The 45,662-nt window shown below is 37.4% G+C and carries 39 protein-coding genes and 1 riboswitch; of the genes, 15 read left to right on the forward strand and 24 right to left on the reverse strand.

Annotated features, from left to right (window positions below):
* Positions 1 to 324 precede the first annotated feature (324 nt).
* Complete coding sequence (locus H344_RS0112960) at positions 325 to 1,599, reverse strand: hypothetical protein (protein ID WP_026810720.1); 1,275 nt, start codon at positions 1,597 to 1,599, stop codon at positions 325 to 327.
* 727 nt (positions 1,600 to 2,326) lie between these two features.
* On the reverse strand, positions 2,327 to 2,674 hold the full coding sequence (locus H344_RS0112965; protein WP_026810721.1) for a hypothetical protein: 348 nt from the start codon (positions 2,672 to 2,674) through the stop codon (positions 2,327 to 2,329).
* 401 nt (positions 2,675 to 3,075) lie between these two features.
* Here H344_RS0112965 and H344_RS21105 point away from each other — a divergent pair, with 401 nt between their 5' ends.
* Positions 3,076 to 3,873 carry a phospholipase D family protein gene (locus tag H344_RS21105; RefSeq protein ID WP_051254307.1) on the forward strand — a complete coding sequence of 266 codons (798 nt, stop codon included), beginning with the start codon at positions 3,076 to 3,078 and terminating at the stop codon, positions 3,871 to 3,873.
* 55 nt (positions 3,874 to 3,928) lie between these two features.
* Here the strand turns inward: H344_RS21105 and H344_RS0112975 are convergent, their stop codons facing one another.
* The 6 genes from H344_RS0112975 to H344_RS0113000 all read right to left on the reverse strand — a co-directional run bounded on the left by H344_RS0112975 (position 3,929) and on the right by H344_RS0113000 (position 14,750).
* Complete coding sequence (locus H344_RS0112975; protein WP_026810722.1) at positions 3,929 to 5,167, reverse strand: McrC family protein; 1,239 nt, start codon at positions 5,165 to 5,167, stop codon at positions 3,929 to 3,931.
* Entirely contained in the window at positions 5,160 to 8,084 is a 2,925-nt protein-coding gene (locus H344_RS21110) for an EVE domain-containing protein (protein ID WP_084148807.1), read from the reverse strand. The genes H344_RS0112975 and H344_RS21110 overlap by 8 nt, the downstream gene beginning before the upstream one ends.
* A 99-nt stretch (positions 8,085 to 8,183) precedes the next feature.
* A complete protein-coding gene (locus tag H344_RS0112985) occupies positions 8,184 to 11,084 on the reverse strand; it encodes a type I restriction endonuclease subunit R (RefSeq protein WP_026810723.1) in 2,901 nt (966 codons plus the stop codon).
* A 154-nt stretch (positions 11,085 to 11,238) separates the two neighbouring features.
* Positions 11,239 to 11,529 carry a GIY-YIG nuclease family protein gene (locus tag H344_RS0112990; protein ID WP_026810724.1) on the reverse strand — a complete coding sequence of 97 codons (291 nt, stop codon included), beginning with the start codon at positions 11,527 to 11,529 and terminating at the stop codon, positions 11,239 to 11,241.
* 195 nt (positions 11,530 to 11,724) lie between these two features.
* Complete coding sequence (locus H344_RS21115) at positions 11,725 to 13,179, reverse strand: restriction endonuclease subunit S (RefSeq protein WP_051254309.1); 1,455 nt, start codon at positions 13,177 to 13,179, stop codon at positions 11,725 to 11,727.
* Positions 13,179 to 14,750, reverse strand: a complete 1,572-nt coding sequence (locus tag H344_RS0113000; RefSeq protein ID WP_026810725.1) for a type I restriction-modification system subunit M — start codon at positions 14,748 to 14,750, stop codon at positions 13,179 to 13,181. Before H344_RS0113000 ends, H344_RS21115 begins: the two co-directional genes overlap by 1 nt.
* 362 nt (positions 14,751 to 15,112) lie before the next feature.
* Here H344_RS0113000 and H344_RS22425 point away from each other — a divergent pair, with 362 nt between their 5' ends.
* Positions 15,113 to 15,280, forward strand: coding sequence for a KTSC domain-containing protein (locus H344_RS22425; RefSeq protein ID WP_084148808.1), 168 nt, complete (start codon positions 15,113 to 15,115; stop codon positions 15,278 to 15,280).
* A gap of 100 nt (positions 15,281 to 15,380) precedes the next feature.
* Here the strand turns inward: H344_RS22425 and H344_RS0113005 are convergent, their stop codons facing one another.
* The 5 genes from H344_RS0113005 to H344_RS0113030 all read right to left on the reverse strand — a co-directional run bounded on the left by H344_RS0113005 (position 15,381) and on the right by H344_RS0113030 (position 23,348).
* Entirely contained in the window at positions 15,381 to 17,651 is a 2,271-nt protein-coding gene (locus tag H344_RS0113005; protein WP_240484985.1) for a carbohydrate binding family 9 domain-containing protein, read from the reverse strand.
* Between the two features lie 1,289 nt (positions 17,652 to 18,940).
* On the reverse strand, positions 18,941 to 19,291 hold the full coding sequence (locus H344_RS0113010; protein WP_026810727.1) for a hypothetical protein: 351 nt from the start codon (positions 19,289 to 19,291) through the stop codon (positions 18,941 to 18,943).
* Between the two features lie 551 nt (positions 19,292 to 19,842).
* Entirely contained in the window at positions 19,843 to 20,355 is a 513-nt protein-coding gene (ilvN, locus tag H344_RS0113015; RefSeq protein ID WP_026810728.1) for an acetolactate synthase small subunit, read from the reverse strand.
* A gap of 6 nt (positions 20,356 to 20,361) precedes the next feature.
* Positions 20,362 to 22,056 carry a biosynthetic-type acetolactate synthase large subunit gene (ilvB, locus tag H344_RS0113020; RefSeq protein ID WP_026810729.1) on the reverse strand — a complete coding sequence of 565 codons (1,695 nt, stop codon included), beginning with the start codon at positions 22,054 to 22,056 and terminating at the stop codon, positions 20,362 to 20,364.
* A gap of 728 nt (positions 22,057 to 22,784) precedes the next feature.
* A complete protein-coding gene (locus H344_RS0113030; RefSeq protein ID WP_026810730.1) occupies positions 22,785 to 23,348 on the reverse strand; it encodes a hypothetical protein in 564 nt (187 codons plus the stop codon).
* Positions 23,349 to 23,659: 311 nt separating this feature from the next.
* A riboswitch (TPP riboswitch) is annotated at positions 23,660 to 23,756 on the forward strand.
* A gap of 68 nt (positions 23,757 to 23,824) precedes the next feature.
* Between H344_RS0113030 and H344_RS0113035 the strand changes: the two genes are divergently transcribed.
* From H344_RS0113035 to H344_RS0113050, 4 genes are read left to right on the forward strand one after another with little or no spacing between them, the layout of a single operon-like run.
* Positions 23,825 to 24,541: a class I SAM-dependent methyltransferase gene (locus tag H344_RS0113035; RefSeq protein WP_026810731.1), complete on the forward strand. Its 717-nt coding sequence runs from the start codon at positions 23,825 to 23,827 to the stop codon at positions 24,539 to 24,541.
* A gap of 2 nt (positions 24,542 to 24,543) precedes the next feature.
* On the forward strand, positions 24,544 to 25,596 hold the full coding sequence (locus H344_RS0113040; protein WP_026810732.1) for an AIR synthase family protein: 1,053 nt from the start codon (positions 24,544 to 24,546) through the stop codon (positions 25,594 to 25,596).
* 2 nt (positions 25,597 to 25,598) lie between these two features.
* The gene (locus H344_RS0113045; protein ID WP_034256615.1) at positions 25,599 to 26,228 is read left to right on the forward strand and encodes a thiamine phosphate synthase; all 630 of its coding nucleotides are present in this window, start codon (positions 25,599 to 25,601) and stop codon (positions 26,226 to 26,228) included.
* Between the two features lies 1 nt (position 26,229).
* Positions 26,230 to 26,520 (forward strand): Trm112 family protein, encoded by a 291-nt coding sequence (locus H344_RS0113050; protein ID WP_026810734.1) that lies wholly within the window; start codon positions 26,230 to 26,232, stop codon positions 26,518 to 26,520.
* Between the two features lie 764 nt (positions 26,521 to 27,284).
* Here H344_RS0113050 and H344_RS0113055 read toward each other — a convergent pair.
* The 6 genes from H344_RS0113055 to H344_RS0113080 form a co-directional block, all read right to left on the reverse strand.
* Positions 27,285 to 27,488 carry a (4Fe-4S)-binding protein gene (locus H344_RS0113055; RefSeq protein WP_026810735.1) on the reverse strand — a complete coding sequence of 68 codons (204 nt, stop codon included), beginning with the start codon at positions 27,486 to 27,488 and terminating at the stop codon, positions 27,285 to 27,287.
* Between the two features lie 3 nt (positions 27,489 to 27,491).
* Positions 27,492 to 28,067, reverse strand: a complete 576-nt coding sequence (locus H344_RS0113060; protein ID WP_026810736.1) for a TMEM175 family protein — start codon at positions 28,065 to 28,067, stop codon at positions 27,492 to 27,494.
* The gene (locus tag H344_RS0113065) at positions 28,064 to 28,957 is read right to left on the reverse strand and encodes a pirin family protein (protein ID WP_026810737.1); all 894 of its coding nucleotides are present in this window, start codon (positions 28,955 to 28,957) and stop codon (positions 28,064 to 28,066) included. Before H344_RS0113065 ends, H344_RS0113060 begins: the two co-directional genes overlap by 4 nt.
* A gap of 19 nt (positions 28,958 to 28,976) precedes the next feature.
* Positions 28,977 to 29,258, reverse strand: a complete 282-nt coding sequence (locus H344_RS0113070) for a GNAT family N-acetyltransferase (protein ID WP_026810738.1) — start codon at positions 29,256 to 29,258, stop codon at positions 28,977 to 28,979.
* 94 nt (positions 29,259 to 29,352) lie between these two features.
* A complete protein-coding gene (locus H344_RS0113075) occupies positions 29,353 to 29,877 on the reverse strand; it encodes a YceI family protein (protein ID WP_026810739.1) in 525 nt (174 codons plus the stop codon).
* 101 nt (positions 29,878 to 29,978) lie between these two features.
* Positions 29,979 to 30,698 (reverse strand): pirin family protein, encoded by a 720-nt coding sequence (locus H344_RS0113080; RefSeq protein ID WP_026810740.1) that lies wholly within the window; start codon positions 30,696 to 30,698, stop codon positions 29,979 to 29,981.
* Between the two features lie 298 nt (positions 30,699 to 30,996).
* Here H344_RS0113080 and H344_RS21120 point away from each other — a divergent pair, with 298 nt between their 5' ends.
* Together H344_RS21120 and H344_RS0113090 are read left to right on the forward strand one after the other, a co-directional pair.
* Entirely contained in the window at positions 30,997 to 33,105 is a 2,109-nt protein-coding gene (locus H344_RS21120; protein ID WP_051254310.1) for a sigma-54 interaction domain-containing protein, read from the forward strand.
* A 72-nt stretch (positions 33,106 to 33,177) separates the two neighbouring features.
* The gene (locus H344_RS0113090; RefSeq protein WP_026810741.1) at positions 33,178 to 33,636 is read left to right on the forward strand and encodes a DUF7738 domain-containing protein; all 459 of its coding nucleotides are present in this window, start codon (positions 33,178 to 33,180) and stop codon (positions 33,634 to 33,636) included.
* A gap of 581 nt (positions 33,637 to 34,217) precedes the next feature.
* Here H344_RS0113090 and moaCB read toward each other — a convergent pair.
* From moaCB to H344_RS0113110, 4 genes are all read right to left on the reverse strand, one after another.
* A complete protein-coding gene (moaCB, locus tag H344_RS0113095) occupies positions 34,218 to 35,138 on the reverse strand; it encodes a bifunctional molybdenum cofactor biosynthesis protein MoaC/MoaB (RefSeq protein ID WP_026810742.1) in 921 nt (306 codons plus the stop codon).
* Positions 35,139 to 35,313: 175 nt separating this feature from the next.
* Positions 35,314 to 36,060, reverse strand: coding sequence for a sulfite exporter TauE/SafE family protein (locus tag H344_RS0113100; protein ID WP_205667178.1), 747 nt, complete (start codon positions 36,058 to 36,060; stop codon positions 35,314 to 35,316).
* The gene (locus H344_RS0113105; protein WP_026810744.1) at positions 36,057 to 36,398 is read right to left on the reverse strand and encodes a winged helix-turn-helix domain-containing protein; all 342 of its coding nucleotides are present in this window, start codon (positions 36,396 to 36,398) and stop codon (positions 36,057 to 36,059) included. Before H344_RS0113105 ends, H344_RS0113100 begins: the two co-directional genes overlap by 4 nt.
* A 10-nt stretch (positions 36,399 to 36,408) precedes the next feature.
* Positions 36,409 to 37,590 (reverse strand): molybdopterin molybdotransferase MoeA, encoded by a 1,182-nt coding sequence (locus tag H344_RS0113110; protein WP_026810745.1) that lies wholly within the window; start codon positions 37,588 to 37,590, stop codon positions 36,409 to 36,411.
* Positions 37,591 to 37,900: 310 nt separating this feature from the next.
* On the opposite strand from H344_RS0113110, the gene H344_RS0113115 reads away from it, so the two are divergent.
* The 7 genes from H344_RS0113115 to H344_RS21710 all read left to right on the forward strand — a co-directional run bounded on the left by H344_RS0113115 (position 37,901) and on the right by H344_RS21710 (position 45,066).
* Positions 37,901 to 38,137 carry a hypothetical protein gene (locus H344_RS0113115; RefSeq protein WP_026810746.1) on the forward strand — a complete coding sequence of 79 codons (237 nt, stop codon included), beginning with the start codon at positions 37,901 to 37,903 and terminating at the stop codon, positions 38,135 to 38,137.
* 7 nt (positions 38,138 to 38,144) lie between these two features.
* Positions 38,145 to 40,472 carry a molybdopterin-dependent oxidoreductase gene (locus H344_RS0113120; protein ID WP_051254311.1) on the forward strand — a complete coding sequence of 776 codons (2,328 nt, stop codon included), beginning with the start codon at positions 38,145 to 38,147 and terminating at the stop codon, positions 40,470 to 40,472.
* A gap of 2 nt (positions 40,473 to 40,474) precedes the next feature.
* Positions 40,475 to 41,191, forward strand: a complete 717-nt coding sequence (locus tag H344_RS0113125) for a cytochrome c3 family protein (RefSeq protein ID WP_026810748.1) — start codon at positions 40,475 to 40,477, stop codon at positions 41,189 to 41,191.
* The gene (locus H344_RS0113130; RefSeq protein WP_026810749.1) at positions 41,181 to 41,810 is read left to right on the forward strand and encodes a cytochrome c3 family protein; all 630 of its coding nucleotides are present in this window, start codon (positions 41,181 to 41,183) and stop codon (positions 41,808 to 41,810) included. Before H344_RS0113125 ends, H344_RS0113130 begins: the two co-directional genes overlap by 11 nt.
* Before the next feature lie 10 nt (positions 41,811 to 41,820).
* Complete coding sequence (locus H344_RS0113135; RefSeq protein WP_026810750.1) at positions 41,821 to 42,942, forward strand: 4Fe-4S dicluster domain-containing protein; 1,122 nt, start codon at positions 41,821 to 41,823, stop codon at positions 42,940 to 42,942.
* A gap of 91 nt (positions 42,943 to 43,033) precedes the next feature.
* Positions 43,034 to 44,266: a sulfate reduction electron transfer complex DsrMKJOP subunit DsrP gene (gene dsrP, locus H344_RS0113140; RefSeq protein WP_026810751.1), complete on the forward strand. Its 1,233-nt coding sequence runs from the start codon at positions 43,034 to 43,036 to the stop codon at positions 44,264 to 44,266.
* 650 nt (positions 44,267 to 44,916) lie between these two features.
* Positions 44,917 to 45,066 carry a hypothetical protein gene (locus tag H344_RS21710; protein WP_157378275.1) on the forward strand — a complete coding sequence of 50 codons (150 nt, stop codon included), beginning with the start codon at positions 44,917 to 44,919 and terminating at the stop codon, positions 45,064 to 45,066.
* Positions 45,067 to 45,521: 455 nt separating this feature from the next.
* Here H344_RS21710 and H344_RS22430 read toward each other — a convergent pair whose 3' ends face one another.
* Positions 45,522 to 45,650, reverse strand: coding sequence for a transposase (locus H344_RS22430; protein ID WP_157378286.1), 129 nt, complete (start codon positions 45,648 to 45,650; stop codon positions 45,522 to 45,524).
* Between the last annotated feature and the right edge of the window lie 12 nt (positions 45,651 to 45,662).

Here is a 45,662-nt window from a genome sequence, read left to right on the forward strand (position 1 = left end):
AAGTTAATTTACTGATGTCCACGCCCACTGTTTCCATTATTTTCATAATTTTATGGTGTTTAAAAATGGTTGCGTTGACTAACACCTTTAGTAGGTAGAGACTGAAATTCTATTTGGTCCTTGCAACCGGGTTAATAAAGAACGGGGACTAATACAGGCGATAGGCCATAAACCTAGAACGACACAAAGTTCACCCCGTTCTTTTTCAATTATGGTTATTAACAAAGTTATACTTATCAACAAAGAAAAAAGAAGCAAAAAAAGAAATCTCATCATCATAACTATTATTCTTTTTTGTATTCCTTTTATTTACTAAATATAACTTTATAAATCTAAAGGAACTACATCCCTTAAATCAACAGAAGCAGCAACCCCATTAACGGTACTAGTAAGCTCGCTGTTGTTTAACTCCAAGGTATTTATGGTGTTTGCGGCAACCAAAGCCGCTAAGCCGATAGTCTGAGTAACTCCTAGAGAGTTGACGTATATTAATTCTTGTTTTGTAGTATCGTAAGATAAATTGGTGTCGTTTAAAACGAGATCCGTATCCACCCCATTAGCATTCTTATACGTAATGGTGTTTGTAATACCATCATAAATTACAGAACCAACCCCTAGGTTAATATTCTTTATAGCTCCGCTCTCATCTTTATAGGACAACCTATTAGTAGCTATATCATAATCTAGGACTGTTAAGGTTTCTAGGTTTTTTACCAGATCTGTTAGGTTTAATTGGGTAACCACGCCATTCTCATCCGTGTAATCTATATGAGTATTATCGGCGTTTAAAACAAGGGTAGTTAAGGTCTCTAAGTTGGAAACATCTATAACGGTTGGCTGTCCGGCTTCATCCGTAAATGTAAATGTACCATCGGTATTGGCAGCCACAGTAGTTAGGGTCTCTAGGTTTTTCACCAGGTCTGTTAGGTTCACCTGAGTTACCACCCCGTCTTCATCCGTATAATCAAGATTAGTGTTATCCCCATTTAGGGCAATTGTAGTTAACGTCTCTAGGTTAGAAACATCAATTACCGTGGCATTGCCTCTCTCATCGGTAAACGAAAAAGAACCATCGGCATTTGCAACCACCGTAGTTAGGGTTTCAAAGTTTTTAATAACCTCGGCCAAATCTATACTGCTCACTATACCATCCTCATCCGCGTACTCTAGGGTATGTCCGTCTGCATTTAAGCCAAGTACTGTTAAAGCCTGTAGGCTAGCGATATCAATATTCTGAAGGTTACCATTAGTATCTTTATAAGTAAACTGATTATTGGCAACATCCCAGTTTACCATATAATCTGGCAAATCGGCATCTGACAGGAGTCGCATCCATCTATCTTGGTACCAATAGTAATATCCTGGGGTAAGGGTTGCGTTGGTACTAATATTATAAACTAATAAGCTTTCCAGGTTCCCGGCACTAATAGTGGTTTTATCTGTAGTACTGGTTAAGGGTACCTGAGGTAATAATATACCGCGGTTTGAAGATTTTATTTCCAATTGCGTAGAAGGGTTTGGCAAATCGGTTCCTATTCCCACCTGTGCAAATAGAAAATTACCTGTAACTAATAATAGTAACAGAAATATTTTTTTCATTGCTAATTATATCTGTGATGGATACTTATACATGGTTATCCTTTATATTATTTTGCAACGAACATTATTAAAAAGCCATTCGGTTTTGTAGGACTTAAAAGCTTGAGTTTAAGTTGAATTAGAATCCTTCCGTATAGGCTGAAAAAATATTCGTTTACATAGAACGAACTTTAGTTGCATATATTGTTAAGAAGCAAATAAAAATATACCCCTAAAATCTCTCGTAAGACCTGAATTCACAAGCCTTACCGCACATCGACCATTTTAAACCTTTTAACGAATAAATAGTATTTTCTCGGTTTTTGATTGAGTCGATTTTCGGTTATTCCACCCTTTTTCGCAGGGATTTTAGAGGGATAAACATCGATTCACCTGAAAGGATATTTAAGAATTTAATCCTATAATTATCAGATTAACAACTCTATAAATTGGTTTGGATAGGATGATTAGGGTTAGGTGGATTTAGGTGAGTTTTTAGGGGGATGGGGAGGTTAGCGAGGTTGTTGTTTAGGATCTATAAAAACAGGACCGCACATTTTAGAGTTTGGTCCTTTTTATATTCTCTTAAATAGTTTAGAGAATATTCTCCTATTCTGAAGCTGTGCCGACAACAGGACTTGGTAGTGTTTTATTGATTATAACTAAAATGACAAACAACAATACAATACCTATTAAATACAGGCTTGGAAAATCACTAAAAAGGATAAATCCTTAATCAGTCTAACAACTACGTTTCAGGCTTTATTCTAAAACATTGTTCTTCACCTAAATACAGCGGATTTCCGTGTTTTTCTGACCAAAAGCCATCTAACACATCTTTAGTTAAACAACGATAGACAGCAACGCCTTTATAGATTCTATTATCATCACCTAGATAATTGAAATTAATTACCAATATATTGTTTTTAAAAAAGCCAGTCCCATTTTGTTCTTGGTTAGAGTTTATTAGCCATTTGGCAATGATCCTATTGTTCTCATCCAAGGATAAGGATAGAATTCCTTTATAGGTATTCTCGGTATCATCTTGATTTTTACCTATAATGGAATAGTCGCCAACTAATTGTTGCAGTGTCATTTATGATGCTTTTCCACCCAAAGTTGGGATAGTAATTAATGTGGTAAGTTGTGGTTGCAAACATACATATTTCACCAACATAATTATGTATCAGCAAAGAAAGATCGATTACATATACCTTTTCAACTTACATATGATATAAGGGGTTGGACTCTTTTATAATTTATCATAGCTAATTTTAAAGGGCGGTGAACGCAAAGGGCGGTGCTTAAACTAAGAATCGTTTATAACTTATAAATGAATGACATAATTATTTAATCAAGAAATAGAAATTAATATTTACATCTTTAACCACATTAAATCTACATTACATTAATGGTTCAAAGAGTTAATAATTACAGCAATACGAAATGCAGGATTTGAGCGTTGTAATTATATACTTACCACAATTCATGTAATCTATGTCTAAAATTGTCGCCACCAGAGCAATCTCATATTATATCGAAAAAGTAATTACAGAAGCAAAACGGAATATAACATTAGTTACTCCTTATATAAAAATAGCTAAAAGGTTATATGATAGGTTGGTAGTTGCAGATAACAACGGCATAAATATAACCATAGTTTATGGTAAGGTTGAAATGAATAAAGAGCAAGCAGACCAACTAATGAAGCTTAAAAATTGTAGAATTTTATTTGTCGACAATTTGCACGCCAAGGTTTACATTAATGAAAGTTTTGGTGTAATTACTTCTATGAACCTTTATGATTATTCCGAAATAAATAATTTTGAATTAGGTACTATCATCGACAAAAATGATAATTTAGATAATTACAATGCAACGATTCACGAGGTAGAATACATAATAAAAGATGCAAAAGTAAAAAAAGAACCATTTCAGGTATCAGAGGAGGAAAAAGACAATTTAAAAATAGAAGCTTTCATTAATCAGGATCAGGAGTTTATTTTAAAGAATTTCCCATTAGAAGGTATAGAAATTAGTAAACAATATGGTTTTATCACCTATAATTTTCACCCACTTCAAGAATCTTATATTAGATCCAATAAAAATAATATAAAACGTTATCAGTCCGATTTTGGGGAAAACTACAGGGTTTATTGCAGTTTCCCCTATGATAAAATATCAATCTATGAAAATACTAAGTTAAATTTTGATACTGAAAAAGAGAAAAAAAAATATTATATAAATGGAATTAAAAGAATGAACAAGTATATAAAAGATTATATTAAACATTAATTATCATTCTTCATTAAACTCCTTAATACCAAGCATAAAGAACTCAGTAGTACCGCTAATAAATAGAGTGTCTTATCCCAAACCACCCCAAAATCTCCTCCCCTATATGTTCATCTAATTTATCCTCGTGCAAAATATTTAGGTGTCCTACCGCGCACTTGTGATTATCATCCCCCTCAAAAGCAATAAATTCCGGTTTTTGGGTTTCTAAGGATGGGTATAACAACAGGGCCTTTTTAGAGTCCCAATACTCATTGTATACATACATCTGCCTTAGATCACTAGTGGAAGGTTTATTAATACCTAAATTCTTCCATTTGGTATCTATAACATAGGTGCTATCACCCATCCGTAGGACAATATCTGGTCTAATACGGATGCGATTCCAAAAAGGATTGGATTCTTGACCCTTTACGCTAAGACCTTCCATGTCTATTGACTTTAACTTAGCCAGCACATATTCTTCCCATAGACTATTCATATCAAAAAGCAGGGCCAACATGTTTTCCCTGCCGCTTGAGATGTTGGGCGCAAAATTCAAGATGATGAGTCGCGCTATTTCTAAGGCTGTTTCATAGGGTTTGGTTTTCCTATTAATAACGAGCTTATTAAAAGTAGCAGCATTTACTGCTATCTTGGCAACATCGGGAAATTCTTGCTGAACCTTTTTACATTTGGAATATAGATAGGTGCCAGCAGAAAACTGGCTGATAATATCTAATCCCAATGCCAAAATTTGATGGATCTGGTGGTTGTAATCATATACCTGGTGCGTGGTATAAAATCGCTCTTTGTGAATGAGGTTTTTATTGAGATGGGTGGCAAACTCCAGCTTTCCTTTTAAGGCTTTTACATTATCACTTTTTGTACGATATTGTTTAACCAATCCCTGCCGTACCAGGAGTTGTACCTCCTTTAAAAACCATTCAAAATAAATATCCAACAAATGTATTTGCTGTTTGCTCACTCGGGCTTGCCCCACCTTATTTACCTTAAGGCGTCTTGTAACTCTCAGCATATGGATCAACACTTCTTGCCAAAGGGCTTCTTTAGAAGAGCCACCGTCTATTTTAGGTAAAATCTCTATGGTAAGTCCGTCTATCTGTATGACACCCACGTATTGAGAAAACTTGATGCCCTTATGCAATAAGGTAAAATATTCGTTGTTGTGAAGCTGATTCAGCTTCGCCAAGGCATTAAAGTGTTTTTCTTCAAAAGGTACGTCATTATACACCTGGCCGTAGTACAAAGTGCCATGCTCAAAAACTTGTATTATTTTCTTGCGCTTATTCATTGGAACCACCTAGGAGTAGACCTACTGCCTTTTCTATATCATCAATGGAGTTCCGCAACTCGTAGGAAACAGCCTGCTCTGGCTCATCTATATTGTTGAATTTGGGGAAAACCACCTTTTTACTTCCATTCTCCTGTACAAAACCACTTCCCAATACCAAAGCAATCTTTTCATAATCGTTATAGAAATACTCTTGTAAAAGCGGAACTATGTTGTTTTTAAAAACGTTTAATAGCCCTTCCGTATCTCCACGCTCCAGTTTTATAAAATACGAATGCCCAATGGTATGGTCCCTATCCAACAAGACCTCTATTCTATCATTAATAGTAGTCAGTACTTGTGCTAGATTAAAACCATTAAACGTTATTCCTACCAACAAACTTGGGTCTGGCATCACTTCCTTAAAAACAAATCTCCTTCTAAGTGCAGTGTCCAAGGCCTCTACGCTCCTATCTGCGGTGTTCATAGTACCTATGATATATAGATTGTCTGGCACACTAAATTTTTCTTTGGAATAGGGAAGCAGGACCTCTAATTTTTCTTTAGCTCCGGAACGCTTATCGGGTTCAATGAGGGTAATGAGTTCTCCAAAGATCGATGCAACATTCCCACGGTTAATCTCATCAATAATCAAAACGTAGGGCTTAATCTTTTTCTCATCAGATTCTATAGTACCATGATCAGAAACAAAAAACTCCCTTTTTAACTTATCATGATCAATTTTATAGATAGTACGCTGGGTTAATGTTGTATCATATAGGTCTTCTATTGGTATGTTTTCGTTAACAAAGAGCCATTCCACTTTTCTAAAATGACTATAACGTATAGGAGAATCCTCGTGATATTCATAATCACCTACAATTCTTCCTAATGCCCTTACAAAGAGGTTTCCTTTACTTATTAAAACATAATTATTTTTAGACAGACCATGTATAAATGTACTCAATTGACTTCCAGAAGAACTATTTTCATCGATTTTCGCACACTTTTCTTTTATTTGTTTTTCTGACATGCCCGTATAGTCAAAGTCATTTCCAAAACCGATAGCCACGTAATTATTTTTAATACAGAATTCATATATTTCTTGATCTTCAGGATTATTGGCTTCGCCTAAGGAAAGTTTGTAGAAAAACGCTTCATTAAACTGCTCACTAGTCCATGATATATTCCCCTCCTTCTTAACTTTCGATGCACTGCGACTACCATCTGCCAATTCGCATATCTTTTTAAATATTCCCGGAAGAATATCATAGTAAACATTTTTTTCTTTGGTTATTTGAGGTTTAATTCCTTCTACAAAATCTTCGTAGGTAAAAGACTGATGAAAGGTGCAAAATCCAATTTGACCGATACCATCTTTCCACTCCGTAATTAATAAATCTTGGTATCGCCTGGTTAATGCCGCACGATTATTTTTATTTGCCCTATAAAAATCATTGTCAACGATTTTAAGTGCTTCAACTATTGTCCCATATGTTTTCCCAGTCCCTGGCGGACCATATAGTATATTATTTATTGACATTGTATTACTACTCTTTGAAGTTGAATTAATTATTGCACCATTCATAATATTGGTAGTGCTTTTCCAATTTAATAACGCATTAAACTCTTCTTCTGTGGCACTAAAGTTGGTTCCTTGGTTACCTGCTTTAAACACAGAAAACTTCGGATTATCTTTTAGATTACTCCATAAAATAGGAGTGTTTGCTAGATTCTTAGTTATCCTAATCTTAACTCGATCAGTAGCTGTACTTTCTTGAGGAATTGTATAATACTGTAGCTCTAGATCTTCTTCTTTAAAAACGCCTACTTCTGAGATCACTTCTGCTAAGGCGTAGCAACCTGCTTGAGTACCTGTTTGCCATAATATGACTTGATCGCCAACTTGTATTTTATCTTTATGTGCGGCGACCTTCCAGCTATTTAGATGTCCTGCATTTAATGCTTTGGTTATATTATAAATATTAGGGCTACCTTGAAAGATCCAATAGTTAGGTGACTGATAATCAAATTTTTCCTTCAAAAATTTAATGTAATTGTTCTTTCCTAAAATAGCTTTTGGGATGCCGTTACTGTTTTTAGTATCGTATTCTACAAAATCTGGATTTTTAACACGCTCCTTTTTACTCATTAAGTAAAAGATGGTACTAACTAATCCATTAATTCCATTTGGGTCTACAAGAAAAAAGTCTACCTCATCAAAGTAGCTGTTAATCTCATCCAAGCGGTTTTCAATACTTTTAGTAGTATATCCAAGGTAGGCTCTATACGAATCAAAAGTGTTGTGGTTTAACCATTTGGCAAAGTCCTTTTTAACATCAATTAAACGCATTTCATATTGTTTCCACAGCGTATAGCTCCAAGAAAAGTAATCTTGGTCTACAGGTTTTAGCTTGACAATTTCTTTATGAAATTTAGAAACTGGAGTTTTATTATTATACTCAATTTCAAGGTTAGAAGCAATAACTCTTAAAGCATCTAACTTAAATGCATTTAAACAATTGAAATTGCCATATAAAAAGGCAACTTTCCATTTTATAGTATCCCCTATGTCTATTTTATCAATTTCTTGGAGTTTATTTTCCTCACTAAAAACTGCTATATCTTTAATTATTTGCCTTACCCTTTTAAATACTTCTTCTTTAGTATCCCCGTACTTTCCGTACCAAGAATATTGTCCGTCAGATTTTCTTTTCTCATTGAAGTTGTCCGATTCTAAATCTTTTCTTTTAAATATTCCAAATTTATAAGAAGAACCACCTTTAATACTTCCTAAGTCCGATGTAATGGCCTCTAACCAATAGCAAAATGATGTTTTATCAAGATTAGTATATTCTTCCAACGTCATTCGCTCCAACCTTTCAATCGGCCACGTATTTAAGAACTCTTGTTTAAGATCATACAACTTTTTGTGCATAACAATATTTTTTATTTGCTAACCTATATTTACCTCCTAAAAGCACCACAGAGTTCAAGCTCCGATAGTATCCACTCATAGTATACATCAACCTCCCCCCTACCCCGTCATTCCCTCAATAAAGACCTGCACATACTCCTTCATTTTAGAGAGGATGCGCTCCCCTATTTCCCTTGCCTTTAAAATACTGGGCCTGTTGTCCAAGCATTTAAACACCTCGTCTTTTATGGGTTCGTGCCCGCTGTAGATATAGGCGTCTATCAACGCTTTAAATTGGGCCTTGTCCAAATTCTCTTCTTCGCAAAGTTTTCCCAAAGCCAATACCTTCTGTTCCTGCCAATAGGCCTCAAACTCCTCCTCAATGGCATCCACATCATCTATCTTGGGCAGATTTTCCTCAATAAATTTCTCGATCAGTTCTCGCTTACTGCGCAGCATCACATCCCCTCCCAGCAGATCAATGATCGTTTTTTTCTGGGCCTGAGTCTCGGTTGGCTTGGCGTCCTTCAGCTTGGCCAATAACTTTATAATATAGGCTACATTAATCTGGTCACGGTGTATCAATTCCAATTCAAAATCGATATCGTTCAGAATGGAGGCTTTGTGTTTTTTGGCGTCTCGTTTTACTTTTTCGTATAGGTCTAGGTACTTGCTCTTATAATCTTCAAACTCCTGCGCCTCTATCGGCAAGTCCTCCCAATCAAAATCGGTATAAGACTGCAAAACGTTCATGTTACGCATCAGTCGTCTAAAGGCCTGCACAAAGGCGGCCTCCTCCTCTTCGCTTCTTAAATCGTCCACGCTCTGGTAGGTGGGGGTAATTTCCCGTAGATTTTTTAAGGCTTCATCAAACTTCTCGGCAATCACCTCATAATCTGGCATGGTCACTACCTCAATGGCGTCCTTGTTAGAGAATAGGGTAATAGCATCGTCCGTCGCCTTCTTAAGGTTACGGAAGCACAGTATATTTCCTTGCGACTTCTGCTCGCCCAAGGTTCTGTTGGTGCGGGAAAAAGCCTGTATTAAGCCATGCTGCCTTAAATTCTTATCTACATAGAGTGTATTAACCTTTTTGGCATCAAATCCGGTCAGCATCATGTTTACCACCAACACCATATCCAACCTATCTTTTTCGTCATTAAAGGTATCTTTCTCCCGTTCCTTTAATCGCTTACTAATGTCTTTAAAATAATTCTCGAACTGCTGACTGTCTTTGGTAGTATAACTGGTATTGTACATTTGGTTATAGTCGGCAATATAACTTTCCAGCCTATCCCTAGTATGACTGGCTTTATATGCCAATGCCGGTTCTGCGGCCCGAAGCATCTCATCACCAGGTAAAAAATCCTGGGCATCCTCATTATCTTCATTAGCCCCATAGGTAAAGATGGTAGCGATGCGCAGATTGTGCTCCCCCGCTTCCTTCTTTTGTTGAAAAATATCGTAATACGCAATTACATTGTCAATACTGCTCACGGCAAAAAGGGCCGAGTACTCCTTATTGAAGGTCTTCTGGTCGTGGTGGGCAATAATGTAGTCCGCAATTTTATTCAATCGCATAGGGGAATTTAGCACCTCATTCCTATCAATATCCTCTACTTCAATATCTATAAAAGTGTTGCTCTTATTCCGGTATTTACCGATATACTCGATACCGAATTTCAGTACATTCTCATCGCTAATGGCATCTGTGATGACGTACTTATGTAAGCACACGCCAAACAAATCTCTCGTTGTACGCTTCCCTAGATCGTTTTTAGAGGCATTATCGGCAAAAATGGGGGTTCCAGTGAAGCCAAATAACTGACTTTCAGAAAAGAACTCGGTAATACGGGCATGGGTATCCCCAAACTGGCTCCGGTGGCACTCATCAAAAATAAACACGAAACGTTCGTTTTTTAGATGTTCCAGTTTATTGCGATAGTGGCCCGATATAGCATTGTTCAATTTCTGAATGGTAGTGATAATTAGGTCCGAATCCTTACGTACCCCTTTTTTATCCTTGAACTTTCCCAGAAACTGTTGTATCAAACTGTGGGTGTTGTCCGTAGAATCTACACTCCCCTCTTTAAAGGCATTGAACTCCGTCATGGTTTGGTAATCCAAATCCTTACGGTCTACCACAAAAACCACCTTATAGACATGGGGAACGTCCATTAGAATCTGACTCGCCTTAAAAGAGGTTAAGGTCTTCCCCGAACCTGTAGTATGCCAGATATATCCGTTCTCCCTAGTAGTTTTCACTTGATGGATAATGGCCTCGGTAGCATAGTATTGATACGGACGAAGCACCATCATGATCTTATGGGTTTCGTTGAGCACTATATACTGCGCTATCATCTTCCCCAAGTGGTCTGGGTTTAAAAAAGCAGTTGCAAAGTCGGTTAACTCGGTAATATTCTTATTGTACTTGTCTGCCCAGAAAAAGGTCTGCTTAACGGATTGCAGCCTATTATTGGCCAAATACTTGGTATTTACGCCATTGCTAATTACAAACAATTGTACGTACTGGAACAGGCCATGATTGCTCCAAAAGGAATGTAGTTGATATCGATTTATTTGATTAAAGGCCTCCTTAATTTCCAATCCACGGCGTTTAAGCTCTATTTGAACCAGGGGTAAGCCGTTCACTAACAGCGTAACATCATATCGATTTAGATAAGAACCTGTTTGTTGCACTTGGTTGGTTACCTGAAACAGGTTGTTGCTCCAATTATCCGAATCGAAAAACTGCACATAGGCCACCTCTCCATCTTCCTTTAAAAAGCTAAACCGATCCCTTAGGGTTTTGGCCTTTTCAAACACATTGCCCTTTGCCAAGTGGTTAAGGATCCCATCGAACTCCTTATCGGTATAGCTAGTTTTATTAAAGGCTTCTAACTGTGATTTAAGGTTGGAGAGCAAGGCGTCTCCGTCCTGTACTTTTACAGAAGTATAGCCCAATCCAACGAGTTGTTGGATCAGGTTGTTTTCTAGGTTGGCTTCTGGTTGGGTGGTCATTATATTTTTTTTTTTTTTACGATCATTGCGAGGCCGAAAGGCCGAAGCAATCTTATTAATTCGTGCTCCTTTGCCGCGCTTCACTCCGTTCCGCTCGCAAAGACTCAATCCGGGGTTATTGCGAGGCTGGTTGCAAGTCGGAACGACAAAGCAATCAGCCGAAGCAATCTGTTAGATCCCTCCACTCCGGATTCTCTTGCTCTATCAGGGCTACTTTCCTAGCCCTATTCCCTGCTTTTAGTTGTTTCTCCCTGCCTATAGCTTCTCCTATGCGTTGGAACACTTCATAGTATACCAACTTATCTACATTGTATCGCGCGGAGAACGATTTTTTATAGTACTTGGTTTTATGTTGCTGTATACGCCGCACCAAGTTAGACGTCACCCCCACGTACAGGGTGGTGTTGTTCTTATTGGCGAGTATGTACACATATCCTGGTTTCATAATTTGCGAGTGAAACGAAGCAATCTTTCAAATTATTGCTGCTTGCCACGCTTCACTCCGTTTCGCTCGCAATGACAAAAGCTTGCCGCGCTTCGCCTACCTAAAGGTAGGCTAGCTCGCAAGGACTCTCATTGCGAGGAGGAACGACGACGCAATCAGCCGAAGCAATCCGCCCACTCATTCCAACTAAGCTACTTACACAAACATCCGCTGCAACAACCCCTTCTTAAACGCCTGCGTTTTTTCTATCTGTTTATTTACTCCTTCTATTTTAGTGTCTATGGCCGATAAATAATTGGCGATTTTTTGTTGTTCTTCAATTGAGGGTAATGGGATTTTGATATGCGAAAAATTATCATAGAATAAATATTGTCGTACACCACCTTCTTCGTACCTTAAAATGTCTTTGTGAAATGTATAAGTATCCAAGTATGATAATAGGTATAAATCTTCTAAATTACCTTTTGTTTTAAAGCATACATAAAGGGAACTTACAATTACTTTATTAAGATTATAACTATATCCAATTGAACCTACATTTATTCTTGCTGGGTTATAAGCAAATGTTTCCGAGTTTACAATTTTATACATGCTAATATCATACCCCCTGTCATTACTATTTAAACCATCAAATTGCTCCGATTGTGGTCTAAAGCCCTCCTGATTGTTTATAGAATAAATTGGATATTGAATATTCTCTTTATTTTTCTTGCCGACTTTATATGTTAACTCCCCCAACCTTTTCTCCTCCCAATCCGGGGCTTCGACCAGCTCACCCACCTCATTTTCTATTTTAAACCGTATTTTTTGAGAAAACAATTGCTGCATCACCCCTTTTTTATAGTCCTCCAACAATGCCTTCTTTTTGGTGAGCTGCTGTATTTTTTTGTCTACCGCCGATAAAAAGGAAGCTATTTTTTGTTGTTCGGGGAGGGAGGGGATGTTTAATTTTATATTCCTTAAATCTTCTATACCTACATTCGTTTGATTTCCCGTACCTCCTTTAGACTCATTGAAAAAAAAATAAAAAAATCGTGAGGTTTTTATAAGATTATTAATAAAATCACTGTCTGTTCTATTTTCAACATATCTTAAACAAACTAGTCTTTGATTTAATAAAAACTTATTGTTTTCAAGTATGACAATAGAATAACCATAGTCTTGTTTACCTACAGTACCTGTTAAAGTAAGAAGTATGTCTTTCTCTCTTAGTATATACTTCGATTCCCTTTCGTTAACATCGTCCCAGAACGATGGATTTCTGTCTAGTTGAAGTTCGCTTTTATAGACATTCGACATTTTAATAAGTTGAAATTTACTAACCGTATTTTTCATCTTACTACTTTTGAAAGCATAACCAGCAATAAATTCTATCTTATTCGACAATTTGGTTTCCTCCCACTCCCCCTCAAACTCTTTAAAACGGAGGGTGGGGATGCGGGGTTCTTTTGATTCGGGGTTCGCGTTGGGTTCGGCAGTTTGCTTCGGGTTGCCGAGTCGTGCCTCCTCGCCATTCCCTCGCAAAGACGTTTCTGTTTGAACAGGTTGCTTCTTCCCTGGTTCGACGTTCCGTTTACCTTGGAGAGTTTGCTTCGTCGTTCCTCCTCGCAAAGACAGCGTTGGTTGATGTTTGGGGGTATGCTCTGCCATTAGAAAGGGGTTTCAATGTTTAACTGCTTACAGAAATCGGCTATGGTGGCGTCTGTGTCCGCTATTTCCTTGTTCAGGGCTTTTAATTGGGCCGATACCGCCGTGAGGTCTACCGGCTCCTCTTCTTCAAAGGTGTCTACATACCGGGGGATGTTTAGGTTGTAATCGTTTTCCTCTATTTCGTCCAAGCTTGCTACATAACTGTATTTGTCTACCGTAGTACGCGCCTTGTACGTATCCAATATTTTAGCTATATCTTCTTCCCGCAGCATGTTCTGCGTCTTTACCTTTTCAAAATGCTGACTGGCATCTATGAACAAGACATCCTGGTCACTGAACGTAGCCGAAGTGCGGTTCTTCTTTAACACCAAAATACAGGTGGGAATACTGGTTCCATAAAAGATATTGGCGGGCAAGCCTATTACCGCATCCAAATAGTTACGGTCCTTTATAAGGTGTTTTCGGATGTGCCCTTCGGCAGCGCCCCTAAACAATACCCCGTGCGGTAACACCACCGCCATGGTGCCATCGTCATCCAACTGGTGCACCATGTGTTGCACAAAGGCGAAGTCGGCCTTAGAACTGGGGGCCAATTTCCCATAGGCGGAAAATCGGTCGTCGCTCATAAACAACGGACTGGCGCTCCACTTGGCAGAGAACGGCGGATTCGCCACAATAGCCTCAAAACGCAGGTCTAGATGCTGTGGTCTTTCTAGGGTGTCCTCATTTTTTATATCGAATCGCTTATAATGCACATCGTGCATAATCATGTTCATTCGGCATAGGTTATAGGTGGTAGGATTCATCTCCTGCCCATAATAGGCACCTACACTTTTAACCTCTTTGGCCACCCGCAACAATAGGGAACCCGATCCACAGGTAGGGTCGTACACATTTTTTAGTTGTTCCTTGCCCACGGTCACCAATTGCGCCAATACATTGGATACTTGTTGTGGGGTATAGAACTCCCCTGCCTTTTTCCCGGCGCCGCTGGCAAACTGCCCAATTAGATATTCATAGGCATCCCCAAGGACGTCGCTTTCGGTATTTTCCAAATCAAAATCCACCTCATCTAAATGAGTTAGGACTTTTACAATGAGTTCGTTCTTATCGTTTTCAGATTTCCCCAACTTGGAACTGGTGAGGTCCAAGTCTTCGAACAAGTTGCCAAAATCCTCCTCACTTTCAGACCCCATGGTACTTTGCTCTATATGGGTAAGCACTTTGGCAAGATCTCCTAGTATAAATTGCTGCTTTCCACCGCCATTACCCCTTTTTGCTAATTCACTGAACAGGTCGGACGGCTCAAGGAAGTAGCCCAATCTATCCAAGGCAGCATCTTTTATGGCGGCCATATATTCGGCTTCCTGGGCATGCCCCTCAATTTCTTGAAAAGTGAGTCCGTCTGGTTGTAATATCTTATTGGCATACAGGTTCATTTTTGTACTGAGGTACTTATAAAAAATGAAGCCTAGGATGTAATCTCGAAAATCATCAGCATCCATCTTACCCCGTAAGGTATTGGCAATATTCCAGAGTTGCTGCTCCAGTTTTGCTTTGTGTTCTGTCATTATGTAGGTGGTGTAATTTTATTAAACCTTAAAGATATTCAATTATCTTAAAATTCCTATCGATTTAAAACGCGTATAATTAAAAAATGAATTTTAAAAGGGTCTGATTTTTAGTTATTGAAATAGAGAAGAAGAATAGATAGCTATTCGTCCGGAGACGATTGTCTATTTAAGGGTTTTACCAGTAATTCCAAAGCCAACTCTAAAATCACCAAAGCTCGATTTAATTTCAGAGACACTGTAGATACCTCATCAAGCTCGTGGATAGCCAAGGCTGATTATTATAGTTGCGATGGTGCTGGTTTCCTAATAGTAAACTACCTCGGGGCAAGCCCACAAGACTTTAAAAGAAAAAAAACGTATTGATTTCGAGGCAAGCCTCGGAGCTTTTAAATCTCGATTATCGAGTAAAAACATCGAAAAAGACCTACATATTTAAAAATGTCCCTATCGCGATATGGAATAATTTTAAAGAAGCGCCTTCTTTTGGAACCTACTACAATAAACACATTAGGGATAAATTTCAATAGCTTCTTTAAACTACCCCTCAGACGTAAATCAGAATAAATGTAGATTACTCCTTAACCCACTAGCAGACAAGCTCCTTTCGGGTATCTAAACCTCACCCCCCTAAAACCGATACGTATACACCACCTTCATAGCGGCACCCTTCTGTGTGGTAATCAGCCTTCTATCTACTCCTGGATTGTTTAGCCAATTGTGGTTATACACCAAAAACACATCGGTGCCGGGGGTGATGATCCATCTAAAACGGGTATTGGTCCCTAGTAGGTCACTTACATCATCGAACTGAATATTGGAGGAAAGCGAAATATCAGGAGTAAAATCCAGGCCCAAATCCATCCGGAATAAATTGGTACTAAACCCGCTATCAATCGTTGTTACCTCGGTATGCGTATACCCACTACTCAAATTAATACCAGGGCTTGGGCGTACCGTAACCCCCAATGCCCAACTGGAAATATTTCCGGTCCAAAATTCCCCGGCTTCGTATCCTACGGTGCCAGATACCTTGCGATAAGAGGCGGAGGAGGCCTCTACTTCATACCTCCAATTCACATACTCGTCGGCGGGTACTATTACGGAACCGTCGTTCAGTATATCAAAATTCTCCTCTAGAAATTCGAAGTTCCTTGCTACTTCCACCCCTATTCTATCATCAGATTCAAATCGGATCGACCCCAAGTTAAATCTCAGATTTTCGGTAAGGAGTTTGTTTTCCAAAGAAGTGAGATACTCATAATAAATACCCCATTCTATTGTTCTTATAATCTTGCTTTTTTCAAACAGCGGGGCATAATTTACTGCAGGTTGTAATCGTTTAAAACCGTTACGTTGATTAAACCCTACCGCGGGATCATAATCTTCTCCAAATTCCCTGTACGATACCCATGCCGACCAGGGTTGGTTGGGGAAATTAAAACGAAATCCACGCACCGATCTGTCAGACAAGCTAGTAGTATCATCAAAGGGAGAAGCGGGGTTGTGCCCAATAAAAAAGGCTGAGAATTGCAGTGTTTTACTACCAAAAAGCACCGAAGTGCTTAGGTTTAGATCGGCTCCCCAGGTCTTTCTATCTTGTACGGGGGTACCTAACAACAGATCGTCTTCAGTACTTCTATGGGTATACAATACCCCAATGGAACTCTCCTTCCAAAAATTACGCCTATACCTAGCCACTGTAAAGTTTTCCGGATTAAGCTCCCCCTTTTTTCCTGTACGCACGTGGATTAGTGCTATGTTATTCTTACCCACATTTCCTACGAGTCGGCCACCATAGGTTATAGGAATACGTATCCCATTCACTAGTCCGATCCTGCGACTAAAATAAGGGTCCACTCCACTGGAGGGTGCAAATTGTAAAATGGAAGATCCCTCCAGGAAAAAATCCCTTTTTTCTGGAAAACGCAATGGAAAACGGGTCAGGTTTATTTGTCGGCTGTCCACCTCTGCCTGAGCAAAATCGGTATTGTAGGTAATAGAGGCTTTCAACTGTGAGGTAATATTGTAATTGATATCGAACCCTACATCGGCCGTAGTATTGCTGCCCGACTCCTCGTTCTCCACATCATTTTCCTTGCTAGCCTGGGCAATGGCATAAGGAATAACTTCCAAGCCTACTCCTTGAGATGGGTTTACAAGGCCCGTAAGAATACCGGCATTCTGTGGGCGTAATAACCCCTGATTTCGGCGATGCCCCGTCCATAGTAGTTCTTCATTTTTACGCCGTATAGTTCTTTGAAAATTAATTCCCCATACCTCCCTTTTAGTATCAAAATTTATGCTGCTAAAGGGAATCCTAATTTCTGCCGACCAACCAAAATCGCCAACATAGGTCCACGCTTTCCAAATCCCATCCCAGTCCATGTTGAGTGTCTGACCCTGGCCTGAAGAAATGAGTCCATCCCCTCGTAATCCCAATGGGTTGATTTCAAAGAAATAGGCACTGCGCTTGTCCATAAAGGTGTCTAAAATCAATCTAAATCGGTCATCGGTCTCTAGGGAGGCATCCCGTTTCTTTTGGAAAGCCTTTATACCAGACGGATCACTATCAAAACAAATCACAGCGATATAAAGATGTTGACTATCGTAGGCGATTCTCACTTGTGTTTTCTCTGTTGGCATACCACCCTCCATAGGTTCTTGCATAAGAAAACTTTCCTGAGCCGGAATAGCCATCCAAAACGCTTCATCAACTATCCCGTCCATAAGAAGCTCCTTGCCATTAATGGAAAACGCTCTAATTTCCTTTGAATCGTTTTCAGGATCACTGTCCTGCCCAAATACCAATAGAGGAAATAAGTATAGTAAGGGTAGGAAAATAGCCCTTGACAAATACCTGGCAATGTGCGACCCTAAATTAAATGCGGTGTATCCCATATAAATTTTATCATTGCCGAAATAACGAACATATTTCTCCTGCTCCCGCGGGCCTGCCCGACTGAATAGGCGGGCCTGCCCGACTGAACAGGCGGGACTTCCCATACTACACTAATGACAAAAATCCTCACCACTTGCAGTAAGGAATTGTTGTACTCAGCAGAGCTTGAGCTATTAAAGATAAAAAACAAAAGATTATGATGTAAGTAATAGTATGACTATCAGCCAAATAAATAGATACCGGAGAATATCTGGATAAGGACTGCTTATAAAAGTGCTATATGCCTTGCTCCATAGTGTAGTATTCACTGTTACCTTACCTGTATTTCTATTTTATTTGCAATTAACATATTGTGATTGCAAACAAATACACATTAAAATGGATCATGACCGTTTGTTGTGTTTATGTAAACAACTTAACTTAAATATTTTTCGAATAAAGAAAGTTTTTCATATTTGTTTACCTGAGTCTTACACAAATTTATTCTTTCATTTTACTCAAGTGATATTTATTGATTTTCATTGGTTTTCGTGAATCTGCGATTTCTTTGCTTGTTCGGTGAAACCGACGTAGGAGGTTCATGAATACCTTAATGTAAAATAATAGCCAATGAATAAAACGAAACCGGATCTCTAAGTGTGATTTTCTTTAAAGTGTCTTGCTGCTGCTAAGGCTAACGCACCAACTAGCCCCCCTCTACAAATGCAAATCGTTGCATTTTCCGATCGGTCCTCTGCGGATAAGGATAACAAAACAAGAAGCCTTCCTCTAAAGGTTTACGGCCTACTTTCTCTTTTAGTAGCAAATCAAGGAGTTTCTACGTTGGCCGAAGGAAGGCGTCCAAAAAGCATTTCACCTTAGTGAAAGCGGCCTGGACGCTGTGGCAGTAGAAAATCCGTAGATTTCAAGAAAGGAGAAATAAGCCTAGATTTTTTTGAATACTTTTTTCATCAATGGAAAAAAGTATTGACATGTCTAAAAGGAAAGGTTCTCCCCGTTGTTCCTAATTGTTATTTTAAGTCACATCATCGACTTTTATCTTGGTCCCTGACAGTAGTTAGGCTGCTATTTATAAACAGCGATAAAACGCTAAAACTTTTTTATCTAAGCTTGTTTATATAGGAGAACTGGAAAAATAGTTTTGGAGTATAAGTTCCTAAGGAAGCGAATTATGAATAAAGTAAAAGTAATAAACCGACCTTGATATTTAAAACATCAAGATGCAATCAAAAAGTAAAGTGCTGATTTAGAGGGTAAATCAACCGAAAATCAATACTACACCACCCTTTTAGGCAGTGGTAGTTTCACTATTAACAAGCTGTAATTGCTTCCAGCCTAATACCGCAGAAAGTCCTTTGGTGTGTGCTTGGTAAGAATGGTAAACCATATTTTTATTGAGGTCCAAAATCACTGGCCAATGGATATCGTTTACCCCCTGCCCCATTACTTTTAATATAGCGGTTTCAACAAATTGTGCACTAATTGCTCCAATGATGCGTACCTCATCCTCTTCTGATTTTCCAGATAATCCTATGTAGAAATCTGCAGGATTGCCTGAAAATGAACACTTAGGAAGTTCGTTTATCAAAGGGGTATTTGTAGTCCCGTCATTTATATTTATAGTGCTCGGCTCAACCATAATTTTTACTTCATTTAATGACTAAAAATAAATATTTCTACTAAAAAACAACACTTCCAAGAAGTATTAATCAGAACTTTCTTACCCTTTCCTACTATGCTTTTCAAAATCAACATCTTGCCTAATGTAGAAAGTCAAGAATTTAAAGAATTGGCAATCTTATTCATGAGGAATACGCTACTTCAGCTAGTAATAAAGGTATACTTAACCATCAAAAAAAAGGTGCTATAACAACTAAATTTATGATCCATATCAATTATAGGCACCCTTTTTTAAGTTTCTTAAACAACCCTTCATTTCACTAAAAAAACCCTCATTTATCGCCACCTATCAAATATATCCTTCAATAGAACAGCATTTGAACATACTGGATAACTGGACAATAATCTTGGTTGACGCGTTTTGATAAAGTAAAGAGTCGAGTTTATAGGTTATTAATCGAAAAAATTAATCTTCGATTATTTAAATTTTAATCGGTTTTAAGTTAAATGTCCTTTTTACTCGTGGTCTTCCTATTTCTAAAAAGAATTTGATATTGCCCTATATACACATTACAACTCCTCCAAATAGGACCTTAATTCCTTCATTGGTTTGGTTATAGCTACTCGTCCAGAACGTACAAACTCTAGCACCCCATAGGGTTGTAAATTTTCTAATAGCAATTGGGTTTCTTCTACGTGACCTGTTTTTTCAATGACCATAAAAGTGGGATCCACAGTAAGGATTCTAGCATGATGTTTTCGGATCACTTTTTCTACATCCCCATTGGTTAAAGATTCCGTTCTCATCTTATACATGGCAATTTCCTGATGTACTATTTCGGATTCTTCGTGGACAAAGGCCTTTAAAACATCTATTACCTTTTCTAGTTGCTTAACTACCTTATCTACCTGATCTCTAGTTGTTCTTAAAACAATGGTATATCTAAACACCCCTTTTACTTCGGATTCTGAGGCCGTGATACTATCTATATTCAAGTGCCTACGCGTAAATATAATAGTAACGCGATTCATCATCCCGATACTATTTTCTGTAAAGACCGATACTGTATATGTTTTTTCCATTTTCTTTTAGTTTAAACGTACTTCTGATACGGATGCTCCGGTTGGTATCATTGGGAACACATTTTCTTCTTTTGCCACCATAACTTCTAATAAATAAGCCCCCTTATGATTAAGCATTTCTAATAAGGATTCTTTTAAATCTGCCCTTGCTTCTACTTTTGTAGCTTCTATACTATACGATTTGGCCAGCGCTACAAAATCTGGACTTACCATATTGGTAAAGGAATAGCGTTTCTCAAAGAACATCTGTTGCCATTGGCGTACCATCCCTAGGAAACGGTTATTTAAAATGATGATTTTTAAATCCACATCACTTTGTAGTATGGTTCCCAATTCTTGCAGCGTCATCTGAAATCCGCCATCACCAATAATGGCTACCACGGGTTTATCTGGAACGCCTATTTTGGCCCCAATAGCTGCCGGAAGTGCAAAGCCCATAGTTCCCAAGCCACCAGAGGTAACATTACTTTTTGTTTTATTGTATTGATAATAGCGCGCAGTCATCATCTGGTGCTGCCCCACATCTGTAACTACTACTGCCTCCCCATTGGTGACTTCTGAAAGCATCTTAATCACCTCATCCATCTTTAATTCATCGGAATGCAATTCTTTAGCATTTTCTGCTAAGGTCTCCTCTTCAACTATTTTAGCATCTTTAAATTCCTGCAACCAAGCGGTATGTTGTTTCTCCTGTACCAGATCTAATAATAAGGTTAAAGCTTCTTTGGCATCGGCATGTACTCCAACATCAGCCGGGATAATTTTATTTAATTCGGCCGCATCTATATCTATATGCACCACTTTTGCTTGTGTGGCATACCTAGAGACATCCCCGGTAACCCTATCGTCAAAACGCATCCCAATGGCAATAAGCACATCGCATTCATTGGTTTTTATATTGGGTGCATAATCGCCGTGCATTCCTAGGAATCCTACATATTGCGGATGCTCATTAGGAAATGCTCCTAACCCTAACAAGGTAGATGCTACTGGGATTCCAGATTTTTCAACAAATTCAACCAACTCCTTTTCCGCATTGGATAACATAATTCCCTGACCTATTAATAAAAATGGTTTTTGGGCATTATTAATTAGCGATGCAGCTTCTTCTAGGTGCGCTTTATTTATCCTCGGTCTTCCTCGGTAACTGCGGATATGGGTACATTTCTCATACTGAAAATCCATTTCCTCAAATTGCGCATCCTTGGTAATATCTATTAATACCGGTCCAGGCCTACCTGATTGTGCTATATAAAACGCTTTTGCTATAGCAGCAGGAATGTCTTCTGCTTTGGTAACCTGACAGTTCCACTTTGTTATAGGCATGGAAATTCCTACCACATCTGTTTCCTGAAAAGCATCGGTTCCCAATAGATGAGAAGCCACTTGCCCGGTAATACATACTAAAGGGGTAGAATCTATTAAAGCATCTGCTAGTCCGGTTATTAAATTGGTTGCTCCCGGTCCTGAGGTGGCAAATACCACCCCTGTTTTCTTTGAGGTTCTGGCATAGCCCTGGGCGGCGTGTATAGCCCCTTGCTCATGACGTACCAAAACGTGGTTTACTGTACTCACATAATCATACAAAGCGTCGTAGATGGGCATGATAGCTCCTCCAGGGTATCCAAATATAGTATCTACCCCCTCAGCTACTAAGGACTTCATTACCGCTTCCGCTCCTGTGGTTTTTGTTGAGTTCATTTTTTGTTCTTTTAATTTTAATTTTCTGCTACCCCCTGGGGTGATTGAATTACTTTCTAATAGGTTGAATGAAAAGACCTTTTTCAGTAGGATGAAAAAGGCTAGGAATTGTATAATACCAACCTAACTCACCCTGGTGGGCAAATAATAATGGTGATAATATTGGTATGTATTTTCATTTCTTGCTATTAATGAAAAAGCCTCCTGATTTCTCGGGAGGCTTTTTAATATTTTTATAAAATATGGCTATAGCATTCCCTCTGCAGATGTGTTAATCACAATTGCAATAATAATTGAAAGAATTATAGCGATGTTTTTCATTGTTTTTCTAATATGATGCAAATCTAGACAAAAAAACGAATCAATAAATAATTTAATTAAAAAAATAGTATTCATAATAAAAGAGGGTGAAAATTAAATTTCTTTTAAAACTTTAAACAAGGGAAACTTTTCAGTGGCGCATAAGGATAATAATTTCTAGTCCTCATAAAATTTATATAGGTTATGTGCATGATTATGATAATCTAACTCTAATGGCGCTTAATCGTAATAGGAAATCTAGGAGAAATGGGAGTGAAATTACAAAGAACTGTTTTTGTTCTCGCCTTAACGAAATGGACTAAAAAAAGCAGAAGCGTTATAAATTCACTTGATTATAAACCAAAATGGGATAATGCGTCCAAAACTGATATACTTTTTCAAATAAATTCTCTGTTGAGACATATCAGTTATTTTCTCAAAGGAATGGATATTCCCAATGCAAAAGCACCAGCAGCTTGCTTAATCGAGGGTTGAAAATAATAAGCAAAGCCTAAGTCTACATCATTACTGGGACCTAATTCCAATCCAAAAGAAAAAGGAATATGGTAAATAATTCCACTTTTGTCTATATTGTCGAAAGCAGTAAATGTTTCAAACTTTCCAATTGATGTTCCTATCCCAATTTCTAGATAGGGGGCTACCCACGGTATGGGTGCTCTAATCCTTGTTTTCCCGCCTAGCAAAAAAGCTTTTAATTCGGCTCTTTCATCGGTTGGATTATCGTTAATATCTTTCCCGTTTGAGTTTGTTATTATGAAGCCAGCATAAGGTTTTAACTCAATCCATGAGGCGACTTTTAAGACTAAATCTCCTTGAATAAAAAAACCATCATCAACAATTTCATCTAAACTATTATAAGGAAAACTAAGTCCGTACCCAATTTGGGCATTGATTGCTTTTTCTTTTATAAACTGTGCTTCAATTGTACTAGAAATTAAAGCGATAATTAATAAATTTAAGATTTTTCTCATTGCAGATGCACCTTTAATTAATGTTGAAAGATAATGTATTTCTCTTACGTTACTAATAAAATTTTCCCTCAAGATATCATTGCCAAAAGCTAGTTTATAAAAACTTAAAAGATATATTCACAACTATTAAAACCGTCGAATAAACCATTAAACTAATACAGATAAGAGTTCCTCCAATTCTATAAATTGTACGTTTAATATACGTGCGTACACCTCCACCCCCTTGCTGAAAATATAATTCCACTTATAAAAACACCTCCAAAAATGAAATAAGGGAATAGTTCAAAATAATTGGGTAACTTGTGCCTGTATTGAAATGCGTGGGGTGTTCTGAAAAATTCAGGACTGAGAATATACCCAAGACCTGATTTGGATAATGCCAACGTAGGGATGCATACATAGGATACGTACGTTTCCATTGCACCATCCTGTTGGCTCCATAAGGATGGTTTTTAATTTTTAAAAGAATTATAACAATGGAAATAGAAAAAGTCAATCAACAACTTGTACCCGAAAAGACTCAGACTTGGCAAGGAAGGTCAGAATGGTTCTTTAATAGGAAATATACAGATACCTATGAGGAATATTATGAGGGGCCTTACAAACGTGCCGAAGTTTGGCAGAAAAAGATATTGGAGCAACTTATCTCCAAAGATACCCGCGTAAAAACCTTACTTGAATTTGGATGTGGTACTACCCGATTTACACGTTGGTGGAAAGATATTGGAATTGAAGCCACAGGGGGCGATATTTCTCCCTTTATGCTCTCCCAAGCCTTGCATCGTTTTGATGGGGATTTGGTAATGGCAGACTCCCACCACCTCCCCTTTAAAGACAATACGTTTGATGCTTTAGCCTTTATTACCACCTTTGAATATTATAAAGACCCGGTAAAAGTAATCCGTGAAGCAGCCCGAGTGGGAAGGCATGGAATTATTATGGGGATGATGAACCGGAATACCCCTAAACTAATCAGACGTAGAACACAACAGCTTTTTGGAAAGAACGAGTTTTATGTGACTGCCACCTTTTATACGCCCAAAACCTTAATAAAAACTATTGACAAAGCTTTGGAAGGGAGAGATTATTCCATTGAGTGGACCACAACAGGACTCCCAAAATGGTTTCCCGTACAAAAATGGAATGTACCTATAGGCGACTTTTTTGCGCTGTACGTAAAGTTTAATGACTAGTTATGGAAGTACAAACAGGAAAAATTACGCATACCGATTTCCGGCAGTTTATTGCGGATAAGTGCGGAAAGCATAGACAGGAGGTGATTGCCGGACCACAATTTGGGGTAGATGTTTCTATAATAAGTTTGCCCAATGGAATGGCTATGGCAATGGCCAGTGACCCCCTATCGCTTATCCCGTCCCTTGGATTAAAGGAATCGGCTTGGTTATCTGTACAGCTGGCAGCCAATGATATAGCCACTACAGGATTTTCCCCTATGTACGGTCAGTTTGTTTTAAACCTTCCGGCTACTTTCTCCCAAAAAGATTTTGAAGTGTATTGGGATTATATACATCAATTTTGTTCGGACCTGGGAATTGCAATTACAGGCGGACATACGGGCTTTGTAGAAGGGAATAACTCCACTATTGCCGGCGGAGCTACTTTTACGACTATTGCGAAACAAAATGAATTGCTCACAACGAAGTTGGCATCAGTTGGCGATATTATCTTAGTCAGTAAATGCTGCGCTATTTCTTCTGCCGCTATCTTGGCTATGAGCTTTCCCAAAACGGTAAAGAACAAAGTGGGTACCGAGCATTATAATAAGGCCTGTGAGTCCTTTTATGATATCTCTGTTATGAAAGATGCGCTAACCGCTGTAAGTGATAGAACAGACAATGGTGTTACTGCCATGCACGATGTTACTGAAGGTGGGGTGCTAGGTGCTATTTATGAGTTAGCCGTAGCCTCTGGTAATGGGGCTATAATTTATAATGATAAACTACCCGTTGAAGAAACGCAATCTAGAATATGTGAGGTGTTCTCTATTGATCCCCGTTATTCTATAGGAGCTGGCGCCATGGTAATCAGCTGTAAAAAAGAAGCGAAAGCTAAAATCCTAGCACAATTTGAAGCCAATAATATCCCTTGCACCGAAGTTGGAGAAATTACAGAAAAGAATAAGGGGATAACGCTCATGGAAAAAGGAAACCAATCTGACCTAATTTATAATGAAAAGGATCCTTATTGGGGGGCTTTTTTCAAAGCATTACAGCAAGAATGGAAATAATTATGAATAAAAAATCTATTAAAGCAGGTATTTATTTAGTGGTTGACCCTTCTATGGAAGAGTTAACCTTATTAAGAAAACTACAAATAAGCCTGGAAAAGGGAATTGCTGCTGTTCAGATTTGGGACAATTTTAAAAACGTAACGAACGTAGAGGGACTTGTACAGAAAATTTGCACGCTATGCGCAAATCATAACACTCCAGTTTTTATCAACAACCGATGGGAGTTTTTAAAAACCATGGATTTAGACGGAATTCATTTTGATGAAATTCCAACTCAGCTAGAGGAGATTAAAAAGGAAATCAATAACGAGGTCCTTATTGGACTTACCTGCGGAAATAATTTGGACCATGTTAAATGGGCAGCCGACAATCAGTTAGATTATATTTCTTTCTGCTCCATGTTCACCTCTCCTAGTGCGATCGATTGTGAAATAGTGAGCCAGGAAACTGTAAAAAAGGCAGCGAAAATTTTTGATAAACCCCTCTTTTTAGCAGGGGGAATTGCTCCAGAAAATATTAATCAATTAGACGAACTAAGCTATCATGGGATTGCCGTGATATCTGGAATTATGAATGCAGCGCATCCCGAAGAAGCCATAAACGAATACCGTAAAAAATTAAACAAATAAAATGAAAATAGAAACTATAGAGAAATTGTGTTGCCCTTTTGATAAGGCAGATTTAACGTTGAGAATTATTACAAAAGACGATCAGGATAATATTTTAGAGGGCCTACTTTCTTGTGGGGAATGCAGTCGTGTTTACCCCATTGTCACTGGGATCCCAATTATGAGTCCGGACGAATACAGGGATTTTGAACGAGAACAACCGATGCTGGAAAAATGGGAAAAATTGTTGGAAGATCAAGGGGAGGAATTTAAGATCGTTGAGGGCAAAGTGATAGCAATCGAAAAGGTATAGATAACCGTACACTTTTTAAACCCATTTCTTTTATCCCATAATACTTCACGCCATGTAGATAATGTGGTTTACGTATTGCGCTAAATGATATGGAGGTGTAATAGAGACACTTATTAGGTGTTGAAAATTACAGATAGTTACATACTACAGTTTCCTAAAGCAAAAATCTCCAACTTATTTAAATAGGTTGGAGATTTTTTATTTATTTTATTATAAAGTTTTATATGTTTTTTGAATGGATAATTACTTATTAATTAAGGGGTGAAATATTAATTAGTCTGAATAATGAACAATTGTTGAGTTTATCTACATAAAGCAACTTGAATATCTTTCAATTAAATAGAAATTATCATATTCGTTTAACTGTATCTCTCCCAATTATATTCTTTCATTTTCTTTGCTTGTCCAAAGAAACCGACGTAGGAGGTTCATGAATACCTTAATGTAAAATAGTAGACAATGAATAAAACGAACAGGGCATTAAAGCGAAGGTACGGTGTACCTTTGTTTTAAGGAGCCAGCTGTAGCGATGGCCAACGCGCCAACTGGCCCCTCACTACAAATGCAAATCGTTGCATTTTCCGATCGGTCCTAGATTAGATCTAAAAACCGGTTTAAAAACTCCGCGCTTTTTTGAAAATAAAAAAGCTGAATCTCGGAGCTTTTTCAACCTATTCTGCGGATCAGGATAACTAATCGATAAGCTTCGCGAATTGTTTTAAGCCTACTTTTTCATTTAGTAGTTAATCAAGGAATTTGAATGACTATTTAATACTCAACGCACCAGAAGGGCATTTAGACACTTGGTCTAACAACTCCTCTGTAGTGGCATTTTCAGGCTTTACCCATGGTCGCTCTTTAGGATTATAAACCTTGGGCAATGTTTTAACACATATTCCCGAATGGATACATTTATCGGTTTGCCATAAAATGGTGATTTCTCCGTTTGAATATTCCTTTGTGTCCATACTTTAATCTTTTAATGTTCTTTCTATCCTAGGATCGGGTACAATCCACATAAGGGCAACCCCTAAATATATTAGCAAACTTATTATAGGAAGAAAAAATGAGATTACAATACCGGCTAAATACAAGAACAATGAGATATTCATTCTCTTATCGTTGTTATATACCTTTCCAATATTAGATTCTTTCCCTTCATTCTTTATTACGCAGTACACCATAATTTTAAAGGCAATAGCTGCCATAAGCAACACTCCGCCATAAATTGCAGTGGGGTTATCTTCAAAATAGTTTTTTCCCATCCAGTCTGTTGCAAAGGGAAAAAGCGAAAGCCAAAACAGTAAATTCAGGTTTGCCCATAAGATTTTCCCATTAACCAAATTAACTGCTTGTAATAGATGATGATGGTTATTCCAATAAATTCCAACATATATAAAACTCAGAATATAAGTAAGAAAGACCGGAAGTATGGGTCTTAAGGCCTCAAAAGTATACCCTTCTGGCGCACTCATCCCCAACACCATAATAGTAATGATAATGGCTAATACACCATCACTAAAGGCTTCTAGTCTTCCTGTTTTCATATTCTACGTGGCTTTGGAAGCGGTACGTATTCGTTTTCATCACCCACTACTTTAGGAAAAGCTTCTAAATTTTGTTCTTCCCAATCTTTTTTCGCTTTTTCTATAACTTCTTTATCAGAATTCACAAAATTCCAATGGATATAACGTTCCTCCTCAAAAGGAATTCCCCCAAAAATATAAATGGTTGTTTCTGGCTCCATTTCAAAGGAACACAAGGTGCTATCCTTAGCCACTAAAATTTGCTTGGGACCGTAATTGTGGCCTTCAGAGTTAATACTACCATTCAATATATATAAGGCACTTTCACCATACAGGTCTTCTCCAATGGTAATTTGCTGTTTATAGGTACTTTTAATTTCTATAAAAAACATCTCACTATGCACAGGAACAGGAGAAGATTTACCAAAAGCAGTACCGGCTATTAATTTAAATTGCGCCCCTTGTTCGCTCCATTGCGGAATTTCATTTTCTTCAATATGGGCAAAACTAGGTTCCATTTGCTCCAAATGCTTGGGCAGTGCCACCCAGATTTGCAGGCCGTGTAGTGTTTTTTCGGAATCCCTTAAATAATCTGGGGTTCTCTCCGAATGGACTACCCCTTTACCAGCAGTCATCCAATTCACAGCCCCAGGTTTAATCTCAATATCAGAACCTAGACTGTCTTTATGTTGAATAGAGCCTTGAAACAAATAGGTAAGGGTAGATAAACCTATATGCGGATGTGGCGCAACATCTAAGCTTTCTTCTTTACTCATTTTTGCAGGCCCCATATGGTCAATAAACGTAAAGGGTCCCACTGCTCGTTTTTGCCTAAACGGCAATAAACGTCCGACCATAAAATTACCTATATCGGCAGCCCGTTCTTCTATAATTAATTCGGTGTTAGACATATTTTATATTTTATTCAAATTATTTTAAAACATCACGTATATCCTCATGCTTTTTAAACATGGCATTGGCAAACGGACATAAAGGTAAAATTTTTATGTTTTTTTCTCTAGCCATCTCTACTATTTTATGCAACAACTTCATTCCAACACCTTTACCTTTAAATTCGGGCTCCACTTCTGTATGGTCAATAATTATCTGCTCCTTACCTGCAACAGAATAGGTCATAATTCCAGCTCTTTTGTCATTTTCCCTTGCCATTGCAAAGCCTTTATTATCTAATTCTTTTATTGTGATCTCCATAATATAGGGTTTAAAATTATAATTCTAATATAAATATAAAATGGGATTGAATTAATTACTAACCCAATCCCACTTTAAAGAACCTGCTAACCGATTACTTCTTTGTAAACTGTAAGTCGATTACTAATTTCACAGTGTCACTTACCACTATACTGCCAGCTTCAGTTACTGCACTCCAAGTAAGATTAAAATCTTTTCTATTTATTTTTCCAGTAGCTTCAAAACCTGCTTTTGTTTGTCCGTAAGGATCTACTGCGATACCATTGAAATCTACATCTAATTCAATTTCTTTAGTCACATCTCTAATAGTTAAATCTCCTACAAGTGTGCTACCATCAAAAGATTTAGACTTGAAAGTCATTTCAGGATATTTCTCAGCATTGAAAAAATCATCTGATTTTAAATGCGCATCTCTATCTTTGTTTTTAGTGTTGATAGATGCTGTTTTTGCTGTAAAGTTGAAATCTGCATTGATAAATTTATCAGAATCAGTTTCAGCGGTAGCATCAAACTCTTCAAAATGACCAGTTACTGTAGAAATCATCATGTGCTTTACTTTAAAGCTGATTTCTGAATGTGCTGTATCAATACTCCATTTTGTTTTTACTTCTGTTGACATGTTTTTCATATTTAAAAATTAATATTTAATTTATTGTGATAATTGAAACCATTCCTGGGATTATATGTTCCCTATAGAGGTTATTTTCTTTATACTTACAACTAGTTTAAGCTCATTGGAACTTCCATTAATAGGATCTCTGTATCGCTATCTGCTTTTATATCCAAGGCATCTACATCCCATATTCCAAGTCCGTCTCTTTCGTTAAGCTTTTCACCGTTTATAGTAACGTCTCCCTTTAAGATAAAGGCATATACTCCATTATTTTCGGCATCGTTTAAGTTGTATTGCACTTCTTTATCCTTATCAAGATTGGTCATATTAAACCAAGCATTTTGATGGATCCATACTCCTGCATCATCTGCATTAGGAGATAAAACCTGTTGCAATTTATTCTTACGATCGGCCGTATTAAGTGTTATCTGGTCGTATCGTGGTTGAACATTTTGCTTGTTAGGAATTACCCAAATCTGCAAAAACTTAACAGGCTGATCTGGATTATTGTTATATTCGGAATGCATTACACCCGTACCAGCACTCATTACTTGGATATCACCTGCTTTAATAATGGTCTCATTCCCCATATTGTCTTGGTGCTTAAGGTCTCCTTCTAATGGAATAGAAACAATTTCCATATCCCTGTGAGGATGTGTCCCAAACCCCATACTTTCAGAAACAGTATCATCATTTAGTACACGCAATACTCCAAAATTCATTCTCTCTGGGTTGTAATAATTTGCAAAACTGAAGGTGTGTCTAGATTTTAACCAACCGTGATCTGCATTTCCTCTGGTATCTGCTTTGTGAATTACTTTTTTCATATTCTTTTCTCCTTTTTAATAAATATTGTATCTTAATTATTCCTTTTTGTTTCTGCCTGAGAAACGTTTTCTAAAACAGAACCTCTTATTTCTAAATGGACTTTCTTATATCGTCTAATCAATTAATAATCGATTCGTTCGACATATAATAAGCTAATCTCGTGCCAAACATCCAAAGATTTGATTATCAGTAATATAGAGTTTTTACTATAAGAAATACATTCTATTTAATGAGAATTTTCTATTATATGAGAAATTTAAATGTATTTTTACGAGGTGTTTTTATAATAATTTAGGTATGATAGCAGAATCTGAAGTAAAAGAATGGTTAGTTGAGACCCTACCCTATGAAGTTATTTGGTTAGATGAAGAAGGCAACATTTTATACGCCAACCCTAAGTGTTACAGTAGATTAGGTTATAAAAAGCAGGAAATATTAAAGCTTTCCATCTTTGATATTAATACCACAGCCACCAAAGAAAGCTGGCAGGAGCATTGGAACACCGTAAAAAGCAACCATACTCACTATTTTAGGGCAACTCACAAGAATAAAGGAGGGAAATTTTATGAAGTTGAAGTATTTGCTCAATTTTTCTCAAATAATAGAAAAAATATCATTTGCGCTATTGTAAATGATATTACCGACTCTAGTTTTTATAAAAATTTATTAGATAAGACAGAAACCATTGCCAATGTAGGGGGTTGGAAATTAAACATTCAAGATGGTAATTTAATAACTACTACAGAGGCTTTAAAGATATTTGACGCACAAGAATCGGAAGCCCTAGCCCCCGCTAATATTATACATAGGTTTAAGGATAGTGAAAAAGCAAAAAGCCTTTTACTTGGCGTAATGAGAAAAGCCGCTGCGTATGATGAAGTACTAGAAACAAATGAGAGTCCTTCTAGATTTATTAGAGCAGTAGCTAGACCCGTTTTAAAAGGTGATAAGGTTTATAAAATACTTGGTATTTATCAAGACATAACGGAACAACAACGTAAAGAAAATGCACTTCAACTATTTAAGGCAGTTATAGATAATGCAGAAGATTTAATATATGTACTAAATAGAAAGGGGGAATTCTTTCATTATAGCGAATCGGTAGTAAAACAACTAGGCTATAGAAAAAAGGAACTCGACAATGCGACCATTTTTGATATCGATCCGTCGGTGAATGAAGATTGGTGGACATCACATTTTAAAGAAATAGTTGAAAAAGGCTCTTTGCGTTTTGAATGGTTGGTAGTTAGAAAAGACGGCACCAAATTTCCTGTTGATATCACGGCCAATCATCTACGTTTTAATAATGAAGATTATAATTGTGCCGTAATTAGAAATGTTACTGAGCGAAAAAAGCGTGATCTAAAATTGTATGAAGCATTAGAGGAAATTAAATCCTTGAAAGAACGTTTAGAAAGTGAAAACGAATATTTACAGGAAGAAATAAGTCAAAGAATAAATGCCAGTAATATTGTATGTAAGAGTGATAATTATGCAAAAGTCCTAGAACAAGTAAATCTAGTAGCACCAACTGATACTACCGTTCTTATTACCGGGGAATCTGGTACAGGAAAGGAGTTATTAGCAAGTGCAATACATACCAATAGTTCGCGAAAGGATAGACCCTTGATAAAAGTGAATTGTGCTACTTTACCAAAAGAACTTATTGAGAGTGAGTTATTTGGACACAAAAAAGGAGCTTTTACCGGTTCTGTAACAGACAAGGTAGGGAAGTTTACTTTAGCAGACGGGGGGACCATTTTTCTAGATGAAATTGGTGAGATGCCTATTGACTTACAATCTAAATTATTACGCGTTTTACAAGAAGGTGAGTTTGATGAATTAGGCGGTACTAAAACCATTAAAGTAGATGTGCGCGTTATTGCTGCCACCAATCGCAAGTTAGAAGACATGATAAAAGAAGGTACTTTTAGGGAAGACCTTTATTACAGGCTAAATGTATTTCCTATATACAATATCCCCCTCAGAGATCGGAAAGAGGATATTCCCCTACTTGCGAAATTCTTTTTAGAAAAATATTCAGCCAAAGCAGGGAAAGCGTTTAAACGGTTGTCCAAAAAAACAGTAGATGCACTAATGGCCTATAATTTCCCTGGTAATATTAGAGAATTAGAAAATTTAATTGAGCGTGCTGTGATCGTTGAAAGTGGCGCCACATTAAATACCGGAAGCTGGATGCCCACCGACTCCGGAACCACCGAAGATATAGAGTTGCTAACTTTTGAGGAGGCGCAAAGGCGACATATAATAACCGTTTTAAAACATACTAAGGGAAAGGTGAGTGGTAAAAATGGCGCTGCGGGTATTCTAGATATGAACGCAAAAACCCTATTTGCCAGAATAAACAAGCTTGGTATTAAAAAGGAGACCATTTTTAAGGATTAGAAATTAATAGTTAACACCTTTCTTTAATGTGAAAATTTACTTTACTCAGAAAAATAAAATATATTGCATGCTATGGGAATATTCGATTTTAGAGATCTGAGCAAAAGAAAAAAAAAGGAAGAACCGATTGTTGTTGAGTGTGATGCTAATTCAATACGAATTAATAACTCCAACATACAATTCCCTACCAACTACTCTACGCTAGAAGCCATATTAGGCAAACCGAATAGGATTGAATCCGTAAGAAACTCCAAAAATAAAGTGTATTTATGGGATAATCATGGTATCTACTGCTCCACTGCTACCCCAGATAATATGTTGATGCTATTACTAGTGGAAGATAATAGGTATGGTCTTGGGCATCAACCCAAAATCAATTTTAAAGGAACGGTAATTATCGATGGGCAACCTATTATAGATTCCATTCAGAATGTTAGTAGCGACAGACCTTATATGATTCGTTCTGTAATAAAAGATCAAAATCAGGTTGCGATAGCCTTGGGCTGGAATCCCGACTATAAGAAATCATAATTCTGTGAGAAAAAGGTGGGCTAATAAGTGAACTACCGTAGAGCATACCCAGATAAAATGTACACCATTACAAAACAAGAAGTTGGGATACTAATCTACTTATTTCAGGGAAACAATCTGCAAAATTGAAGATAATAGCCTCTAAACCTGCGAATAGCATACAGATTCTTGGCCTATTTTAAATTTATTTGAAATTTTAACACAATTAATTACACTTTTGAGTATATAAGTGAATTATTTTTTGTATATTTAAATAATCGTGTTTCGGGGTGCTGTTGAACATTTGATGGCTGAGATAATACCCGTTGAACTTATCAGGTAATGCTGACTTGGGGAAAACATGATCGCAAAGGGAACTAGGAACGATTTAAATTGTTTTTGTTCCCTTTGTTTTTTTACTGTCTTTTAGGACTATCTGTAAAGGATCATGTTATAGATTGTAAAACATCTGTAAGCAACTCTTCCTGTAATGATAGCAGCCCAGATGCTAGAAAAGTGAAAAACCCGAAGATCAAAAGACCTCCTTTGCTTCTATCTCCTTAAGTTACAATCTAAATCAAGGACTTTCCTCTTATAACTTCCTATTTTGTTTTATCGTGCCTCGCGCCCTTCAAAATTCTAAAAACATGTAACACCGACGGGAATATTGCATCCATAGATTCGCGTGCCCCGTTAGTAGATCCCGGTAAGGCAAGGACCAAGGTGTTTTTTATAGTTCCAGCAATACTTCTAGACAACATGGCATACGGCATACGATCTTGACCATATTTTCTAATCGCTTCTTCTATTCCTGGAATCCTACGGTCTAAGAGAGGTTCTAAAGCTTCCGGTGTTACATCACGCCTAGACAGTCCTGTTCCCCCTGTATAAATGATTAAATCGGCTCCATTAGATTGGTAGTGCTTTGCTTTCTCCTCAATAATTTGGACCTCATCAGGAATAATAATATAATCCTGAATTCCCACCTCACATGCTTCTAGTTTATTCAAGATTGCTTTACCGGCACTGTCTTCTTTTTTACCTTCGTAAACGGAATCGGAACAGACAATAACCACCGCATTTACATCACGCTTAAACTTGTCCTTAAAACTAGACTTACCTCCTGTTTTCTTTAATAGTTTAATATGATGAATCTCTATCCCTTTATCTATAGGCTTCAGCATATCGTACATATTTAGCGTAACTATACTTGCTCCATGCATGGCCTCTACCTCTACTCCAGTTTTATAGATTGCTTTTATCGTTACGGTAACCTTAATCTCCAAACCATTAATCTCATAGTCGACCCCAGTATATTCGATAGGCAAAGGATGACAATCTGGAAGGAGATCTGGTGTTTTTTTCACCCCTAAAAGTCCGGCAGCCTTACTCATAGCAAACACATCGCCCTTAGGTACTGTTTTATTATTAATTGCTTCTATTGTTTCTTTCTTACTAACTTTTACGATTGCCTGGGCAATTGCTGTTCTAAGCGTATTGTTTTTATGTGTAATATCTACCATAATTACTATAACCTTTTTCTTTAATTTGATTTTGTGCTTCTACAAAATTGTTTTACTACTGCTTGTGCCTTAAAATTTTAGATATTCGGCATTCCAACGTTTTTTACCAAATCGCCCCTCCTATTCAAAACCTTGAGATCTGCGACAGTATCTCAAGCTGTGATTGATGCCTTTATCATTGTATAAAAATCAATTTTACGGATGCAGCAATCAATACCACAGTAAGCATATACCTCACATTCTTATTACTCATTTTTTTACTACCATAATAACTCCCTAGAAATCCGCCTATTACCGCTAGGGCAACCATTAAAATCGACTGCTTATTTAATACTATGCCGTTAGTAAACTGACCTGCTAAACCTGCAGCAGAATTAACCCATATAAAGAGGGCAGATACCGCAGCAGCTTCTTTCATTTTTCCCCAATGCAACAATAAAATTACCGGACTTAATATAATGCCGCCTCCAATGCCAATAAGGCCCGAAAAGAAACCTATTACACCTCCTACCAGCAAACCTTGCCATAGCTTTACCTCTCTTATAACCTCATTTTCCTTACCAAAAACGTTTAACATCTTTAATATTGCAAAAATCAGCAATATCCCTAAGATAATTTTATAAAGACTGGCATCCACAGTGATAAGTCCGCCTAAATAAGCCATTGGAATAGAAGAAATTGCGAAATACAGGAAGAGTTTTTTATTAAAATACCCTTCCTTATAATAGAAGAAAAAAGAGGTGCCTGCTACAAATAAATTTAAAAGTAAGGCCGTAGGTTTCATGGTTTCTGGAGCCATAGAAAACAAGGACATTAATGCCAAATATCCACTTGCGCCTCCGTGACCAACCCCAGCATATAAAAACGCAATCACTGGAAGTATACCTAGAAATATTAAAAAGTTGAGATCATCAATCATCATATACTATCCAATGCTTTTAGTTGTTGGTCTAGGAAGGCCCAACAATTCTTATTAATATTTTCAAATGCTTCCATAAGCTTTTTTCCATACGGGGTAATTTTGGTTCCCCCTCCTTTTGCACCGCCCACGGTTTTTACAACCACCTTCTTTGTTGCAGATTTGTTTACTGCATCTACCAAGGTCCAAGCTTTTTTGTACGACATCCCAAGCGACTTAGCAGCTTTGGATAAAGAGCCTTCTTCATCAATCGCTTTTAATAACTTCACTCTGCCTTCCCCCAAAAAAACATTATCTCCCGCTTCAATCCAAATTCTGCTTTTAATTTTATACTTACTCATATCTCATAAATTATTTAGCAGGTAATAATATTGTTTCTACACCTTCTCCTTTTTTTATTTCAGTTACCTCCTCTGGAATGTATACCAAGGCATTTGCATCCCCAAAAGCGCTTAACATAGCAGAACTTTGTCCGCCCAGAATATGAACATGACTTCCGTTTACTTGTGCTTTTAAAAATTGTGGCCGATTACCCCGAAGAAAATAATCCGCAGATAACGGCATGATAATACGCGTAAGTTGCGTTTTACATGCGCCTTCAGTCTTCTTTAGTAGCGGATACACATAAATATAAAAACAACTTAGTGCGGCTGCGGGATTCCCTGGTAATGCAAAAAGGGACACTCCGCCTTTTTTTCCAAAAAACAAGGGTTTACCAGGTTTTTGATTTACCTTATAAAAAATTTCTTCTACTCCTATTGCATTTAATGCTTTGCCTACAAAATCGTACTCCCCAACTGAAATACCTCCTGTTGCCAGAACAACATCGCTATTGTTTATGGCTTTTTGCAGGACTTCTTTTGTCTGCTTATAATCATCCTCCACTTTAATCAGTTTAGCATCCTTATACCCTAATTCACTTAGTACTGAGGATAGCATGACACCGTTAGATTCATATATTTCACCGAAGGAAAGTTTCCTTCCTGGAGTTATAAGCTCGTTTCCTGTAACAATAATAGAAATGGTAGGCTTCTTATAAACCGTAATAGTAGTAATCCCTAAACTTGCTAAAAATCCAATTCGTGCACTATTAATTTTAGTTCCCTTAGGTAAAGCGATTGCTCCAACTCTTATTTGTTCTCCCTTAGGTCTTATATTCTGATTAATATTTAATGGCTCATCCACTACGATCCTATCTCCACTTACCCTTACTTTCTCCTGCATTACTACCGTATTAGCCGTATCTGGAACTGGCGCTCCAGTAAATATCCTTACCCCCTCACCCGCTTTTAAAACAGGATTTGCAGCATCACCCGCCTTTACTTCACCCAGAACTTTATAAGAATTAGATTTTCCCATATACAGCGCATAACCATCCATAGCCGACTGTCTAAAGGGAGGCATATCTATTTCTGAAATTACATCCTTGGCCAACACAAAATCTAAGGCCTCATTAAGAGCTACCTCTTCCGTTTTTACTGCTAAAGAGGCATGCTGTAAAACAAGATTTAGTGCTGATTTAACGTTTATCATAATTTTATATCAAGTTTAGATATCAACATACTATAGATTTAAAAAGAATTTTTATAAAATTTTGAGGAAATCACAAATAATTAAAATTTCACAAAACAACCACATCCATCTGATTATCAATACGAAGCAGATTAAAACTCACTAAAATCCGTTATTTCCGAATAAATATAGCGCTTATCATAATATCAAAACCTGAGATTTATCATTCTTTTTTATGAGTAATATTTCGTAATTTGAAACTGTTAATCTTATGTTAACTGTTTTATTAATATTGTATAGACCAACCAATTGACATTAAAACTGACCAGAAATGCCAATAAAAAGTTATCTCGCCCATCCTGTCCCAGGGAAAAAAGAAGAATTAATGGAAGCATTAATCCGTCTTGGGCAATGTGAAGTTATTCCTGCTAAGAATCAAGATGTGTTAGCGTTAGTAACAGATACTCCAGATGAACTATCTGAAGAACTTCTAAAAGAGAAAATTGAAGCTTTAGAAAGTCTAAAACTATTGTCTTTAGTCTCTGGTTTCAACGTATCCCAAAATTAATTTGATTATGAAAAAGTCTCCAATTGATAGAAGGAATTTTATCAAAAAAATGGCCATGCTATCCGCCATGACTGCTGCTGCCTCCATGTTTCCGGGTATTATATTTGCTAGTGAGCAGGAAAAAGGAATACCAAAAGACGCAAACCTAGATTGGAAAAAAGGACCTTGCCGTTTCTGTGGCGTTGGCTGTGGCATCTTGGTAGGTGTTGAAAACGGAAAACCAATTGCGGTTAAAGGCGACCCTAATAGTAAGGTTAACAAAGGATTATTGTGTGTTAAAGGATATCACCAAACGATGTGTATCCAATCTAAAGACCGGTTAGAACATGCTTTGGTAAAGAAAAATGGGCGCTATGTAAAGACCCCTCTTAATGAAGCATTGGATATTGTAGCCAATAAAATGAAGGAGACCATTGCAGCTCATGGAAAGGATTCGGTAGCCATGTACACCTCCGGACAATCTACTATCCCAGAAGGGTATATAGCATCAAAACTGATGAAAGGGGCTATTGGGACCAATAACCTAGATTGTAACGCTCGTTTATGTATGGCAAGTGCCGTTACAGGGTTCATGACCTCATTTGGTGCCGATGAGCCCATGGGTTGTTATGAAGATATAGATTACGCGGATTACTTTGTAACCTGGGGAAACAATATGGCAGAAATGCATCCGGTACTATTTTCTAGAATGCTGGAGCAAAAAACCAAACGCGGTGCTAAAATAATCGACTTTGCTACCAGAACCACTCGCTCTAGTACAGCTTCGGACAGGTCTATATTATTTGAACCGCAAACCGACCTTGCCGTTGCGAATGCTATATGTTATGAAATTATAAAGAACGGATGGGTAAATAAATCCTTCGTTGAAAAACATTGTACTTTTAGTAAAGGCCTCACCAATATGGGGTATGGACTAGAAGATCACTATGAATTTACCGATAAGCCAGAACAAATAGATTTTGAAGCGTATAAAGAATTTTTAAAAGATTATAGTCCGGAAAAAGTATCAAAATATTCTAAAGTGTCTGTTAAAGACATTAAATACTTAGCCCGAATTTTTGGAGACCCTAATAAAAAAGTGGTTTCTTATTGGTGTATGGGGATGAACCAACATACTAGAGGGACTTGGATAAATAATCTTGTTTATAACATTCATTTACTTACAGGTAAAATATCACAACCAGGAAACGGACCGTTTTCTTTAACCGGACAACCTTCTGCTTGTGGTACCGCTAGAGAGGTGGGAACCTTTACTCATAAGCTTCCAAAAGGGGTGGTAACCAACGAAGAAAATAGAAGGTTGGCAGCAAAAATTTGGAAGGTTCCTTATGAACGTATTCCTTCTAAACCCACTTACCACGCAACAGAAATGTTTAGAGCGGTAGATCGGGGCGATATTAAATTTATATGGACACAAGCCACTAATCCCCTAGTATCCTTACCTAAAACGGGGCGCTATAGACCAGGAATGCAAAAAGACTCCTGCTTTGTAGTGGTTTCTGATGTTTTTCCAACCCCCACATCGGATGTAGCGGATGTAATATTGCCAGCTTCTTGGCATATAGAGAAAGGCGGACTCTATGGGAACTCCGAACGTAGAACACAGTATTGGGAAAAAATGGTTGAAGGTCCGGGAGAAACCACAGCAGATGCTTGGATGTTCATTGAAGTGGCAAAACGAATGGGGTATGGCGATTTATTTCCATATAGTAAGGAAAATCATGTTGAAGAAATTTATAATGAGTATATCCAATTCCATGAAGGTAATAAACACGGCATGGCGCCATTAGAAGTTCTAAAAAAAGAATCTGGCGTTATTTGGCCTTATGTAGATGGGAAATCTACACAATGGCGCTATAACGCCAAATATGATCCTGCCTGCTCTAACGGTGAAGATTTTCATTTTTATGGAAAACCAGATGGGAAAGCAGTGATATGGCAACGTCCCTTTGAGGATGCGCCCGAAAAACCAGATGAGGAATACCCATTCTGGTTAAATACAGGTCGCGTTATAGAACACTGGCACACTGGATCTATGACTAGAAGAATTCCCGTATTGCACCAAGCTATGCCACATGCCTATGCTGAATTCCACCCTGAAGATGCAAAAGCCTTAGGAATTAGAAATGGGGAGAAAATAAAAATTGTTTCTAGAAGAGGATCCTGTACGCTTCCTGCCTCTATAAACGAACGAGGCCTACCTACTAAAGGTCAGGTTTTTGTTCCCTTTTTTGATGAAAATATGCTTATCAACGATGTTACATTGGATGCTTTTTGCCCTATATCCAAAGAACCCGACTATAAAAAATGCGCCGTTAAAGTTGTAAAAGCATAGATATGAAGAAGAGATTAGGAATTATATCACTTTTCGTCATCATATTCATAGCCTTCATAGTGATATGGAATTATAGCTATAAACAATCTTTTGAAGAGGCATATATATCGGTTATTGAATCCCCTACCGGAAATTATATCCCGGCAGAGAGTGGTGCATTTAGACGTTTAGAGGACGCCCATCTGGATTATGCCAAAATGCCGATTGATGAAAATCATCAACGTTCCTTGGAAGAGTATTATGATAATAGAGCCTATCCAGGTGCCCCACCAAGTATTCCACACCCTGTTGCAAAGGAAATGAGCTATGGAGCCAATACATGTAATCAGTGTCATCAAAATGGAGGGTTTGTAGAAAAATATAATGCCTATGCCCCTATTACCCCCCATCCAGAAATGATTAACTGTAGGCAATGCCATGTGGCAATTATTTCAAACTCCACTTTTAAAGAATTTGCATATTCAAAACCAGAACCCCCAAAGGTAGGTGTAGGAGTAAACAATGCCTTATTAGATGGACCTCCAATGATTCCGCATCAATTACAAATGAGAGAGAACTGTGTTTCTTGTCATGCCGGACCTAGTGCACCAAAAGAAATTAGAGTTTCCCATCCGGAACGAGTTAATTGTAGACAATGTCATTTACCAATGGATTCAAAAAAAATAGATGGGGATATAAATACTTTCATAAGACAATTCAACACCTCCAATGAAGAATAAAAATCTAACATATTACGCCTTACTATTTCTAATAATAGTACTCAGTTCGTGCAAAAACGAAGGTGAATATCATTCGGTGAGCGATAGAATAAAAGCAGAAGAAAAGCCTTATCATGGTACGCTTACCTCGGAAGAGCTATTAGCAGGAAGAGACTTAATTAAAATTACCGAGGGTGAGCATACTTTTTTGATTCCAGAACGTAAATCACAGATTAAATCATTTGCCTGTATTGAATGCCATAGCAAGCCACTTTCACAGATGAAAGGGACCGATAAAGCAAAAGCACATTGGGATATAACTATAAATCACGCCAATATAGAAACTATGGACTGTGCTACTTGTCATAATGGCGAGGACATGAACAATCTTAAATCCCTGACTGGTAGAAATATAGATTTTAATCTTAGCTATAAACTTTGCGCCCAATGCCATACCACCCAATTTGAAGATTGGAAAGGTGGTGCCCATGGTAAGAAGATTTCAGGCTGGACTCCACCCAGAGCCTCTATGACCTGTGTGGAATGTCATAATCCCCATGATCCAGGTTTTAAACAACGATGGCCTGCACAATTTAATACAAAGAAAGCTATAGAGCGTAATGAAGGTTTAGATCACTAAAAATATAAGCATGAGTGAAAATAAAAAATGGTATTCTTTAGATCTTGGTCTTAATAAGAAAAAGGGGTCCTCTGGCAGTTGCGGATGTGGAAAAACAGAAGGCGGATGTAATTCTCATAAGGAAGAACTCAGCGCAGAGGAGTTTTATGAAGCTGCTATAAACGCTTCTATAGGCGAAGAACGACACAAGGACGGATTTGAGCAGGTTTTTGATGTAAAGATGGACAGAAGAACTGCCTTTAAAAAACTTACTGCAAGCTTGCTTATTGGTGCAGGAGCTGTTAGTACCTCTTGTAGCTTAACTACTAGTGGCGATGCTAAAGAGAAAGCACAAATAGATTGGGAAGAGCAGTTTAAAGGCAACTATAAACTAATGACCGACGATGAGAAAAAGAAAACGGTAGATAGGCTGATGCGTTCCTACGAATTACGTACAGGCAAGAATATTAGTATGACTGCGGAAAATGCTGCAGAAGATGTGCTCTTTGGATACGCCTTTAATATTTCCAAATGTCAAGGCTATATGGATTGTGTATCTGCCTGTGTAGAGGAAAACAATCAGGATAGAAACTCAGAAATGCAATATATCCGTATCCACGAAATGAAAGATGGAGAAGGCTTTAAGTTTGATAAAGCGGATGATAACTATTACCATGAGGTGCCTCAGGAAGGTCATTTTTATATGGGAACCCAATGCTTTCATTGTGACGACCCACCATGTGTAGACGTATGTCCTGTACAAGCGACTTGGAAAGAAGAAGATGGTCTAGTTGTTATAGATTATGATTGGTGCATTGGTTGTCGCTATTGTATGGCTGCTTGTCCTTATGATGGAAGAAGGTTTAACTGGAGTAAACCCGAAGTACCGGAAAATGAAGTCAATAAGAATCAACACTACTTAGGCAATAGAATGCGAAAAAAAGGAGTGATGGAAAAATGTACTTTTTGTGTTCAGCGTACTAGAAAGGGTAAAAATCCGGCCTGTGTTGAAGCCTGTCCTACAGGAGCTCGAATTTTCGGAAATCTATTAGACCCTAACAGTAGTATCAGATGGGTCTTAGAAAACAAAAAAGTTTTTAGACTTAAAGAAGATTTAGGAACAGAACCCAAATTCTGGTATTTTATGGACTAAGGAACATTAAGTTAAGGTAGTTGCAAATATTATAAATCAAAAATGTAAGGTAGTATTCTCATGTGCTTTCCAGTGATTTAAAACAATAAGAATGGGACAATTTAAAGTATTAAAAAGTTTAGTCGTAGATAGTTTAGATACCATCACAAAAGGCTCTCTAAAATACCATTTATGGATGGGGTTTTTAACCATAGTAATTCTAATTGGGATGTACTGCTATTCTATTCAACTAGACGAAGGGCTAAGCGTTACTGGAATGAACGACCGTGTTAGTTGGGGACTATACATCTCTAATTTTACTTTTCTAGTAGGTGTTGCCGCCGCCGCCGTAATGTTGGTGATGCCAACTTATATCCTAAAAGATATCGATTTTAAACAGGCGGTACTCATAGGAGAAGGATTAGCTGTATCCGCATTAATAATGTGTATCGCCTTTGTAATAGCAGATATGGGTGGTCCTGCCGTACTGTGGCATATGATCCCGGGAATTGGCGTATTTAACTTCCCTAAATCTATGTTAGCATGGGACGTTATAGTGCTTAATGTCTATCTTTTTATAAATATTAGTATCCCTTTCTATATCCTCTTTAGACATTACCAAGGGAAAGAGGCAAAGCATAACGTGTATTTACCTGGGGCTATTCTTTCTGTATTTTGGGCGGTAGCCATTCATTTGGTTACTGCATTCCTATATCAGGGGTTACAGGCAAGACCTTTCTGGAACAACGCTTTACTAGGCCCTCGATTCTTGGCTTCTGCATTTGCTGCAGGTCCGGCCTTGATTATTCTGGTATTAGCAATTATAAAGCGATTTACAGAGTTTAAGGTAGAGGAAAAGACCATAAAAAAAATTGCAATGATTGTAACCGTTGCAGCTCAGATAAACCTTATAATGTTGATATCAGAATTGTTTAAAGAATTTTATGCGCCTACGCATCACAGTGAAAGTGCTTACTACCTCTTTTTTGGATTACATGGAAAAACAGCTTTACTACCTTGGATTTGGACCGCTATTACGCTGAATGTTATTGCCACCGCTATGCTTACATTTAATAAGCTAAGAAACAATTTAAATGTACTATACCTCTGTTGTATAATGTTGTTTGTTGCTATATGGATTGAAAAAGGTTTTGGACTTATAGTACCTGGCTTTATTCCTGGTCCTTACGGTAAAATTGTAGAGTACTTACCTACGGGTATAGAGGTGGGCGTTACTTTAGGTATATGGGCGCTGGGTGCTTTTATTTTTACCATTTTGGCAAAAACGGCTATTGGTATTGAGTTGGGGAAACTACAATTTAAAAGCAAGAAAGACACTGTTTAATCAGTTAACCGTACCCTTGGAAAAGACTAACACAGGTATTTTAATACCCAAAAGGCATTGTTTTAAAGTCTTTAGCATCCCGTTTGAAGTAATATTTGATTAAGTAATAAAAATTGAACATTAACTTAACCCAAGAGTGGTCGATTTTTAATTTCGATAAATCTTAATTATAAACTAGTGTTTATTGATACCGTTCTAGAATCAATCTTTCGGACCTAATAAGCTTGCACCCTATTTTCGGTTGGTTAGTATATGTTAGCATTGGGTTAATGGATTTCCGCACCTCGATTTTAACATGGGAATCTACTCTAAAATTACTGTTAGTAAGTCCTAATCCTTTCATCAAATAGCAAAGCCATTTTCTGCACATCTATTCCTTTAACATTAACGTCCAATTACTAAATGAATTAATAGTTATTGGCTTTGGGGCAATCAATATTCGCTTATCTTCTTACATTACAATTCCTAAAACGTGCAAGGCTATTTCGCAATTAAATGTAATTGACCAGAATCTTTTAATTTTTATTTGATTGGTTTGATGTCAAGATTTAATGAGATATATACAGTTCCATTAAATGGTCTATTATGATTAAAATTGCTACGTTTTATAATCAAATAATACAATTTTATTAATCTCTAAAATAAACAATATGAAACCCACTTTTCTCTTAGGTGCAGCGTCATTATTTTTTAAAACAAGAAAAGCCAAAGTTATTTTGGTTGGACTCCAATTTGGATATCTAGCTTACAAGTTACTTAAGAATAAAAATGAAAAATCAGTGAAGAAAATTAAAGGTTAGACTTTCTTTATTCTAGTTAGGTAAAAGCAATATGCTGAGTACCCTCCTCCTTTTATATTCTATATAGTTCTGTTTTTCACTATTTTAAACGCTACCTAAAACTAATATTTCACGTTTTTTTTGAACTAAAAAATTCCGGTTTTTCATTCAATTATTGTAAAAGTTTAGGCTTTGTATTTACATTTTCGATAATAAGCGGCAAATAAGACAACATCTAATTTATCCTCCTGGATTGTTAACCCGCATTATTCACCAAGAGTTTTTTCTTCAAGGAATTTGAGGATAAATTTTGCATTCCCTGGATTAAGGTAATTTTCCGGGATAGTTTTCCAGCTGTTAGATGAACCTTCTGTAAATTTTAGTGCAGATATGACTATTTTTAGTCCTGATATTGTTGAAATTTCCCGATAAGGCATAGGTATCCCAAGACTGATAAACAGTGAGATGAGTAACTTTTAGCCAGAGAGCAATTCCTGGAATAGATGCTGGTACACAAAGGCTTTGGAGAGCCGGTAATAAATTCTTCTTTTGGTTATTTTAATGGTAGCACCTATTTTCAGCAGGTGAGTCCTAATGCTGCTGATCTGCCATTTTTT

Origin of the sequence: Arenibacter latericius DSM 15913 (assembly GCF_000424985.1) — a bacterium.
Lineage (GTDB): Bacteria > Bacteroidota > Bacteroidia > Flavobacteriales > Flavobacteriaceae > Arenibacter > Arenibacter latericius.

Excerpts from the sequence above, each read along its gene's own strand:
- H344_RS0112960 (WP_026810720.1), bottom strand. The coding sequence starts at position 1,599 with ATGAAAAAAATATTTCTGTTACTATTATTAGTTACAGGTAATTTTCTA.
- H344_RS0112965 (WP_026810721.1), bottom strand. The coding sequence starts at position 2,674 with ATGACACTGCAACAATTAGTTGGCGACTATTCCATTATAGGTAAAAAT.
- H344_RS21105 (WP_051254307.1), top strand. The coding sequence starts at position 3,076 with ATGTCTAAAATTGTCGCCACCAGAGCAATCTCATATTATATCGAAAAA.
- H344_RS0112975 (WP_026810722.1), bottom strand. The coding sequence starts at position 5,167 with ATGAATAAGCGCAAGAAAATAATACAAGTTTTTGAGCATGGCACTTTG.
- H344_RS21110 (WP_084148807.1), bottom strand. The coding sequence starts at position 8,084 with ATGCACAAAAAGTTGTATGATCTTAAACAAGAGTTCTTAAATACGTGG.
- H344_RS0112985 (WP_026810723.1), bottom strand. The coding sequence starts at position 11,084 with ATGACCACCCAACCAGAAGCCAACCTAGAAAACAACCTGATCCAACAA.
- H344_RS0112990 (WP_026810724.1), bottom strand. The coding sequence starts at position 11,529 with ATGAAACCAGGATATGTGTACATACTCGCCAATAAGAACAACACCACC.
- H344_RS21115 (WP_051254309.1), bottom strand. The coding sequence starts at position 13,179 with ATGGCAGAGCATACCCCCAAACATCAACCAACGCTGTCTTTGCGAGGA.
- H344_RS0113000 (WP_026810725.1), bottom strand. The coding sequence starts at position 14,750 with ATGACAGAACACAAAGCAAAACTGGAGCAGCAACTCTGGAATATTGCC.
- H344_RS0113005 (WP_240484985.1), bottom strand. The coding sequence starts at position 17,651 with ATGGGATACACCGCATTTAATTTAGGGTCGCACATTGCCAGGTATTTG.
- H344_RS0113010 (WP_026810727.1), bottom strand. The coding sequence starts at position 19,291 with ATGGTTGAGCCGAGCACTATAAATATAAATGACGGGACTACAAATACC.
- ilvN (WP_026810728.1), bottom strand. The coding sequence starts at position 20,355 with ATGGAAAAAACATATACAGTATCGGTCTTTACAGAAAATAGTATCGGG.
- ilvB (WP_026810729.1), bottom strand. The coding sequence starts at position 22,056 with ATGAACTCAACAAAAACCACAGGAGCGGAAGCGGTAATGAAGTCCTTA.
- H344_RS0113030 (WP_026810730.1), bottom strand. The coding sequence starts at position 23,348 with ATGAGAAAAATCTTAAATTTATTAATTATCGCTTTAATTTCTAGTACA.
- H344_RS0113035 (WP_026810731.1), top strand. The coding sequence starts at position 23,825 with ATGGAAATAGAAAAAGTCAATCAACAACTTGTACCCGAAAAGACTCAG.
- H344_RS0113040 (WP_026810732.1), top strand. The coding sequence starts at position 24,544 with ATGGAAGTACAAACAGGAAAAATTACGCATACCGATTTCCGGCAGTTT.
- H344_RS0113045 (WP_034256615.1), top strand. The coding sequence starts at position 25,599 with ATGAATAAAAAATCTATTAAAGCAGGTATTTATTTAGTGGTTGACCCT.
- H344_RS0113050 (WP_026810734.1), top strand. The coding sequence starts at position 26,230 with ATGAAAATAGAAACTATAGAGAAATTGTGTTGCCCTTTTGATAAGGCA.
- H344_RS0113055 (WP_026810735.1), bottom strand. The coding sequence starts at position 27,488 with ATGGACACAAAGGAATATTCAAACGGAGAAATCACCATTTTATGGCAA.
- H344_RS0113060 (WP_026810736.1), bottom strand. The coding sequence starts at position 28,067 with ATGAAAACAGGAAGACTAGAAGCCTTTAGTGATGGTGTATTAGCCATT.
- H344_RS0113065 (WP_026810737.1), bottom strand. The coding sequence starts at position 28,957 with ATGTCTAACACCGAATTAATTATAGAAGAACGGGCTGCCGATATAGGT.
- H344_RS0113070 (WP_026810738.1), bottom strand. The coding sequence starts at position 29,258 with ATGGAGATCACAATAAAAGAATTAGATAATAAAGGCTTTGCAATGGCA.
- H344_RS0113075 (WP_026810739.1), bottom strand. The coding sequence starts at position 29,877 with ATGTCAACAGAAGTAAAAACAAAATGGAGTATTGATACAGCACATTCA.
- H344_RS0113080 (WP_026810740.1), bottom strand. The coding sequence starts at position 30,698 with ATGAAAAAAGTAATTCACAAAGCAGATACCAGAGGAAATGCAGATCAC.
- H344_RS21120 (WP_051254310.1), top strand. The coding sequence starts at position 30,997 with ATGATAGCAGAATCTGAAGTAAAAGAATGGTTAGTTGAGACCCTACCC.
- H344_RS0113090 (WP_026810741.1), top strand. The coding sequence starts at position 33,178 with ATGGGAATATTCGATTTTAGAGATCTGAGCAAAAGAAAAAAAAAGGAA.
- moaCB (WP_026810742.1), bottom strand. The coding sequence starts at position 35,138 with ATGGTAGATATTACACATAAAAACAATACGCTTAGAACAGCAATTGCC.
- H344_RS0113100 (WP_205667178.1), bottom strand. The coding sequence starts at position 36,060 with ATGATGATTGATGATCTCAACTTTTTAATATTTCTAGGTATACTTCCA.
- H344_RS0113105 (WP_026810744.1), bottom strand. The coding sequence starts at position 36,398 with ATGAGTAAGTATAAAATTAAAAGCAGAATTTGGATTGAAGCGGGAGAT.
- H344_RS0113110 (WP_026810745.1), bottom strand. The coding sequence starts at position 37,590 with ATGATAAACGTTAAATCAGCACTAAATCTTGTTTTACAGCATGCCTCT.
- H344_RS0113115 (WP_026810746.1), top strand. The coding sequence starts at position 37,901 with ATGCCAATAAAAAGTTATCTCGCCCATCCTGTCCCAGGGAAAAAAGAA.
- H344_RS0113120 (WP_051254311.1), top strand. The coding sequence starts at position 38,145 with ATGAAAAAGTCTCCAATTGATAGAAGGAATTTTATCAAAAAAATGGCC.
- H344_RS0113125 (WP_026810748.1), top strand. The coding sequence starts at position 40,475 with ATGAAGAAGAGATTAGGAATTATATCACTTTTCGTCATCATATTCATA.
- H344_RS0113130 (WP_026810749.1), top strand. The coding sequence starts at position 41,181 with ATGAAGAATAAAAATCTAACATATTACGCCTTACTATTTCTAATAATA.
- H344_RS0113135 (WP_026810750.1), top strand. The coding sequence starts at position 41,821 with ATGAGTGAAAATAAAAAATGGTATTCTTTAGATCTTGGTCTTAATAAG.
- dsrP (WP_026810751.1), top strand. The coding sequence starts at position 43,034 with ATGGGACAATTTAAAGTATTAAAAAGTTTAGTCGTAGATAGTTTAGAT.
- H344_RS21710 (WP_157378275.1), top strand. The coding sequence starts at position 44,917 with ATGAAACCCACTTTTCTCTTAGGTGCAGCGTCATTATTTTTTAAAACA.